Source organism: Enterobacter sp. SENG-6 (assembly GCF_001605945.1).
In the GTDB taxonomy this organism is placed as follows: Bacteria; Pseudomonadota; Gammaproteobacteria; order Enterobacterales; family Enterobacteriaceae; genus Enterobacter; species Enterobacter cloacae.
The window spans coordinates 57,672-115,000 of the sequence record NZ_LOMM01000003.1 but is presented as its reverse complement, the minus strand read 5'-3'; the positions used below and the strand labels follow the sequence as shown (position 1 = coordinate 115,000).

56 protein-coding genes and 2 pseudogenes (2 of these 58 cut by a window edge) are annotated in these 57,329 nt (G+C 55.6%); 32 read left to right on the top strand and 26 right to left on the bottom strand.

Annotated features, from left to right (window positions below):
* Nucleotides 1–237: the 5' portion of a DUF2500 domain-containing protein gene (locus AX755_RS02130; RefSeq protein ID WP_029883607.1), read on the bottom strand. Its footprint begins 120 nt before the window's first position; only the first 237 of its 357 coding nucleotides appear in the window; the start codon lies at nt 235–237; its stop codon lies off the left edge, out of view.
* Between the two features lie 129 nt (nt 238–366).
* On the opposite strand from AX755_RS02130, the gene AX755_RS02125 reads away from it, so the two are divergent.
* The 5 genes from AX755_RS02125 (at nt 367) to AX755_RS02105 (ending at nt 6,230) form a co-directional block, all read left to right on the top strand.
* On the top strand, nt 367–993 hold the full coding sequence (locus AX755_RS02125) for a lysoplasmalogenase (protein ID WP_013099145.1): 627 nt from the start codon (nt 367–369) through the stop codon (nt 991–993).
* A gap of 76 nt (nt 994–1,069) precedes the next feature.
* A complete protein-coding gene (zntA, locus tag AX755_RS02120; protein ID WP_062856208.1) occupies nt 1,070–3,244 on the top strand; it encodes a Zn(II)/Cd(II)/Pb(II) translocating P-type ATPase ZntA in 2,175 nt (724 codons plus the stop codon).
* 196 nt (nt 3,245–3,440) lie between these two features.
* Nucleotides 3,441–4,412: a TRAP transporter substrate-binding protein gene (locus AX755_RS02115; protein ID WP_013099147.1), complete on the top strand. Its 972-nt coding sequence runs from the start codon at nt 3,441–3,443 to the stop codon at nt 4,410–4,412.
* Between the two features lie 11 nt (nt 4,413–4,423).
* Complete coding sequence (locus AX755_RS02110) at nt 4,424–4,933, top strand: TRAP transporter small permease (protein ID WP_013099148.1); 510 nt, start codon at nt 4,424–4,426, stop codon at nt 4,931–4,933.
* Nucleotides 4,934–4,943: 10 nt separating this feature from the next.
* Nucleotides 4,944–6,230 carry a TRAP transporter large permease gene (locus AX755_RS02105; protein ID WP_062856207.1) on the top strand — a complete coding sequence of 429 codons (1,287 nt, stop codon included), beginning with the start codon at nt 4,944–4,946 and terminating at the stop codon, nt 6,228–6,230.
* A gap of 5 nt (nt 6,231–6,235) precedes the next feature.
* Here AX755_RS02105 and tusA read toward each other — a convergent pair whose 3' ends face one another.
* On the bottom strand, nt 6,236–6,478 hold the full coding sequence (gene tusA / locus AX755_RS02100) for a sulfurtransferase TusA (protein WP_014833603.1): 243 nt from the start codon (nt 6,476–6,478) through the stop codon (nt 6,236–6,238).
* Nucleotides 6,479–6,645: 167 nt separating this feature from the next.
* On the opposite strand from tusA, the gene AX755_RS02095 reads away from it, so the two are divergent.
* Entirely contained in the window at nt 6,646–7,311 is a 666-nt protein-coding gene (locus AX755_RS02095; protein ID WP_062856206.1) for a 7-cyano-7-deazaguanine/7-aminomethyl-7-deazaguanine transporter, read from the top strand.
* A 72-nt stretch (nt 7,312–7,383) separates the two neighbouring features.
* Nucleotides 7,384–7,941: a DcrB family lipoprotein gene (locus AX755_RS02090; RefSeq protein ID WP_013099152.1), complete on the top strand. Its 558-nt coding sequence runs from the start codon at nt 7,384–7,386 to the stop codon at nt 7,939–7,941.
* A 4-nt stretch (nt 7,942–7,945) separates the two neighbouring features.
* Here AX755_RS02090 and AX755_RS02085 read toward each other — a convergent pair.
* Nucleotides 7,946–9,198 (bottom strand): annotated as a pseudogene (locus AX755_RS02085) (MFS transporter).
* Nucleotides 9,199–9,307: 109 nt separating this feature from the next.
* On the opposite strand from AX755_RS02085, the gene AX755_RS02080 reads away from it, so the two are divergent.
* The 18 genes from AX755_RS02080 to acpT all read left to right on the top strand — a co-directional run bounded on the left by AX755_RS02080 (nt 9,308) and on the right by acpT (nt 24,587).
* The gene (locus AX755_RS02080; protein WP_013099154.1) at nt 9,308–10,357 is read left to right on the top strand and encodes an AI-2E family transporter; all 1,050 of its coding nucleotides are present in this window, start codon (nt 9,308–9,310) and stop codon (nt 10,355–10,357) included.
* 150 nt (nt 10,358–10,507) lie between these two features.
* Entirely contained in the window at nt 10,508–11,230 is a 723-nt protein-coding gene (locus AX755_RS02075; RefSeq protein WP_029883610.1) for a beta-ketoacyl synthase chain length factor, read from the top strand.
* Nucleotides 11,227–12,042: a lysophospholipid acyltransferase family protein gene (locus AX755_RS02070; RefSeq protein WP_013099156.1), complete on the top strand. Its 816-nt coding sequence runs from the start codon at nt 11,227–11,229 to the stop codon at nt 12,040–12,042. The genes AX755_RS02075 and AX755_RS02070 overlap by 4 nt, the downstream gene beginning before the upstream one ends.
* Nucleotides 12,023–12,280, top strand: coding sequence for a phosphopantetheine-binding protein (locus AX755_RS02065; protein WP_010436544.1), 258 nt, complete (start codon nt 12,023–12,025; stop codon nt 12,278–12,280). Before AX755_RS02070 ends, AX755_RS02065 begins: the two co-directional genes overlap by 20 nt.
* A 12-nt stretch (nt 12,281–12,292) precedes the next feature.
* Nucleotides 12,293–12,544: an acyl carrier protein gene (locus AX755_RS02060; RefSeq protein ID WP_020687737.1), complete on the top strand. Its 252-nt coding sequence runs from the start codon at nt 12,293–12,295 to the stop codon at nt 12,542–12,544.
* Nucleotides 12,516–13,112 (top strand): hypothetical protein, encoded by a 597-nt coding sequence (locus tag AX755_RS02055; RefSeq protein ID WP_062856205.1) that lies wholly within the window; start codon nt 12,516–12,518, stop codon nt 13,110–13,112. The genes AX755_RS02060 and AX755_RS02055 overlap by 29 nt, the downstream gene beginning before the upstream one ends.
* Nucleotides 13,105–14,454, top strand: a complete 1,350-nt coding sequence (locus AX755_RS02050) for an AMP-binding protein (protein WP_062856204.1) — start codon at nt 13,105–13,107, stop codon at nt 14,452–14,454. Before AX755_RS02055 ends, AX755_RS02050 begins: the two co-directional genes overlap by 8 nt.
* Nucleotides 14,441–14,794, top strand: a complete 354-nt coding sequence (locus AX755_RS02045) for an ApeI family dehydratase (RefSeq protein WP_013099160.1) — start codon at nt 14,441–14,443, stop codon at nt 14,792–14,794. Before AX755_RS02050 ends, AX755_RS02045 begins: the two co-directional genes overlap by 14 nt.
* On the top strand, nt 14,785–16,476 hold the full coding sequence (locus AX755_RS02040) for a glycosyltransferase family 2 protein (protein ID WP_062856203.1): 1,692 nt from the start codon (nt 14,785–14,787) through the stop codon (nt 16,474–16,476). The genes AX755_RS02045 and AX755_RS02040 overlap by 10 nt, the downstream gene beginning before the upstream one ends.
* A gap of 3 nt (nt 16,477–16,479) precedes the next feature.
* Nucleotides 16,480–16,902 (top strand): acyl-CoA thioesterase, encoded by a 423-nt coding sequence (locus AX755_RS02035; protein WP_023620066.1) that lies wholly within the window; start codon nt 16,480–16,482, stop codon nt 16,900–16,902.
* A complete protein-coding gene (locus tag AX755_RS02030; protein WP_062856202.1) occupies nt 16,899–17,504 on the top strand; it encodes a LolA family protein in 606 nt (201 codons plus the stop codon). The genes AX755_RS02035 and AX755_RS02030 overlap by 4 nt, the downstream gene beginning before the upstream one ends.
* Nucleotides 17,473–19,794, top strand: coding sequence for an MMPL family transporter (locus AX755_RS02025; RefSeq protein WP_062856201.1), 2,322 nt, complete (start codon nt 17,473–17,475; stop codon nt 19,792–19,794). The genes AX755_RS02030 and AX755_RS02025 overlap by 32 nt, the downstream gene beginning before the upstream one ends.
* On the top strand, nt 19,794–20,372 hold the full coding sequence (locus tag AX755_RS02020; protein ID WP_057071767.1) for a DUF3261 domain-containing protein: 579 nt from the start codon (nt 19,794–19,796) through the stop codon (nt 20,370–20,372). The genes AX755_RS02025 and AX755_RS02020 overlap by 1 nt, the downstream gene beginning before the upstream one ends.
* A gap of 1 nt (nt 20,373) precedes the next feature.
* Entirely contained in the window at nt 20,374–21,543 is a 1,170-nt protein-coding gene (locus tag AX755_RS02015) for a beta-ketoacyl-[acyl-carrier-protein] synthase family protein (RefSeq protein WP_062856200.1), read from the top strand.
* A complete protein-coding gene (locus tag AX755_RS02010; protein ID WP_023620062.1) occupies nt 21,540–22,013 on the top strand; it encodes an ApeP family dehydratase in 474 nt (157 codons plus the stop codon). Before AX755_RS02015 ends, AX755_RS02010 begins: the two co-directional genes overlap by 4 nt.
* Entirely contained in the window at nt 22,010–22,741 is a 732-nt protein-coding gene (locus AX755_RS02005; RefSeq protein WP_062856199.1) for a 3-ketoacyl-ACP reductase FabG2, read from the top strand. The genes AX755_RS02010 and AX755_RS02005 overlap by 4 nt, the downstream gene beginning before the upstream one ends.
* Nucleotides 22,738–23,967 (top strand): beta-ketoacyl-ACP synthase, encoded by a 1,230-nt coding sequence (locus AX755_RS02000; RefSeq protein ID WP_020687725.1) that lies wholly within the window; start codon nt 22,738–22,740, stop codon nt 23,965–23,967. Before AX755_RS02005 ends, AX755_RS02000 begins: the two co-directional genes overlap by 4 nt.
* Before the next feature lie 2 nt (nt 23,968–23,969).
* Entirely contained in the window at nt 23,970–24,587 is a 618-nt protein-coding gene (gene acpT, locus AX755_RS01995) for a 4'-phosphopantetheinyl transferase AcpT (RefSeq protein WP_062856198.1), read from the top strand.
* On the opposite strand, the gene arnF is transcribed toward acpT, so the two are convergent.
* The 8 genes from arnF to AX755_RS01955 form a co-directional block, all read right to left on the bottom strand.
* On the bottom strand, nt 24,520–24,924 hold the full coding sequence (arnF, locus tag AX755_RS01990) for a 4-amino-4-deoxy-L-arabinose-phosphoundecaprenol flippase subunit ArnF (RefSeq protein ID WP_013099171.1): 405 nt from the start codon (nt 24,922–24,924) through the stop codon (nt 24,520–24,522). The two genes, acpT and arnF, sit on opposite strands and share 68 nt — an antisense overlap.
* Complete coding sequence (arnE, locus tag AX755_RS01985) at nt 24,921–25,259, bottom strand: 4-amino-4-deoxy-L-arabinose-phosphoundecaprenol flippase subunit ArnE (RefSeq protein ID WP_062856197.1); 339 nt, start codon at nt 25,257–25,259, stop codon at nt 24,921–24,923. The genes arnF and arnE overlap by 4 nt, the downstream gene beginning before the upstream one ends.
* On the bottom strand, nt 25,256–26,911 hold the full coding sequence (arnT, locus tag AX755_RS01980; RefSeq protein WP_062856196.1) for a lipid IV(A) 4-amino-4-deoxy-L-arabinosyltransferase: 1,656 nt from the start codon (nt 26,909–26,911) through the stop codon (nt 25,256–25,258). Before arnT ends, arnE begins: the two co-directional genes overlap by 4 nt.
* Nucleotides 26,908–27,810, bottom strand: coding sequence for a 4-deoxy-4-formamido-L-arabinose-phosphoundecaprenol deformylase (arnD, locus tag AX755_RS01975; RefSeq protein WP_057071772.1), 903 nt, complete (start codon nt 27,808–27,810; stop codon nt 26,908–26,910). Before arnD ends, arnT begins: the two co-directional genes overlap by 4 nt.
* Entirely contained in the window at nt 27,807–29,789 is a 1,983-nt protein-coding gene (gene arnA, locus AX755_RS01970; protein WP_062856195.1) for a bifunctional UDP-4-amino-4-deoxy-L-arabinose formyltransferase/UDP-glucuronic acid oxidase ArnA, read from the bottom strand. The genes arnD and arnA overlap by 4 nt, the downstream gene beginning before the upstream one ends.
* Nucleotides 29,786–30,769: an undecaprenyl-phosphate 4-deoxy-4-formamido-L-arabinose transferase gene (arnC, locus tag AX755_RS01965; protein WP_062856194.1), complete on the bottom strand. Its 984-nt coding sequence runs from the start codon at nt 30,767–30,769 to the stop codon at nt 29,786–29,788. The genes arnA and arnC overlap by 4 nt, the downstream gene beginning before the upstream one ends.
* Nucleotide 30,770: 1 nt before the next feature.
* Nucleotides 30,771–31,910: a UDP-4-amino-4-deoxy-L-arabinose aminotransferase gene (arnB, locus tag AX755_RS01960; RefSeq protein ID WP_058650531.1), complete on the bottom strand. Its 1,140-nt coding sequence runs from the start codon at nt 31,908–31,910 to the stop codon at nt 30,771–30,773.
* 325 nt (nt 31,911–32,235) lie between these two features.
* Entirely contained in the window at nt 32,236–32,742 is a 507-nt protein-coding gene (locus tag AX755_RS01955) for a phenolic acid decarboxylase (RefSeq protein WP_029883623.1), read from the bottom strand.
* A 99-nt stretch (nt 32,743–32,841) separates the two neighbouring features.
* On the opposite strand from AX755_RS01955, the pseudogene AX755_RS01950 reads away from it, so the two are divergent.
* The 3 genes and pseudogenes from AX755_RS01950 (at nt 32,842) to AX755_RS01940 (ending at nt 35,319) form a co-directional block, all read left to right on the top strand.
* Nucleotides 32,842–33,723 (top strand): annotated as a pseudogene (locus tag AX755_RS01950) (LysR family transcriptional regulator).
* Between the two features lie 32 nt (nt 33,724–33,755).
* Nucleotides 33,756–34,550, top strand: a complete 795-nt coding sequence (locus tag AX755_RS01945) for an SDR family NAD(P)-dependent oxidoreductase (protein WP_020687718.1) — start codon at nt 33,756–33,758, stop codon at nt 34,548–34,550.
* A gap of 106 nt (nt 34,551–34,656) precedes the next feature.
* Nucleotides 34,657–35,319 carry an HAD family hydrolase gene (locus AX755_RS01940; RefSeq protein ID WP_013099181.1) on the top strand — a complete coding sequence of 221 codons (663 nt, stop codon included), beginning with the start codon at nt 34,657–34,659 and terminating at the stop codon, nt 35,317–35,319.
* A 60-nt stretch (nt 35,320–35,379) separates the two neighbouring features.
* Here the strand turns inward: AX755_RS01940 and AX755_RS01935 are convergent, their stop codons facing one another.
* The 8 genes from AX755_RS01935 to pcoA all read right to left on the bottom strand — a co-directional run bounded on the left by AX755_RS01935 (nt 35,380) and on the right by pcoA (nt 43,703).
* Nucleotides 35,380–36,405 (bottom strand): TerC/Alx family metal homeostasis membrane protein, encoded by a 1,026-nt coding sequence (locus tag AX755_RS01935; protein ID WP_062856193.1) that lies wholly within the window; start codon nt 36,403–36,405, stop codon nt 35,380–35,382.
* A gap of 446 nt (nt 36,406–36,851) precedes the next feature.
* Nucleotides 36,852–37,286: a copper resistance system metallochaperone PcoE gene (pcoE, locus tag AX755_RS01925; RefSeq protein ID WP_000723069.1), complete on the bottom strand. Its 435-nt coding sequence runs from the start codon at nt 37,284–37,286 to the stop codon at nt 36,852–36,854.
* Nucleotides 37,287–37,503: 217 nt separating this feature from the next.
* Entirely contained in the window at nt 37,504–38,904 is a 1,401-nt protein-coding gene (pcoS, locus tag AX755_RS01920) for a copper resistance membrane spanning protein PcoS (RefSeq protein WP_001211180.1), read from the bottom strand.
* Entirely contained in the window at nt 38,901–39,581 is a 681-nt protein-coding gene (gene pcoR, locus AX755_RS01915; protein WP_001188930.1) for a copper response regulator transcription factor PcoR, read from the bottom strand. The genes pcoS and pcoR overlap by 4 nt, the downstream gene beginning before the upstream one ends.
* Before the next feature lie 54 nt (nt 39,582–39,635).
* Complete coding sequence (gene pcoD / locus AX755_RS01910; RefSeq protein WP_229692861.1) at nt 39,636–40,514, bottom strand: copper resistance inner membrane protein PcoD; 879 nt, start codon at nt 40,512–40,514, stop codon at nt 39,636–39,638.
* A 55-nt stretch (nt 40,515–40,569) separates the two neighbouring features.
* Complete coding sequence (gene pcoC, locus AX755_RS01905) at nt 40,570–40,950, bottom strand: copper resistance system metallochaperone PcoC (protein WP_000025662.1); 381 nt, start codon at nt 40,948–40,950, stop codon at nt 40,570–40,572.
* A 39-nt stretch (nt 40,951–40,989) separates the two neighbouring features.
* A complete protein-coding gene (gene pcoB / locus AX755_RS01900) occupies nt 40,990–41,880 on the bottom strand; it encodes a copper resistance outer membrane transporter PcoB (RefSeq protein ID WP_001378118.1) in 891 nt (296 codons plus the stop codon).
* 5 nt (nt 41,881–41,885) lie between these two features.
* The gene (gene pcoA, locus AX755_RS01895; RefSeq protein WP_000925240.1) at nt 41,886–43,703 is read right to left on the bottom strand and encodes a multicopper oxidase PcoA; all 1,818 of its coding nucleotides are present in this window, start codon (nt 43,701–43,703) and stop codon (nt 41,886–41,888) included.
* 234 nt (nt 43,704–43,937) lie between these two features.
* Between pcoA and AX755_RS01890 the strand changes: the two genes are divergently transcribed.
* Nucleotides 43,938–44,387: a copper resistance protein gene (locus tag AX755_RS01890; RefSeq protein ID WP_001023257.1), complete on the top strand. Its 450-nt coding sequence runs from the start codon at nt 43,938–43,940 to the stop codon at nt 44,385–44,387.
* A 288-nt stretch (nt 44,388–44,675) separates the two neighbouring features.
* Nucleotides 44,676–45,413, top strand: a complete 738-nt coding sequence (locus AX755_RS01885; RefSeq protein ID WP_023314989.1) for a peptidoglycan DD-metalloendopeptidase family protein — start codon at nt 44,676–44,678, stop codon at nt 45,411–45,413.
* Between the two features lie 33 nt (nt 45,414–45,446).
* On the opposite strand, the gene AX755_RS01880 is transcribed toward AX755_RS01885, so the two are convergent.
* From AX755_RS01880 to silC, 7 genes are all read right to left on the bottom strand, one after another.
* Nucleotides 45,447–45,644: a DUF2933 domain-containing protein gene (locus AX755_RS01880; protein ID WP_000843494.1), complete on the bottom strand. Its 198-nt coding sequence runs from the start codon at nt 45,642–45,644 to the stop codon at nt 45,447–45,449.
* A 40-nt stretch (nt 45,645–45,684) separates the two neighbouring features.
* A complete protein-coding gene (gene silP, locus AX755_RS01875) occupies nt 45,685–48,132 on the bottom strand; it encodes an Ag(+)-translocating P-type ATPase SilP (protein WP_023314990.1) in 2,448 nt (815 codons plus the stop codon).
* Nucleotides 48,133–48,258: 126 nt separating this feature from the next.
* Nucleotides 48,259–48,699 (bottom strand): DUF411 domain-containing protein, encoded by a 441-nt coding sequence (locus tag AX755_RS01870; RefSeq protein ID WP_000758225.1) that lies wholly within the window; start codon nt 48,697–48,699, stop codon nt 48,259–48,261.
* Between the two features lie 86 nt (nt 48,700–48,785).
* Nucleotides 48,786–51,932 (bottom strand): Cu(+)/Ag(+) efflux RND transporter permease subunit SilA, encoded by a 3,147-nt coding sequence (gene silA, locus AX755_RS01865; protein WP_000574029.1) that lies wholly within the window; start codon nt 51,930–51,932, stop codon nt 48,786–48,788.
* A gap of 10 nt (nt 51,933–51,942) precedes the next feature.
* Nucleotides 51,943–53,235, bottom strand: coding sequence for a Cu(+)/Ag(+) efflux RND transporter periplasmic adaptor subunit SilB (silB, locus tag AX755_RS01860; RefSeq protein WP_000157620.1), 1,293 nt, complete (start codon nt 53,233–53,235; stop codon nt 51,943–51,945).
* Between the two features lie 113 nt (nt 53,236–53,348).
* Nucleotides 53,349–53,702, bottom strand: coding sequence for a cation efflux system protein CusF (cusF, locus tag AX755_RS01855; protein WP_001246155.1), 354 nt, complete (start codon nt 53,700–53,702; stop codon nt 53,349–53,351).
* A 27-nt stretch (nt 53,703–53,729) separates the two neighbouring features.
* A complete protein-coding gene (gene silC, locus AX755_RS01850) occupies nt 53,730–55,115 on the bottom strand; it encodes a Cu(+)/Ag(+) efflux RND transporter outer membrane channel SilC (protein WP_000475506.1) in 1,386 nt (461 codons plus the stop codon).
* A gap of 189 nt (nt 55,116–55,304) precedes the next feature.
* On the opposite strand from silC, the gene silR reads away from it, so the two are divergent.
* Both silR and silS read left to right on the top strand, forming a co-directional pair.
* Nucleotides 55,305–55,985, top strand: coding sequence for a copper/silver response regulator transcription factor SilR (silR, locus tag AX755_RS01840; RefSeq protein WP_000697968.1), 681 nt, complete (start codon nt 55,305–55,307; stop codon nt 55,983–55,985).
* Nucleotides 55,978–57,329, top strand: partial view of a copper/silver sensor histidine kinase SilS gene (gene silS, locus AX755_RS01835; RefSeq protein WP_000555736.1) — the 5' portion only. Its footprint extends 130 nt past the window's final position; 1,352 of the gene's 1,482 nt are visible here — the first part of the coding sequence; the start codon lies at nt 55,978–55,980; its stop codon lies beyond the right edge, outside the window. Before silR ends, silS begins: the two co-directional genes overlap by 8 nt.

Below are 57,329 nucleotides of genomic sequence, written 5' to 3'. Positions count from 1 at the left end.
TTCCGGCTTAAAGCTCGCTTCATAGCGCATGGTTGTTCCCGCAGGGGTAACCTGTTGCTGGCGCGAGCGCCGGTCATTAAGGGGTTTTTCGCGTTTATTGCTCACCACCACGCGCTTTTGCATCAACGGCGCGGCGTCGTTATCCGCCTTCTCGCGGCGCTGCTGCACAAAACGGAACGAGGCGGCAATGACGATAATCGCCACCACGATAATGAAAAACAGCGGCATCTTGCTCATTCAACAATCCCATAAGATTATGCGGAATTCAGGATACCCTGACTCCCCCGGCATTGCCAAACGCCTGCCCGCATCACTACACTGAAGATGAAACTGATTATTCAGCCTTAACAGATACAGGGAGTTAATATGCTTTGGTCATTTATCGCTGTCTGTTTTTCCGCATGGCTTTATGTCGATGCGTCATACCGCGGTCCGGCCTGGCAGCGCTGGTTGTTTAAACCCGTTACGCTGTTGCTGCTCCTGCTGCTTGCCTGGCAAGCGCCGATGTTTAACGCCATCAGCTACCTGGTCCTCGCCGGGCTGTGTGCTTCCCTGATTGGCGATGCCTTAACCCTGTTGCCGCGTCAGCGTCTGCTGTATGCCGTGGGGGCGTTCTTCCTGTCGCATCTGCTTTACACCATCTACTTTGCCAGCCAGATGACGCTATCCTTCTTCTGGCCGCTCCCGCTGGTGCTGCTGGTGATCGGCGCGCTGCTGATCGCGGTGATCTGGTCACGCCTGGAAGAGATGCGTCTGCCTGTTTGCACGTTTATTGCCATGACGCTGGTGATGGTGTGGCTGGCCGGTGAACTGTGGTTCTTCCGCCCAACCTCACAGGCGATGTCCGCTTTCTTTGGCGCGGCGCTGCTGTTAATCGGCAATATCGTCTGGCTGGGCAGCCACTATCGCCGTCGTTTCCGGGCTGATAACGCGATTGCCTCCGCCTGTTACTTTGCCGGGCACTTCCTGATTGTGCGTTCGCTGTATATCTAAATAAGCCTTGACTCTGGAGTCGACTCCAGAGTGTATGCTGCGGTTAATGAGAAAATTATCATTACCGGAGAGTGCCATGTCGACTCCAGAAACACCTAAAAAAGCCCCACAATTTTCAGCATTTAAGCTCAGCCCGGTGCCAGCGAAAGATGACTGCTGCTGTGACGGGGCGTGCGAAACGCAAAACGCGCCGCCGCTGCCTGAAAGCGGAAACCATTACAGCTGGGTGGTTGACGGCATGGATTGCGCGGCCTGCGCCCGCAAAGTCGAAAATGCGGTAAAACAGATCCCCGGCGTCAGCCACGTGCAGGTGCGCTTTGCGACCGAAAAACTGCTGGTCAGCGCCGAGAGTGACGTTAGCGAGCAGGTTGTGTCCGCCGTCAGCCAGGCCGGTTATTCCCTGCGTAGCGAAACGGCCCCCGCCGAAAAAACCGCTCCGCTGCGAGAAAATCTGCCCCTTATCGCGCTCGTGATGATGATGGCCCTGAGCTGGGGTCTGGAGCAGATCAACCACCCGTTTGGCAATCTGGCGTTTATCGCCACCACGCTTGTCGGGTTGTATCCCATTGCCCGTCAGGCGCTGCGGCTGATGAAAAGCGGCAGCTGGTTCGCCATCGAAACGCTGATGAGCGTGGCAGCTATCGGCGCGCTGTTCATTGGTGCCACAGCGGAAGCGGCCATGGTGCTGCTGCTGTTCTTAATTGGCGAACGTCTTGAAGGCTGGGCGGCAAGCCGGGCGCGTAAAGGGGTCAGCGCCCTGATGGCGCTTAAGCCCGAAACCGCCACACGAGTAACAGGAAACGAACGCCAGACGGTGGCCATTAACGCGCTGCGTCCGGGCGATGTGATTGAAGTCGCTGCCGGAGGGCGCCTGCCTGCGGACGGTACCCTGCTCACCGCCACCGCGAGCTTCGACGAAAGCGCCCTCACCGGGGAGTCAATTCCGGTTGAACGCGCGGCCGGTGAAAAAGTACCTGCGGGCGCCACCAGTGTCGACCGTCTGGTCCAGCTCACGGTACTTTCCGAACCCGGTGACAGCGCCATCGACCGTATCCTGAAGCTGATCGAAGAGGCCGAGGAGCGTCGCGCCCCCGTCGAGCGATTTATTGACCGCTTCAGCCGGATTTACACCCCCGCCATCATGCTGGTTGCCCTGCTGGTCACTATCGTTCCGCCGCTGTTCTTTGGTGCGCCGTGGGAAGGCTGGATTTACAAAGGTCTGACCCTGCTGCTGATTGGCTGTCCGTGTGCGCTGGTGATCTCCACCCCGGCGGCCATTACCTCCGGTCTGGCGGCAGCGGCGCGTCGTGGTGCCCTGATAAAAGGCGGCGCGGCGCTGGAACAGTTAAGCCAGGTGCAGCAGGTGGCGTTCGATAAAACCGGCACGCTGACCGTCGGCAAGCCGCAGGTCACCGGCGTGTATCCGCAGGATATCGGTGAAGATGAACTGCTTACGCTGGCCGCCGCCGTTGAGCAGGGTTCCACTCACCCGCTGGCGCAGGCGATTGTGCGTGAAGCGCAGTCGCGCGGGCTGGCCATTCCGGCGGCAACGGCGCAGCGGGCGCTGGTCGGGTCCGGGATTGAGGCCGACATCGACGGTAAAAAGGTGCTGATTGTCGCGGCGGGTAAGTCTTCTAACCCAGAGGTTGAGGCGTTAGAACAGACCGGACAAACTGTCGTAACCGTCATGCAGGACGGCATCGCCAAAGGCATGCTGGCACTGCGCGATACCCTGCGTGATGATGCGAAAGAGGCCGTCGCGGCGCTCCATCAGTTGGGCGTCCAGGGTGTGATCCTCACCGGCGATAACCCGCGTGCCGCCGCCGCGATTGCCGGAGAGCTGGGGCTGGACTTTAAGGCCGGATTACTGCCTGCGGACAAGGTCAGTGCCGTGACGGAGCTGAACAGCCATGCTCCGCTGGCGATGATCGGCGACGGAATCAACGATGCGCCAGCGATGAAAGCATCCACCATCGGGATTGCCATGGGCAGTGGTACCGACGTGGCGCTGGAAACCGCCGATGCCGCGCTCACCCATAACCGCCTGACCGGGCTGGCGCAGATGATTTCCCTGGCACGCGCCACGCGCGCCAATATTCGCCAGAACATCAGTATCGCCCTGGGGCTGAAAGGGATTTTCCTCGTCACCACCCTGCTCGGCATCACCGGGCTGTGGCTGGCGGTGCTGGCGGATACCGGCGCGACGGTGCTGGTGACGGCCAACGCGCTCCGCTTACTGCGACGCAAATAACACGCAATGCACGCCTGGCCGGGTAAAGCGTAACGGCAACCCGGCCTTCCCTTCTCAAAAATCTAAACCAGCGTTTCAGAAATTCACGCTTTTGTGAGGCGCTTCACCTCCGTTTTCCAGGCCATAGTGTAATTTTTAAACGTACAAAACTAAAACACCGTTTTAACACTTACCTCACTACCCTGGAGTTGACTTGATGAAAACGACCCTCAAGCCGTTACTGGCCGCTCTGTGTCTGTCTGCTTTTGCCTGCTCCGTTTCTGCGCAAACCATTAAAGCCGCCGATGTGCATCCTGAAGGCTACCCGAACGTGGTAGCCGTACAGCACATGGGGGAGAAACTCAAACAACAAACCGACGGCAAGCTGGAGATCAAGGTCTTTCCCGGCGGCGTGCTCGGGGATGAAAAGCAGATGATTGAACAGGCGCAGATGGGGGCGATCGACATGATCCGTGTCTCCATGGCTCCGGTGGCGGCGATCCTGCCCGATATCGAAGTCTTTACCCTGCCCTATGTGTTCCGCGATGAAGACCACATGCACAAAGTCATCGACGGCGATATCGGCAAGCAGATTGGCGACAAACTGACCGCCAACCCCAAATCGCGGCTGGTGTTTCTCGGCTGGATGGATTCCGGCACCCGTAACCTGATCACCAAAACGCCGATCGTCAAACCGGAGGATCTGAAAGGCAAAAAAATCCGCGTTCAGGGAAGCCCGGTGGCGCTGGCGACACTGAAAGACATGGGGGCTAACTCGGTGGCAATGGGGGTCAGTGAGGTCTACAGCGGCATGCAGACCGGCGTAATCGACGGCGCTGAGAATAATCCGCCGACCTTCATCGCCCATAACTATATGCCGATCGCCAAAAACTATACCCTCAGCGGCCACTTCATTACCCCGGAAATGCTGCTCTACTCAAAAGTGAAATGGGACAAGCTCAGCGCAGACGAACAGCAGAAAATCCTGACCCTGGCGCGCGAAGCGCAGTTCGAACAGCGCAAGCTGTGGCAGGCCTATAACGCCGAGGCGCTGGCGAAGATGAAAGCCGGTGGCGTGCAGTTCCACGAGATCGACAAATCGGTATTTATCAAAGCCACAGAGCCGGTGCGCGCGCAGTATGGCGAAAAGCATCAGGACCTGATGAAAGCCATTGCTGACGTTCAGTAAACGGAGAACGTATGTCCGAACTCTACCTGAAGTGGATGGACCGGCTGTATCTGCTCGCCATGGGCGTAGCAGGATGCGCGCTGCTGGTGATGACGGTGGTGATCCCGATTGGCATCTTCTCGCGCTATGTGCTGAATCGCGGTGAATCCTGGCCGGAGCCGATTGCCATCATCTGCATGGTGACCTTTACGTTTATCGGCGCGGCGGTGAGCTACCGTGCCGGGTCACACATCGCGGTGAACATGCTGACCGACCGACTGCCAGACATGCTGAAAACAGCGTGTGCGCGCGTGGTGGATCTGCTGATGCTGCTGATCTCGCTGATTATGTTCTGGTACAGCTACTGGCTGTGTGTCGAGCTCTGGGAGCAGCCGGTCGCCGAGTTTCCGATCCTGACGTCAGGGGAGAGTTATCTGCCGCTGCCGATTGGTTCTGCGGTGCTGATCCTGTTTGTCATTGAACGTCTGCTGTTTGGCTCACAGGAAAACCGTCCTGTGGTGCTGATCGGCAACCACAGTTAAGGGGTGAACAATGGATGCATTCGTTTTGTTATTCACCCTCGCCATTTTGCTGGCGCTGGGTATGCCGGTGGCGTTTGCCGTCGGCTTAAGCGCCGTCGCGGGCGCGTTGTGGATCGAGTTACCGCTCGAAGCGCTGATGATCCAGATCACCAGCGGGGTTAACAAATTTACCCTGCTGGCGATCCCGTTTTTCATCCTGGCGGGGGCGATCATGGCGGAAGGCGGCATCGCCCGACGGCTGGTGAATTTCGCGTATGTCTTTGTCGGTTTTATTCGCGGCGGACTGTCGCTGGTGAATATCGTGGCCTGCACCTTTTTCGGCGCGATTTCCGGTTCATCGGTGGCGGATACGGCCTCCATCGGCAGCGTGATGATCCCGGAGATGGAGAGAAAGGGGTATCCCCGCGAGTATGCGGCGGCGGTCACCGCCAGCGGGTCGGTGCAGGCGATTTTAATCCCGCCCAGCCACAACTCGGTGATCTACTCGCTGGCCGCAGGCGGTACGGTCTCCATTGCCACGTTGTTTATCGCAGGCGTGCTGCCGGGGCTGCTGCTGGGACTGTGCCTGATGACGCTGTGTCTGTGCTTTGCCCATAAGCGCGGCTATCCAAAAGGCGAAAAGATCCCCTTTAAACAGGCGCTGAAGATTTTGCTGGACGCTCTCTGGGGGCTGATGACGGTGGTAATTATCCTCGGCGGGATCATGTCCGGGATATTCACCGCCACCGAATCCGCGGCGGTCGCCTGTCTGTGGGCATTCTTTGTCACCATGTTCATCTATCGCGACTACACGTGGAGCGAACTGCCGAAGCTGATGTGCCGGACGGTGAAAACGGTCACTATCGTGATGATCTTGATTGGCTTTGCGGCGGCGTTTGGCGCGGTGATGACCTACATGCAGTTACCTGTGCGCATCACGGCGTTCTTCACCTCGCTCTCGGATAACAAGTACGTGATCCTGATGTACCTCAACATCATGCTGCTGCTGATTGGCACCCTGATGGATATGGCGCCGATCATTCTGATCCTGACGCCGGTGCTGTTGCCGGTGACCCAGTCGCTTGGGATCGACCCGGTCCATTTCGGGATGATCATGATGGTGAATCTGGGGATCGGGCTTATCACGCCGCCAGTGGGTTCGGTGCTGTTTGTGGCCAGTGCGGTGAGCAAGCAGAAAATCGAACATGTGGTGCGCGCGATGCTACCGTTTTACGGCATGCTGCTGCTGGTGCTTGGAATGGTAACGTACATCCCGGCGATTTCGCTGTGGCTGCCGGGATTGTTAGGCATGCAGTAAGGGGGTTACCCCTTGCGGATCAAATACCGGTACGGCAGCGCTTCGGTCTGCTGTGCCACCAGTTCATGCTCCATAAAGGTACAAAAACCGGGGATATCGCGGGTGGTTGCCGGATCGTCAGCGATGATCAGCAGCGTTTCGCCAGTTTGCATATTGCGCACGGTTTTGCGCACCATCATTACCGGCTCAGGGCAGCGGAGGCCCTGCGCATCAAGGGTGTGGTCTGGAGTGGAAAACAGATCGGTCATGGTGTTCTCGGTCAGATAAAAACGGCTGTAGTTTACGCCCCGTAGCCAGCAATGCAAACCAGGTTAACGGTTGCGTAAAAACCAACCATTGCATTGTCCTGCCAAAGCAGTATCATGCTGCGGTTTTTATTGGGTTCCCTCACCCCAACGTATAAAAAGGTCACAATATGACGCCGTTTTCTGAATCGCAGCGCGTAAAAGCGTTGTTCTGGCTTTCGCTTTTTCATCTGCTGGTGATCACCTCCAGTAACTATCTGGTGCAGCTGCCGATTGCCATCTTTGGTTTCCATACCACCTGGGGCGCGTTCAGCTTCCCGTTTATTTTTCTCGCCACCGATCTGACCGTGCGTATTTTTGGCGCACCGCTGGCTCGCCGCATTATTTTTGCGGTCATGCTGCCGGCGCTGTTCGTGTCGTACGTTATTTCCTCCCTGTTTTACATGGGGAGCTGGCAGGGCTTTGAGGCGTTAACCCACTTCAACCTGTTTGTTGCCCGAATCGCTACTGCAAGCTTTATGGCCTATGCGCTGGGGCAGATCCTCGACGTGCACGTATTTAACCGCCTGCGTCAGAATCACCGCTGGTGGATGGCCCCCACCGCCTCGACGCTGTTCGGCAACGTCAGCGATACGCTGGCCTTCTTCTTCATTGCCCTCTGGCACAGCCCGGATGCGTTTATGGCCGAACACTGGATGGAAATTGCGCTGGTGGACTACTGCTTCAAGGTGCTTATCAGCATTGTCTTCTTCCTGCCGATGTACGGCGTGCTGCTGAATATGCTGCTGAAAAGACTGGCAGATAAATCTGAAATCACAGCATTGCAGGCTGGTTAAGGGTTCGCTTTATCAGTTGTGATAAGATGGACAAATGAGCCGTTATGGCCGTTTATCGAAAGGAAGAAGTCAATGCGCAATCTGGTTAAATATGTCGGGATTGGCCTGCTGGTTGTCGGCCTTGCAGCCTGTGATAACAGCGACACGAAAACGCCTGCTCAGGGCGCGTCTGCAGAGAGCAACGCAACCGGTCAGCCGGTGAACCTGCTGGACGGTAAACTCAGCTTTTCTCTGCCAGCGGATATGACTGACCAGAGCGGCAAGCTGGGTACCCAGGCGAACAACATGCACGTCTATTCCGATGCAACCGGGCAGAAAGCGGTGATTGTGATTGTGGGCGACGACACCAGCGAAGACCTGGCCGTGCTGTCCAAACGTCTGGAAGATCAGCAGCGCAGCCGCGACCCGCAGCTGCAGGTGGTGACGAACAAGTCCATCGAACTGAAAGGCCACACGCTGCAGCAGCTGGACAGCATTATCTCTGCAAAAGGTCAGACAGCTTACTCTTCCGTGGTGCTGGGTAAGGTTGATAACAAACTGCTGACCCTGCAGATCACCCTGCCCGCGGAAGATCAGCAGAAAGCGCAGACTGCCGCTGAAAACATCATCAACACCATCGTGATTCAGTAACACGTCAGGATGATGACGTGGCCTCCGGTGCCTGCACCGGGGGCCATTTTTTTAGCCGCCACGTGAGCATCAGGGCCATCACCACCAGACCCGCAGCCGCAAGATAGATAACCGGCACGCCTGCCCAGGCCATGACCAGCCCTGCCAGCGGCCCGGTAATGCCCAACGACATATCCATAAACACCGTGTAGGTTGCCAGCGCCGCCCCCTGATTCTGCGGCGGCACGGCTTTCACCGCCACCACACCCAGCGCCGGGAAGACCAGCGAAAAACCGGCTCCGGCGAAGAACACGCCAACTTTAGCCATCCACGGCGCGGTCGCTATACCGGTCAGCAGCAGCCCGACAATCTCAACCGCAAAGCAGATCATCGCCACATTCAGCCCGCCCAGGCGGTTAATACCGTTCGGGAAGAGCAAACGGGCACCCACAAACGCACAGCTGAACAGGGTTAACGCAAAGGCCGCCCCATCCCAGCCTTTGGCGTCATAAAACAGCGTGATAAAGGTGGCGATCACCCCAAAGCCGGTGGTTGCCAGCGCCAGTGCCATACCATACGGCCAGACGCGCCCCAGCACTGCCCGGAACGGCAGCGGTTTACCTTTGCTGGCCTTCACTTTCGGACGCGGCAGGGCAAACAGGATCGCCACCAGCGCGACCACCATAATGGTGCCCGCCAGCCCGTACAGTCCGCCATACGCATAGCACATCACCCCAAGCGGGGCGCCAAGCGCCATTGCCCCGTAGGTGACAATGCCGTTCCAGGAGATCACCCGGCCAATGTGCGGTGCCCCGACCACGCCTACGCCCCACAGCGTCGAGCCGGTTCCTGCCAGGCTTTGCCCAATACCGAGGATCACCCGGCCCAGGCACAGCAGCACCAGGCTGACCAACGGCCAGTGGCTGGTCGTTGCCGCCAGCAGGTAACTCAGGCCACTGAGAAAACAGCCGCATAATCCTGTGATCACAATGCTCTTCGGCCCGAACAGATCCGCGTAGCGACCCGCATGCGGGCGACTCAACAGCGTAGCGAAGTACTGCAGGCTAATCACCAGCCCCGCCCAGAATGCGCTAAACCCCATCACGTCATGCACATAGCCCGGCAACACCGCCAGCGGCAGGCCAATCGTCAGATAACTGGCAAAGTTAAAAATCACAACGGAGACAATGCGCAGATTAAGGCGTAATCCGCTTAATGCCGGTTCGGCGGCGGGTTCGGGCATGAGGTTTTACCTGGATTTTTGCAACAGTGTTTCACTATTACCACGACGCCAGCAGAAAATCAGCAGCGACTTTCAGATTAACGGTGCCAGACGAAGCGGAACCCGCGCACTACACTTAACGGGCAATCACATTAAGGAACACGAATGACCCCTAACCCGCCCGACAAAGCAGGACTCCACATCCTGTTAAAACTCGCCTCTCTGGTGGTGATCCTCGCCGGTATCCATGCTGCCGCCGATATTATTGTCCAGCTTCTGCTGGCGCTCTTTTTTGCCATTGTGCTTAACCCGCTGGTGACCTGGTTTTTGCGCCGGGGTATCAGCCGCCCGGTGGCCATAACCATTGTGGTTATCGTGATGCTGATTGCCCTCACCGCCCTTTTCGGCGTGCTGGCCGCCTCGCTGAGCGAGTTCTCCACGATGCTGCCGCAATACAACAAAGAGCTGACGCGCAAGATCGTGGCGCTTCAGGAGATGATGCCGTTTCTGAATCTGCATATTTCGCCGGAACGGATGTTGCGCCGGATGGATTCCGAAAAAATCATGACCTACGCCACCACGCTGATGACCGGCCTGTCCGGCGCTATGGCCAGCATTTTGCTGCTGGTCATGACGGTGGTGTTTATGCTGTTCGAAGTGCGCCACGTGCCCTATAAGCTGCGTTTCGCGCTGAATAATCCGCAAATTCACATCGCCGGTTTACACCGCGCGTTAAAGGGCGTCTCCAAATATCTGGCCTTAAAAACCCTGTTGAGCGTATGGACCGGCGTGATTGTCTGGCTGGGGCTGATGCTGATGGGCGTGCAGTTCGCGCTGATGTGGGGAGTGCTGGCGTTTTTGCTGAACTACGTGCCCAACATTGGCGCGGTACTCTCCGCCGTGCCGCCCATGATTCAGGCGTTTCTGTTTAATGGCTTCTATGAGTGCATGCTGGTGGGGGCGCTGTTCCTCGTGGTGCATATGGTGCTGGGGAATATTCTTGAACCACGGATGATGGGCCACCGGCTGGGCATGTCGACGCTGGTGGTGTTCTTATCCTTACTGATTTGGGGATGGCTGCTGGGCCCAGTTGGGATGCTGCTGTCGGTACCGCTCACCAGCGTCTGTAAAATCTGGATGGAGACCACCAAGGGCGGCAGCAAACTGGCGATACTGCTGGGGCCGGGCCGACCCAAGAGTCGGCTTCCCGGTTAATCGTCTGGGGTGAGACGGAACATGACTCTACGGGAAATTTTTAGGAGAAACGTTATTCGCAAGCCTGCGACAACACTGTACGATGTACGCTGTAACATCGCGCTTGCGAAGTAAAAATCACAGAAACAGGTTTATCGCGGACGCGCGTAGATGAAATTTACCCTCACCATTATCGACTGGCAGGCCAGAGCGCCAGGACTCAGCGATGCCGACGCATGGCAGGCATGGTCGCGCCAGTCTGACGCCATCGATCCCGCCGCGCCGCTTGCAAAACTGACCGATCTGCCGATGATGACCGCCCGCCGCCTCAATTCGGGCAGTAAGCTGGCGGTGGATATTGGTCTTGCGATGCTGCGCAAACATCGTATCGATGCCGTGGTCTACAGCAGCCGCCATGGCGAGCTGGAACGCAACTACCGTATTCTGCAAGCGCTGGCGACGGAGCAACCCGTCTCCCCCACCGATTTTGCAATGTCTGTTCATAACGCCGCGGTCGGCAATCTTACGATCACCGCAGGTCAGCCGATTGTCTCATCCTCGGTCTCCGCCGGGATGGACACCTTCCAGCAAAGTTTGTGCGAAGTGTTGAGTCTGCTTCACGCGGGCTATTCCCGCGTTTTGCTGGTGGATTTTGACGGCGTCCTGCCCGAGTTTTATCACGCCGGGCTCCCGCCGCAGATGCCCGTCTGGCCTTACGCCCTTGCGCTGGTGATTGAAGCCGGCGACGCGCTCTGCTGTGAAACCCATCGCGAAAGCACAGGGGAAGAGCCCGCGCTGCCGCAAAGCCTTCAGTTCCTGCGTCATTACCTGAGCGACGCGCGGCAATTTGCCCTGGCAGGCGAGCGTTTGCAGTGGCAGTGGACGCGCCAATGAGCCAGATCCTCTCCCGCCTCGATCGGTTATGGCGCATGCTGATGACCGGGTTTTGCTTCGCCCTGTTTGGCCTTGGCGGACTACTGCTGTCGCTGGTCTGGTTTAACCTGCTGCTGATTTTTCAGCGCGATCGCACGGCACGCCGCCGACTGGCGCGACGCAGCATCTCCGCCAGTTTTCGGCTGTTCCTGGCGGTCGTTCGCGGAACCGGCGTGCTGGATTACCGCTTTAACAATCTGGACGTTCTGCGCGCCGAGCGCGGCTGCCTGGTGATAGCCAACCATCCTTCGCTGCTGGACTATGTGATCCTCGCCTCGGTGATGAACGAAACCGACTGTCTGGTGAAAAGCGCGCTGCTGCGTAACCCCTTTGTCAGCGGCGTGATCCGTGCAGCCGATTACCTGATCAACAGCGAAGCAGAAACGCTGCTTCGTGCCAGCCAGCAGCGTCTGGCGCAGGGCGACACCCTGCTGATTTTCCCGGAAGGCACCCGCACCCGCGTGGGCGAAGCCATTACCCTGCAGCGGGGAGCGGCGAATATTGCCGTTCGTTGCAACAGCTCTCTGCGCGTGGTGGTGATCCACTGTAGCGAACGCATGCTGGATAAACAGAGTCGCTGGTACAATGTGCCGCCCAAAAAACCCATTTTTACCGTGGATGTTCGCGAACGCATCAACATTCATGATTTTTACGATGCGAGCCAGCACGAACCTGCGCTGGCGGCAAGGCAGTTAAACCGGCATATGCAGCAGCAATTAACATCCGGTCTTCAATCTTTGTCAGGAATGAAAGATGCAAGCGCTCTATCTTGAAATTAAGAATCTCATTATCTCTACGCTGAATCTGGAAGAACTTACCCCAGAGGATATCGACACCGACGCTCCGCTGTTTGGTGACGGACTGGGTCTGGACTCTATTGATGCCCTGGAGCTGGGGCTGGCTGTGAAAAATCAGTACGGCGTAGTGCTTTCTGCCGAGAGCGACGAGATGCGTCAGCACTTCTATTCCGTTGCCACGCTCGCCGCTTTTATTCATCAACAACGCGCCTGAGAATGACCCGCTATGACAGAACAAGAAACCCTTTATCAGGAAGTCTCTGCGCTTCTTATTAAACTTTTTGAACTCGACCCTGAGCTCATTACGCCGCAGGCCCGGCTTTACGAAGACCTGGATCTCGACAGCATTGATGCCGTAGATATGGTGGTTAACCTGCAGAAGAAGACGGGGCATAAAATTAAGCCTGAAACCTTCAAAGCGGTGCGTACCGTTCAGGACATCGTCGACGTTGTGGAACAACTCCAGCGCGACGCCTGACGTGCCTGCCATTCCGCTCATCCCGATACTGACGGGCCTGATGCTGCTGGCCTGGCCGTTTTTGATTGGCTATGGCCTTGCAAGCCACCATTTGCCGTGGATATTGCCCCTGATGGCGCTGGTGTTGCTGCTGCGTGTCTGGCAGACGCGCCAGCAGCGCGGCCCCTTGCGCTACGTTTTCCTGAGCGTGACGCTGGCCGGGGCAGTGCTGTGCGTGGCGAGCCTTTTTCACGCTCACCTGTGGGTGCTGTTTTATCCGGTGGTCGTTAATCTGGTGATGCTGGTGGTCTTTGGGGGCTCGCTGTGGACGTCCATGCCGATAGTGGAACGGCTGGCGCGGATACGGGAGCCCCAGTTGTCTCCTGCCGGGGTTCGTTACACGCGTAAAGTGACGAAAGTCTGGTGCGGCTTTTTTATCGGCAACGGCGCAGTCGCGCTGTTTACCGTGCTGTACGCCGACCTGCGCCTGTGGACGCTGTGGAACGGGATGCTTTCCTACATCCTGATGGGAACGTTAATGGCGGGTGAATGGCTGGTGCGACAACAGGTAATAAAAAACGATGGATAAACCGCTTCCTCTGAGCCAGTGGCTAAACGCCCCGCGTCCTGATGAGACGCCTGTCGCCTGGCTTGACGATCGTATCTGGACGCTGGGCGATCTGCGCCACGATGTTACGCAGCTGGTCGACGCGCTGCGTCAGGAAGAGGGCGAGCGCTGGGCGCTCTGTTTTGAAAACGGCTATCTTTTTATCGTCGCCCTGCTGGCGGCGCTTCATGCGGGTAAAACCCCCGTGCTCCCCGGGCACAGCCGGGGGGCGCAGCTTAACGAACAGCGGGCCATGTTCAGCGGCGTCCTGAGCGACACCACGCTCGAGTTTTCAGGGCGACTGCGGTTGGTCACCGCCACTGCGCCGACAAACACCCCCTTTTCCCCCTTGCCTGCCATTGACGAGACGCGCGTTATCGAGCTCTTTACCTCTGGCTCCACCGGCACGCCGCAGCGGGTGATTAAGCCGGTGATCGGCCTGGATCGGGAAGCCCGTCTGCTCGCCGATCGGTTTGGCGAACGGCTGACAGGCTGTCACGTCGTGGCCTCCGTGGTGTTGCATCATCTGTATGGCCTGACGTTTCGTGTTGTCTTACCCATGGCGCTTGGTCTGCCGCTGCACGCCTCCCTGCTGCAGTATGCAGAACAGCTGTCAGCGCTGCCGCAGGACAAACGGTACCTCTTTATCAGCAGCCCGGCATTCCTCAAGCGGCTCGACACCTCGCTTGTGCCGCCTCCGGTTGCCCTGCTGCTCTCAGCCGGGGGCGAACTGCCCTGGCGCGACATCATCCCTTGTCATGACTGGCTGAACGTCTGGCCTGATGAAATTTACGGCAGCACCGAAACGGGCGTTATGGCCTGGCGTCACCGTCAGGATGAGACAACGCTCTGGCAGCCGTTTCCCGGCGTAACGTTCCACGGCGATCGGGTGACGTCGCCACTGATCCGCGAGGCTGAAGGAGTCGTGCTGGATGATATCCTGCATTTCGCGGCTGACGGGCAGTTCAACATCGTCGGACGCCGTGGCCGGGTGGTTAAAATTGAAGATAAACGCATTTCGCTCGATGAGATTGAGCAGCGGTTACTGGCGCTGGACGGCATCTGCGACGCCGCCGCGCTGGCGGTCACTCGCCGTGGTCGTCAGGCCATTGGCGTGCTGCTGGTGCTCAGTGACGCGGCGCGCTTGCACAGAGACAACGGGGGTAAAAATGCCCAGGAATCCGCGTGGCATCGCGCCCTTCGCCCCTGCCTTGAACCGGTTGCCGTGCCCCGCTACTGGCGCATTGTCGATGAAATCCCGGTCAACAGCATGAACAAGCGTGTGACTGCACAGCTACAGGAGTTATTTCATGAAGATTCATGAAATCGAACGCCACCAGACTCATCCGGAGCATCTGGAGATAACGCTTTATCTTGATCCTGACCTGCTCTGGTTTAAGGGGCATTTTGCTGTCCAGCCCCTGCTCCCTGGCGTTGCACAACTCGACTGGGTGATGCATTACGCTACCACCCTGATGGCACCGGGCTACCGTTTTCACAGCATTCAGAATGTGAAGTTTGCGGCCCCGCTGTTGCCGGACAACACGGTGACGCTGATCCTTGACTGGCACCCTGCCCGTCAGATGCTCAGCTTCAGCTACCAGCGCCATGCGGGCAGTGAACGCCATACCGCCAGCAGCGGGAAGATTCGCCTATGTCAGTAACGTTCCGCCCCTGCGTGTTGATCCCCTGCTACAACCACGGTGCGATGATGGCCGCGGTGCTCGCACGTCTGGCACCGTTTGACCTCCCGTGCCTGGTGGTTGACGATGGCAGCGAAGAGAGCACGCGCCACATCCTGGCGCAGTTAGCGGAGCAGCATCCGCTGGTTACGCTGCTGCGTCTGGCGAAAAACAGCGGCAAAGGCGCGGCGGTAATGGCGGGGCTGAAAGCCTGCGCAGAGCGTAGCTTCACTCATGCAATCCAGGTGGATGCCGACGGCCAGCACGCCATTGAAGATCTCCCCCGTTTTCTGGCGCTGGCGCAACGTCACCCCGAGGCGCTGATTTCCGGTCAACCCGTTTACGATGACTCCATACCCCGTTCGCGCCTTTACGGACGCTGGATAACGCACGTCTGGGTCTGGATTGAAACGTTGTCCCTGCAGCTTAAAGACAGCATGTGCGGCTTTCGGGTCTATCCGATCACGCCGGTGATGCAGCTTGCCGCACGCACCCCGCTCGGCAAGCGCATGGACTTTGATACTGAAGTGATGGTCCGCCTCTACTGGCAGGGCACGCCCAGCTATTTTCTGCCCACCCGCGTTACCTACCCGGCAGACGGTGTATCCCACTTCGATGCGCTAAAAGACAACGTGCGCATCTCGCTGATGCATACCCGTCTGTTCCTGGGGATGCTGCCGCGCATCCCTTCCCTGCTGATGCGCCGTCGCCCGCAGCACTGGGCGCAACAGCAGGAGGTCAAAGGGCTATGGGGTATGCGCCTGATGTTACGCGTCTGGCAACTGCTTGGGCGCAAGGCCTTCACCCTCCTGCTGTGGCCGGTCACCGCCGTTTACTGGCTTACCGCCCGTTCGGCGCGTCAGGCGTCGCGGCAATGGCTGAGGCGGGTTAAAGAGGTCATGGCACAGCGACAGATCCCACCGCCCCCCCGGCTGAACAGCTTTTTTCACTTCCTGCGTTTTGGTCATGCCATGCTGAACAAGGTGGCCAGCTGGCGCGGCGAGATGAAGCTGCATCGCGATCTGGTGTTTGCACCGGGTGCCCGCGAGGCGCTGGGGCTGGACGATCCACTGGGTAAACTGCTGCTGGCCTCGCATCTTGGCGACGTGGAAGCCTGCCGGGCGCTGGCGCAGCGTGAAGGGGGGAAAACCATCAACGCCCTGGTCTTTAGCGATAACGCCCAACGCTTTAAGCAGATTATGGAAGAGATGGCTCCGCAGGCGGGCATTCACCTGATGCCCGTCACTGACATCGGCCCGGAGACCGCTATCCTGATCAAAGAAAAGCTGGATCGCGGCGAATGGGTGGCCATCGTGGGCGATCGTATCGCCGTCACGCCGCAGCGCGGCGGCAGCTGGCGTGTGATCTGGAGCGCGTTTATGGGCCAGCCCGCGCCGTTCCCACAGGGGCCGTTTATCCTGGCCTCCATTCTGCGCTGTCCGGTGGTGCTGATTTTTGCCCTCAGCCAGCAGGGGACGCTGACCCTGCACTGTGAACCGTTTGCCGACCCGCTGCTACTGCCGCGCGGTGAACGTCAGCAGGCGCTGCAACATACCGTCGATCGCTACGCGCAGCGGCTGGAACATTACGCCTTACTGTCACCGCTCGACTGGTTTAATTTTTTCGATTTCTGGCAACTGCCCGAAATCAGCGAGAAGGAGTAAAGGGTGCTGACCGATCCCCGCTTTACGACGGAAGTTGAAATCACCGTCCCGTTCCACGACGTCGACATGATGGGCGTAGTCTGGCACGGCAACTATTTCCGCTACTTTGAAATAGCCCGCGAAGCGCTGCTCAATCAGTTCGACTACGGCTATCGCCAGATGAAAGCCTCCGGCTATGTCTGGCCGGTGGTCGATACGCGGGTGAAATACCGCGATGCGGTGACGTTTGAACAACGCATCCGGGTCCGGGCGCAGATCGAAGAGTATGAAAACCGTCTGCGCATTGCCTATCAAATCTTCGACGCGCAGACCGGTAAACGCACCACCACCGGTTACACCATCCAGGTGGCGGTCGACGAAGCCACCCGCGAAATGTGCTTTGTCAGCCCGGGGATCTTGTTTGAACGTATGGGAGTCACGCCATGAAATGGTTGCCTTTGCTGGCACTGATGTTTAGCCCGCTGGTCAGCGCCGTGACGCTGGATGAACTGCAGCAGCGGTTTACGCAACAGCCCGTGGTGCGCGCTCACTTCGAGCAGGTTCGTACGATCAAAGACATGCCGCAGCCGCTGCGTTCGCAGGGCGAGATGGTGATCGCCCGTGACAGCGGCCTGCTGTGGGATCAAAAAGCCCCGTTCCCCATGACGCTGCTGCTGGATGACAAACGGATGGTGCAGACCATCAACGGCCAGCCGCCGCAGACCATTACCGCCGACAATAATCCGCAGATGTTCCAGTTCAACCACCTGCTGCGGGCGTTGTTCCAGACCGACCGCAAGGTGCTGGAAGAGAATTTCCGCATCGATTTTCAAGACCTGGGAGAGGGCCGCTGGTCGCTGGTGCTCACGCCCACCACGACGCCGCTGAACACCATTTTCACCACCCTCGATTTGGGCGGTGCGACCTTTCTGGAGTCTATTCGTCTTAACGACAAACAGGGCGACCGTACGGATATCACCCTCTCCAGTCACCGACTGACACCCGCCAGCCTGACCGATGACGAACGCCAACGCTTTGCCGCACCGTAAATCGCTGCGCCCGGCGCTGCTTTGGGCCGCGGGATGCCTGATTATGCTGGGCCTGCTGGTGTCGCTGCTGCCCGGCGCGCGCCTGAACAGCAGCGTGCTGGCCATGTTACCTACACAGACGCTGGGGGCGATCTCACCGGCGCTCAACGACGGCTTTATGCAGCGGCTCGACCGTCAGCTGGTCTGGCTGGTCAGCCCCGGCAAAAAACCCGATCCGCGCGTGGCGCAGCAGTGGCTGACGCTGCTGCAACGCAGCGGAGCACTGAGCGAGGTCAAAGGGCCCATGGACGCCCCCGGGCAACAAGCCTGGGGCGAGTTTTTCTGGCAGCACCGCAACGGGATGATTGACCCCGCCACCCGCGCCCGCCTGCAAAACGGCGGTGAAGCGCAGGCGCAGTGGGTTTTATCTCAGCTTTACTCGGCCTTTTCCGGCGTGAGTGGCAAGGAGCTGCAAAACGATCCGCTGATGCTGATGCGCGGCGCGCAGCTCGCGCTGGCGCAAAACAGCCAGAAGCTGCGGCTGATGGACGGCTGGCTGGTGACGCAGGATGACGCCGGAAACTACTGGTATCTGCTGCACGGCGAGCTGGCCGGTTCCTCTTTTGATATGCAGCAAACCCACCGGCTGGTGACCACCCTGAACGCGCTGCAGGCGACGCTGAAAACGCATTATCCACAGGCGCAACTGCTGTCTCGCGGCACGGTGTTTTACAGCGATTACGCCAGCCAGCAGGCCAAACGGGATATCTCCACGCTGGGTGTCGCCACCCTTCTGGGCGTACTCCTGCTGATTGAGGCGACATTCCGCTCCCTGCGTCCGCTGCTGCTGTGCGCGATCTCCATTGCCATCGGCGCGCTGGCGGGCACGGTCGCCACCCTGCTGTTCTTTGGCGAGCTGCATCTGATGACGCTGGTGATGAGCATGAGCATCATCGGTATTTCGGCCGATTACACCCTCTACTACCTGACCGAACGGCTGGTGCACGGTGGCGAAAACTCGCCGTGGCAAAGTCTGGACAAAGTGCGTAATGCCCTGCTGCTGGCGCTTCTGACGACCGTCGTGGCGTACCTGATTATGATGCTGGCCCCCTTCCCCGGGATCCGCCAGATGGCGCTGTTTGCCGCCGTGGGGCTGAGCGCCTCGTGTCTGACGGTGATATTCTGGCACCCCTGGCTGTGCCGTGGATTGCCGGTACGCCCGGTTCCGGCCAGCAGAGCGATGTCGCGCTGGCTGACCGCCTGGCGACGTAATAAAACACTCGCGGTTGGCCTGCCCGTCACGCTGGCGCTCCTTTCCGCCGCAGGTATTGCCACCCTGAAGGTGGACGACGATATCGCCCAGTTGCAGGCGCTGCCGAAAACGATTCTGGCGCAGGAGAAGACCATTACCGCCCTGACCGGCCAGCGCGTCGATCAGAAATGGTTTGTGGTTTACGGCACGTCAGCCCAGCAGACGCTGGAGCGGCTGGAGGCCTTTACCCCTGCGCTGGCGCAGGCGCAAAAAGCGGGTGAGCTGGCAAGCTGGCGACCCCTGCCGCTGAACTCCATGAAGCGTCAAAAAAGCGATCTGGCGCTGCTGCACCACGCTGCGCCTGCGGTAATGAACGTGCTGCACAGCGCCGGACTGAACACCGTCTCACCGGATCTGACGCCAATGCCTGTCAGCGTGGACGCCTGGCTTGCCAGTCCGGCCAGCGAAGGCTGGCGTCTGCTCTGGCTGACCCTGCCGGGCGGCGAAAGCGGCGTGCTCGTCCCGGTGGACGGCGTCAAAAACAGTACGGCGCTAAGTGAACGGGCGGCACAGCATGAAGGGGTCGTCTGGATCGATCGTAAGGCCAGTTTTGACAGCCTGTTTGCCCTCTACCGCACCCTGCTGACGGGGCTACTGTGCGTAGCGCTGGCGGCGATTGCCTGCGGCGCCATAATCCGACTTGGCTGGCGTCAGGGGCTTATCAGCCTGGTGCCGTCGGTACTGTCGCTCAGTTGTGGGCTGGCGGCGCTGGCCGTCGCCGGGCATTCCGTCAATCTGTTTTCACTGCTGGCGCTGGTGCTGGTGCTCGGCATTGGCATCAACTACACGCTGTTTTTCAGCAACCCACGCGGCACGCCGCTGACGTCGATGCTGGCTATCACCCTGGCGATGATGACCACGCTGCTGACGCTGGGCATGCTGGTGTTCAGCGCGACGCAGGCCATCAGCAGCTTTGGAATTGTGCTGGTAAGCGGTATTTTCACCGCCTTCCTGCTGGCCCCGCTGGCGATGCCGGCCAGGGACGAGAGAAAACCATGATGAACGCTTTTTACCGCGCCGCCGCGCTGGCTGCGACGCTGCTGCTGGCAGGCTGCAGCCATTCGACCGATACTGAAGAAACTCGCCCGCAGGCCTGGCTTCAGCCGGGCACGCAGGTGACGCTGCCACCGCCGGGCATTACGCCAGCCATCCGTTCTCAGCAGTTGCTGACCGGCCGGTTTAACGGTCAGACCCAGTCGCTGCTGGTTCTGCTGAACGCAGACGGGCAAAAAGTGACGCTTGCCGGGCTCTCGTCGGTGGGGATCCGCCTGTTTCTCGCGACCTATGACAACACCGGGATCCATACCGAGCAGTCGGTCGTTATGCCCCAGCTACCGCCCGCCAGCCAGGTGCTGGCGGATGTGATGCTCAGCCACTGGCCGCTCAGCGCCTGGCAGCCGCAGTTGCCGAAGGGCTGGACGCTAAAGGATACTGGCACCCGACGCGAACTGCGTAACCCTGACGGCAAGCTGGTCACCGAGATTGTCTACCTGCAACGCAACGGTAAGCGCGAGCCGATCAGCATTGCGCAGCACGTTTTTAAATACCACATCACCATTCAATATCTGGGTGACTGAGATGATTTACATTTCCGCTGTTGGCATGGTCAACGCGCTGGGCAACTCGGCCGATGAGATCGCGGCCAACCTGAACGCCGGGGTTGCGCCGGGTATGCGTCATCGCGCCGGATGGCTGCAAGGCTTACCTGATGCCATGCTGGGCGGCGTTGAGGGTGAACTGCCGCCGATACCGGATAGCCTGGCAGCACACCGCAGCCGTAATAATCAGCTGTTGCTGGCGGCGCTGGCACAGATTCAGCCTGCCGTTGAGGCAGCCATCGCCCGCGTGGGCCGCGACCGCGTGGCGGTGGTGCTGGGCACCAGCACCTCAGGGCTGGATGAAGGCGATGAGTACGTGCGCCTCTCCCTGAACGGCGAACGCAGCCCGCAATGGCAGTACCCGCAGCAGGAGCTGGGCGACCCCTCCCGCTTCCTCACCAACTGGCTGCAGCTGGATGGCCCGGCGTATACCATTTCGACTGCCTGCTCCTCCAGCGCCCGGGCGATCATCAGCGGACAGCGCCTGATTGAGGCCGGACTGGTTGACGTCGCCCTTGTAGGCGGGGCAGACAGCTTAAGCCGTATGCCGGTCAATGGTTTTAACAGCCTTGAATCGCTCTCGCCCACGCAGTGCGAACCGTTTGGCCGAGACCGTCGGGGGATCACCATCGGTGAAGCGGCGGCCCTCATGGTGCTGACGCGCGAACCGGATCAAGTTGCGCTGCTGGGGGCGGGTGAATCGAGCGATGCGTACCATATCTCTGCCCCACATCCCGAGGGAGAAGGCGCCATTCGCGCCATTACCCAGGCGCTGAAGGAGGCAGGCATGACGGCAGATGACGTGGGCTATATTAATTTGCACGGCACCGCCACTCCCCTCAACGATCGGATTGAGGCGCACGTGATTAACGCCCTCTTTGGCGACCGGGTACCGTGCAGCTCCACCAAACACCTCACCGGCCATACGCTTGGCGCGGCCGGGATCACTGAAGCCGCATTAAGCTGGCTGATCCTGACCCGTGACCTGCCGCTGCCGCCGCAGGATTTTTCCCGCTACGCGCCGGACGACACGCTGCCGCCCTGCGGCCTGCTGCATCAGCATGCGCCGCTGACAAAACCGGTGATTTTATCGAACTCATTCGCCTTTGGCGGTAACAACGCCAGCCTTCTGCTGGGGAGAGTGTCATGAGTTATTTATCCCCCGCCGACTACCTGCCTCACGACGCACCGATGATGCTGCTGGAGCGCGTTGAGCGTGTCACCGACAGCAGCGCGGTGTGCAGCGTCACGGTCGACGGGCACGGTGTGCTTGCGCCGTTCCTGAACGTTGACGGCGATCTGCCGGGCTGGTTTGCGCTGGAACTGATGGCCCAGACCGTGGGCGTCTGGTCTGAATGGCACCGTCTGCAAAAAGGCCTGCCCCACAGCCCGCTGGGCATGGTGCTGGGCGCTCGCGAGCTGGTGTGCAGCACGGGCCGCTTTGCTGCAGGCACTACGTTAACCATTACCATTGAGCGCCTGATGCAGGACGAACGCTTTGGCAGCTTTGAATGCACAATCCAGACGGATAACGCCCCCCTTGCCACGGGCCGTGTGAATACGTTCCAGCCCAGCGAGGACGAATTAACCTCACTTTTCTCTCAGGGAGCTTCATCATGACACGTTCCGTACTGGTCACCGGCGCCAGCAAAGGCATTGGCCGCGCCATCGCCTGTCAGCTTGCCGCTGACGGTTTCACCGTAGGCGTGCATTACCATCGCGATGCTGATGGGGCGCATGAGACGCTGGAGGCCATTGTTCAGGCTGGCGGAACGGGTCGTTTACTGACCTTTGACGTGGGCAACCGCGAGCAGTGCCGCGAGGTTCTGGAACAGGAAATCAGCACCTTTGGCGCATGGTATGGCGTGGTCAACAATGCCGGGATAACCCGCGATGGCGCGTTTCCGGCGCTCAGAGACGAGGACTGGGACAGCGTCATCCACACCAACCTCGACAGTTTCTATAACGTTATTCATCCCTGCATCATGCCGATGATCACAACCCGCAAGGGCGGGCGGATTATCACCCTGTCGTCCGTGTCAGGCGTGATGGGCAACCGCGGACAGGTGAACTACAGTGCCGCCAAGGCCGGTATCATCGGCGCCACCAAAGCGCTGGCCATTGAACTGGCAAAACGCAAAATTACCGTCAACTGCATCGCGCCCGGGCTGATTGATACCGGCATGATCGAGATGGAAGAGGCCGCGCTGAAAGAGGCCATGTCCATGATCCCGATGCAGCGCATGGGTCAGGCGGACGAGGTGGCCGGTCTGGCGAGTTATCTGATGTCGGACCGGGCAGGCTATGTGACACGCCAGGTGATCTCGATCAACGGGGGGATGTTATGACGCGTCGGGTGGTGATTACGGGAATGGGAGGCGTGACCGCCTTTGGCGAGGACTGGCCGACCATTTCACAGCGGCTGCTCGGCTACGAAAACGCCGTGCGCACCATGACGGAGTGGCAAGAGTATGCCGGTCTGCAAACGCTGCTGGCCGCCCCCATCGAGGATTTCACCCTTCCGGCACACTATACCCGCAAGCGCATTCGCGCCATGGGCCGCGTGTCGCTGCTCTCCACCCGCGCCACCGAACTGGCGCTTGAGCAGGCGGGCCTGATCGATGACCCGGTACTGACGCAGGGGCAAACCGGCATCGCCTATGGGTCGTCCACGGGCAGCACGGGCCCGGTAAGCGACTTTGCCTCCATGCTGATGGAAAAACACACCAACAACATCACCGGCACCACCTATGTGCAGATGATGCCGCACACCACCGCGGTCAATACCGGCCTGTTCTTTGGTCTGCGGGGGCGCGTCATTCCCACGTCGAGTGCCTGTACCTCCGGCAGCCAGGCGATTGGTTACGCCTGGGAAGCCATTCGCCATGGTTATCAGACCGTTATGGTCGCCGGGGGCGCCGAGGAGCTTTGTCCTTCAGAGGCGGCGGTATTTGATACGCTGTTCGCCACCAGCCAGCGCAACGACGCGCCGAAAACCACGCCGTCGCCCTTCGATACCGCGCGCGATGGTCTGGTCATCGGCGAAGGGGCAGGCACGCTGATTCTGGAAGAGCTGGAGCACGCCAAAGCACGCGGGGCGACCATCTACGGCGAAATCGTGGGCTTTGCCACCAACTGCGATGCAGCGCATATCACCCAGCCGCAGCGTGAAACCATGCAGATTTGCATGGAGCAATCGCTGGCAATGGCCGGTTTAGGCGCCACGGACATCGGGTATATTTCCGCCCACGGCACCGCCACCGATCGGGGTGATATCGCCGAAAGCCAGGCCACTGCGGCCATCTTTGGCGACAGGGTCCCCCTCTCCTCGCTGAAGAGCTATTTTGGCCATACGTTAGGTGCCTGCGGTGCGCTGGAAGCGTGGATGAGCGTGCAGATGATGCGTGAAGGCTGGTTTGCCCCGACGCTCAATTTAAGACAACCGGATGAGCAATGTGGTGCTTTAGATTATATTATGGGGGAAGCCCGTCAGATTGACTGCGAGTATCTGCAAAGCAATAACTTCGCGTTTGGCGGCATCAATACCTCAATCATTATCAAACGCTGGGCGTAACTATGTACCAGTTTATACTGGGAAAAATCTCCATTCTTTGCGCGGACCCGCTGGCGTCAACGCTCGCAGATATGGCACCTCAGGGTGCGCGAAACCGTTCCTGGCTGGCAGGCAGGACGCTGCTCGCCCGGACATTATCCCCGTCTCCGCTGCCCGACATTGTGTACGGTGAACAGGGGAAACCCGCCTTTGCGAAAGATCATCGGCTCTGGTTTAACCTGAGCCACAGCGGGGACGACATTGCCCTGCTGGTGAGCGATGAAGGTGAAGTAGGCTGCGATATCGAAGTGATACGCCCGCGTGAAAACTGGCAGGCACTGGCGAACGCGGTTTTCAGCGTGGCGGAGCATGCAGAGCTGGAACGCGAAGCGCAGGAGGCGAAGCTCCCCGCTTTCTGGGGGATCTGGACGCGTAAAGAGGCGATTGTGAAGCAGCGAGGCGGCAGCGCCTGGCAGATTGTCAGCATCGACAGTACCTCTGAGGCCCACTCGGTCAGCCAGCTTCAGTTTGGCTCGCTGAGTCTCGCCGTCTGCACGCCCACTCCGTTCACCCTTACCCCCGGGGCGATTTTTCACCACGAGATGTCCGGGGCAGGAATATCACCAGCACGCCCAGCATAATCAACCCGACCCCCGCCAGCCCCTGCCACGAGAACGACTCACCCCAGCCGGGCAGCAGGATCGCCGCGCCCCACACCAGAATATAACTGAGGCTCAGCAAGGCGTACGCTTTGCTGAGCGCCATGCGATGCAGCGCCAGATACCAGCAGCCCATAGAGGCCACATAGCCCATCAGCCCCAGCAGCAGCGCGCCGGTACCGGACGAAAAATGCCAGAGAGCCCTGAAAAATGCCAGCGCCTCGCCGACGGGCGGAAGCGCCTGCATGGCGCTGCGCAGAAGCAACTGCGCGGCACTGACTAACGCCACGCTGCATAACGCCCAGCACGCCCCTTTCACAGGCTTCCTCCCAGCAAAACAATCCCGATCATAATCAACCCTACGCCCAGCCAGTGATGTCGGACCACCTTCTCATGCCAGAGCCCCTTCGCTGCCAGCGTCACCCAGACAAAATTAAGGCTCAGCATGGGATAGGCGACCCCGACGGGAAGACGCTGCAATACCACCAGCCAGACCAGCATGCCGCAGCCCAGCGCCAGCAAGGCGAGCCCCAGCCACAGCACAATATGCGCACCACGCCGCCCGGTTTTCGCCGGACGGGTCGCTTGTTTCTGACAGAGCTGTCCCGCGCAGGTCAGCAGGCTTGCCAGCACCAGCCAAAGCCAGGTCATCATTGCGGCAGATACTGCAGGTAAGCCAGCCGCCCCTGGATATACAGGTAGTCCGGCTTTGGCAGGTTATCCCGGTTCAGATCGTCGTTCTTCGACAGCAGGATCACCAGCGACACGCTCCCCTGCTGGCGATGCCTCGCCAGCCACTGCGCAAAGTCATCTTTAATGATAAAGCGGTCTTTCACGTCCGGATAATCCAGCCCGTAACGCAGCTCACCGCTCTGACCAAACATGATGATGTCATTACGCTTAAGCTCCCACGCCAGCCCTGCCGCCACGCCGACGTTATCGGCCAGCACGAACCGGCTCTGCTGGAGCGGGTCGCGCACGGTATCCACCAGCGACTGCGGCTGTTTGGAGTCCACCACCAGGTTGGGAATAGCAAAACCAATCAGCAACGCCAGCCCGGCAGGGCACAGCGCCGCCAGCCACCAGCGCTGCTGGCTCCGTCTGAAGCTAAACCAGCCCACCACGGCCCAGACGAGAAAGGCCACCACCGCGCAGAAGACTTTAAACAGCTCGACCGATGTCCAGACCGGGTGCTTAGCCAGCCCCCACGGCGACACGACTAACGCCGCGATGACACCGAGGGTACCGAACGCCAGGTTGATCCCGGCATTGATGCGTAACACGCTGGCCCCCTTTTCCGCAGCGAGGCAGGCATAGCGCGCCATCAGGATCGCCAGCGGGGCAAAACACGGCAGGATGTAGGTAGGCAGCTTGCCTTTGGCAATGCTGAAGAATAAAAGCGGCATCACCACCCAACCGAGCAGATAAAGCCCGCCGCCTGCCGGATGTTTTTCACGCCAGCCCAGACGCAGCGCACCGGGCAACAGCGCCAGCCAAGGCAGACTGCCCGCGACCAGGAATGGCAGGTAATACCAGAACGGGGCTTTGTGCTGGGCGTCGCTCTGGGCAAAACGCTGAATGTGTTCAACCCAGAAGAAGTAGCGCCAGAAATCGGGTTCACGCTGGGCAATCGCCAGCCCCCAGGGCAAGACAATAAGCACGCAGCTCAGGATGGCAAGCCCGCCAAAACTCAGCACCTCTTTCCAGCGCTTTTGGGCAATCACCCACGGCAGGACGCCAAGGACCGGCACCGCCAGGGCGAGAAAGCCTTTGGTCATCACCCCCATACCGCAGGCCAGCCCCAGCACGATGTAGCCCCCCGCTTTGCCAGCCAGGGTCTGCGCCTGCGAGGCCAGCCAGAAACTGCACATCGCCGCCGCCAGCCACAGGGAGATGATGGGGTCGAGCACGGCATAGGTACCAATGCCATAGACCAGAAACAGCGTCAGGAAGATAAGGCCGGAGAACAGGGCAACGCGTTTATCGCGCCAGAGTTGCCAGGCCATCCAGATAACCAGTAGCGCCGTCAGGCCGGTGGAAAAGATGGCCCCGGCGCGCACGGCAAAGTTTGTATGGCCAAACAGCAGTTGCCCGAGGCTGTTGACCCAGTAGCCAGCAATCGGCTTTTCAAAGTAACGCAGCCCCAGAAAATGCGGCACAATCCAGTTGCCGGAGGCGAGCATTTCACGGCTGATTTCCGCATAGCGCGTTTCATCAGGCTGCCATAACAGACGGATATCAACCGGAATGAGATAGTAAACAATAAACAGGGCGAAAAGCCCTAAGCCATAACGGGCGACTTTCATGGTACCGGACTCACGGTTTGTTGATAGCCAAGCCAGCCTTCCCGGCCAGCCATTTCACTTCGCACGATTTTGCCGACGGGCAGCGTACTGAGATCGTCTGGCAGCAGGTCGATCAACGGGCAGAACTGAATCCCCTCCTGCGCCGCCAGCGTCAACAGCGCATCGAAATCATGCTGATACGCAATCCCTTCCACCTCGGCGTGGATGGTGTAGACCGGCGTGCCGGTATCGCGATGTATACAGTCCAGAATGTAGCGGTTGAAGCCGTCGGCGGTCACCTCGCGCCCCACCACTTCATCCCAGGTGGGCAGGGTGACCGGGATTTGCACCGTGCCAACGCGGCTTTCACCGAGCTGCGGTAAAAAAGGTCCGCTGCCCCGGCAATCGCTGTTGTAGCGAAACGCGAACGGCTCTTTGGCTTTCACGACGCGTTGATCCGCACGCCATCCGGCCACGGCGGAGCAACGCACCGACTGCCCGATAATGGCCTCCAGCTCCCGCAGACCACGCTCGATTTCCCGGGCCAGGCGAGGAATGTCCCAGACGCCCGCCCAGGCCTGCCAGGCATGGTGATCCCAGGCATGCAGGCCGACCTCATGGTGCTGCGCCGCTTCACGGATGATGGCTTCGTTACCCGCGCCGATACGCCTGCCGGGCCATGCGGTACCGGCCAGCAAAATATCCCAGCCATAGAGCGATGCTGCGCGCGAGCGCAGCATTTTGAACAGAAATGCCGGTTTAACCAGACGCCATAAATGACGTCCCATGTTGTCTGGCCCCACGCTGAAGAAGATGCTGGCACGCACATCGTGCTTGCTCAGCAGCCTCAGCAGTCCGGGAACGCCGTCACGCGTTCCCCTGAAGGTATCGACATCAATGCGTAAACCGACTTTTTTCATGAGGCCTGTTCCGACAGCTCCACGGTGCGCAGGAAGAAATCGAGCGTCTCATCAATGGTCTGCTCCATCTTCACCGTTGGCGTCCAGTTCAGGCAGCGCTTCGCATTGCGAATGCTCGGCTTGCGGTGCTCAACGTCCTGGTAGCCTTTGCCATAGTAGCTGCTGCTTTCCACTTCGCGGAATCCTGCAAACGGCGGGAACTGGTTACGCAGCGGATGGCGCTCAAAGCTTGCCAACAGCATTTCGGCCAGTTCACGAATGCTCGCTTCGTTATCCGGGTTGCCGATGTTGATGATCTCTCCGTTGCAGCGGCCATCCTTGTTTTCAATGATGCGGAACAGGGCTTCGATGCCGTCGCTGATGTCGGTGAAGCAGCGTTTTTGTTTACCGCCTTCAATGAGCTTAATGGGCGAGCCTTCCACCAGGTTCAGGATCAGCTGGGTAATGGCGCGGGAGCTACCAATGCGCGCCGCGTTCAGGTTATCCAGACGTGGCCCCATCCAGTTGAACGGCCGGAACAGGGTAAAGCGCAACCCTTCTTTCTCGCCGTAAGCCCAAATCACGCGGTCCAGCAGCTGTTTAGAGACAGAGTAAATCCAGCGCTGCTTGTTGATCGGCCCGACCACCAGGTTAGAGGTATCTTCATCGAAGTTTTTATCAGTACACATGCCGTACACTTCGGAGGTGGACGGGAAGATGATGCGCTTATCGTATTTCACGCAGTCGCGGATAATCTTCAGGTTCTCTTCAAAGTCCAGCTCGAATACGCGCAGCGGATTGCGGGTGTACTCAATCGGCGTGGCAATGGCGACCAGCGGCAGCACCACGTCGCATTTTTTGATGTGGTACTCGATCCACTCGGAGTGGATGCTGATATCCCCTTCCACGAAATGGAAGCGCGGGCAGTCAAGGAAACGGCTGATGGCATCGGAGCCAATGTCGAGGCCATAAATTTCGTAGTTATCGTCTTTCAGCAGACGCTCGGTCAGGTGGTTACCAATAAAACCGTTTACGCCGAGGATCAGCACGCGGGTGCGGCGCTTAATTGCCACCACCGGGGCGCTGGTGATCAAGGCGCCGGGAACCAGCCCCAGAGACTGCGCCAGCTGCGCGCCCTGCACATAAACGCCGTTGTCGGTCTGACCGGTCACGATCTCCAGCGCCTGCTCGCCGCATCTGACAATCAGCGGAGAGACAGAGACGATAGTGCCCGGTTTCGCGGCCGGGACATCGTCGCGCACGCGGGATTTCCAGACGATGAATTTGCTGACGCCGGCAAAGCTATACGCCCCCGGCCAGGGGTCGGTCACTGCGCGCACCAGGTTGTGCAACTGGCGGGCGGGCTTGTTCCAGTCCAGACGGCCGTCTTCCGGCGTGCGGCGGCCAAAACAACTCGCCTTGCTCTCGTCCTGAGCGGTCTCGCTGAAGGTGCCGTTCAGGATGGTCGGCAGTGCATCGCGCAGCAGGCTTTGTGCCACCGAGCAGAGTTTCTGATGAAGCTGCAGCGCCGTCTCATCCGCATCAATGGCAACACGCTGCTGCGCAATGATGGCGCCCGCATCCGCGCGGTGCACCATGCGGTGCAGGGTCACGCCGGTTTCAGTTTCGCCATTCACCAGCACCCAGTTCAGCGGCGCGCGGCCACGGTAGGCGGGCAGCAATGAGCCGTGAAGGTTAAATGCCCCTTTCGTCGCCAGACGTAAAATATCGTCGCAAATCAGGTTGCGGTAGTAGAACGAGAAGATGACATCCGGGGCGGTGTCGCGAATGCGATCCACCCACAGCGGGTGGTTGATATCGTCCGGCGCGTAGACCGGAATGCCGTGCTCGGCGGCGATACGCGCCACGGAGCCAAAGAAGTTATTCTCGCCTGCGGCGTCCGGATGCGTGAAGATGGCAGCGATATCATAACCCGCTTCAAGCAGGGCAAGCAGGCCCGCGCACCCCATATCGTGATAGGCAAAGACAACAGCTTTCATGGGTGTTTTTCCTCTTGAGAGACTTTGTGTTCCTGGCGGACAACACGTTGAATAAAGTAGCGCGGACGTGCGCGAACATCGTTATAGATACGGCCAATGTACTCACCGAGCAGGCCCATCCCGACAAACTGGGCGCCAATGAACATGAACAGCACGGCAAAGAGCATGAATACCCCTTCCGCCGCCCACTGGGGGCCAAAGACCAGACGCAGGACGACCAGCAAAACGGAAAGCGTAAACCCGGCCAGCGCGATAATGCTGCCGAAGACGCTCAGCAGGCGTAGCGGCGTGGTGGTCAGGCAGGTGATGAGGTCGTACATCAGGTTGATAAGACGCATAAAGCTGTACTTCGACTCCCCGTGCTCACGCTCGGCGTGCAGCACCGGGATCTCCGTCGCCTTACGGGCAAAGGTATTCGCCAGAATCGGAATGAAGGTGCTGCGTTCATGGCAGTGCAGCATGGCGTCGACAATATGGCGGCGATAGGCGCGCAGCATGCAGCCGTAATCGCCCATCGCTTTGCCGGTGGTGCGCTGGATCAGGCGGTTGATGGTGCGGGAAGCCAGCTTGCGGAACAGGCTATCCTGACGATTCTGCCGTACCGTACCCACCACGTCGTACCCTTCGTCGGCTTTGGCGACCAGCCGGGGGATCTCCTCCGGCGGGTTTTGCAGATCGGCATCCAGCGTGATGACCAGATCCCCCGTCACGTGGCTGAACCCGGCCATAATGGCCGAATGCTGGCCATAGTTGCGGTTAAGCAGCACCGCGACGATATGGCTGCCTTCGGCCTGCGCGGCCTCGGTCAACATCAGGGCGGAGTTATCGCTGCTGCCGTCATCCACCAGCAGGATTTCGTAGGCTTTGCCCAGCGTCTCGCAGGCGGCGGTGGTGCGGCGGATCAGTTCGGGCAGGCTCTCCTGCTCGTTATAAACGGGGATCACCACAGAAACTTTTTGTACAGGCGGCGTACTGAACATATCAATGTCCTGCAAGCTGATGGAGCGCGGTAATGACGCGGGTTGTGTCGTCATGAGTCATGTCCGGGAAAAGTGGGAGAGAACAAATACGCGCGCTGTTCCATTCAGAATGCGGGAGCGATACATCAGGAAAACGCTCGCGGTAGTATTTTTGGGTGTGTGCCGCGCGGAAATGCAGGCCAGTGCCGATGCCCTTCTCCTTCAGGGCCGCCATCAGGTTATCGCGGGAGATTCCGCAGCGGGCTTCATCCACGCGAATAATAAACAGGTGCCAGGCGTGCACATGCGGCCATGATGGAATAGTGAGCGGCTGGAACGGCGTGTCGGCCAGCTCGCGCAGGTAGCGTTCGGCGATGTCCTGACGGCGTTTATTGGCCTGTTTCAGTTTGCCCAACTGCACCAGCGCCAGCGCGGCGTTGATATCCGCGAGGTTGTATTTAAAGCCGGGCGCGATCACTTCGGCCTGCGGCGCGCGGCCGTGGGTCTGGCGGTCATAGGCATCGACGCCCAGACCGTGGAATTTCAGGCTGCGGATTTTTTGTGCCAGCTGTTCGTCATCCGTCACCACCAGACCGCCCTCGGCGCAGGTCATGTTTTTAATGGCGTGGAAGGAGAAAATTGCCGTGCCCTGCCAGCCCACGTGACGGTCTTTGTAGTACGTGCCCGCGGCGTGTGCCGCGTCTTCGATCACCGGAATACCGTGACGCTCCCCCACCGCGCGGATAGCATCGATATCACACGGCGCACCGGCGTAATGCACCGGGATAATCGCTTTGGTACGCGGCGTAATCGCGGCGTCTACCGCGTCCGGGGTGACCATCAGGGTATCTTTGTCCACATCGATCATCACCGGGTTTGCCCCCAGCAGAACGATCATATTCAGCGTGGAGACCCAGGTCAGGGAGGGGGTGATGACGTCATCGCCAGGGCCAATACCCAGCGCCATCAGGGTGACGTGCATCCCGGCAGTTGCCGAACTGACGGCTATGGCGTGGTGATTCCCGGTCAGCTGACAAAATGCCTCTTCAAGCGCCTGATTTTTCGGCCCGGTCGTGATCCAGCCAGAGGTTAATACCTCCTGCAACGCCGCGATTTCCTCATTACCCATTGAGGGGCGGGAAAAAGGCAAAAAATCACTCATCATTAATTTCCTTGCAATAAGAATGGCATGCTTTTGATATTAACCAATTAGCGGACCGTTTATTTCAACGGTTCATAAACTCATATCAAGGTAGCGCTCATTTCTTAGGGAAAAATTAAGAGAGGGAATTAAAATGTTTTCACATGAATTTAAATACCTTTAAAAACATAAAGTTATAAAATTATGAATTATTTATTTTGTGACAGCACTCAATTTTCTTCAAAATGTAACGTTTAAACCAAAGCTCAACAAACAAAAAAAATCCCGGTTATTTCTTTAAAAACAGAAATAACCGGGAACTTTTCTTTTTAGTTAATTGTCGCGCTTATTTTAAATTATTTGGGAAGTCAGCGGGCAATTCACTGGCCGCACACGCAATTACGCTGTCATCGTTGGCCCCACAGTCGCGCACGAAGGTAATGGTGGCAAATTCATCAATCACTTCTGTTGGATAGGCCGGACCTGCATCGCGATAGCTGTTCATCAGTGGAATGTGATCGTTCTGGAAGCAGACGGTTTTTTCCGGGTTGTTCATGACCCAACGCGGGAAGAAGATAGTGCCATGGAACAGTTTGTCCCCAAGGTTCACAATCAGGCTAACGTCGGTGCCGGTGGGTTCAGTCCAGGAAATTTTATAAATACTCTCACCTACGCGAACAACATACACCTGCTGATCTTTTACCCAACGATTCCCCACCAGGCCGCTGTGAATACGGTAATCGATGGTATTTTCATTTTTGATATAAATCTCGTAGTTCCAGCCATTATCGTAGGTATAAACCAGATGTTTGCCGATGAAGCCGCTTAAGTCGTGTTTGTCGAAGGTGCTCATATAATGTCTCCTTTGTTTTGATGAGACGATCCTACCCCTTCAAAAAATGAATGAATAACTCTATGTTTGAATCAAATTCATCCAAATTTTAGATTGATTATGCACAAGACGACGCTCGAACAATGGTCCTTGCTGGAGAAGGTGGTGGATGCGGGCAGTTTTGCCAGAGCCGCGGAAGAGACGCACCGCAGCCAGTCTTCCGTCAGCTATAACCTGGCACTACTGCAGGAACGGCTGGGGGTGGCGCTTCTGGTGCAGGAAGGCCGTCGGGCGGTGTTGACCCCTGCCGGGGAACTGCTGCTCAACCAGGTCAAACCGCTGCTGAAAGCCTTCGCGTACGTTGAGACACGCGCGCTTACCCTGCGTAACGGAATGCGCACGCGGCTGGATCTGGTGGTGGACAATATCTTTCCCCGCCGTCGTCTGTTTGCCATCCTGCGTCAGTTCCAGCAGCAGTATCCGCAGACTCAGGTCCGTCTCACCGAAGTGCTGGAAAATACCCGCGCCGATGCCATCAATGATGAAGCCGATGTGATGGTCTTAACCCGCCGCCAGGATATGACCGGGCTTGGCGAATGGCTGATGAATATCGACTTTGTTGCCGTGGCCCATCATCAGCATCCGCTCTTTCAGCTCGACGCGCCGCTGAACGACGACATGCTCCGCCCGTGACCGCTGATTAAAATTGCGGACAACCAGACCGCGGCGCACTCCGCCAGTGGCTCGTGGACCTTTTCCACCATTGACGCGGCCATTGAGGCGGTGATGTCGCAGGTGGGTTACGGCTGGCTGCCGGAGGAGCGCATTCAGACTCAGCTGGAACAAGGGGTACTGAAGATGCTGCCGCTCAGCCATGGCGTGCGGCGAGCCACGCCGCTGCACCTGATTGTGAAGCGCTCGCTTAGCCCGCTGGACGAACAGGTTGAGACGCTATTGCGCCTTTTTAGCCAGGAGCCGTCATCGTCACCTGCTACGCTTTAAGGTCCGAACGTTAAAACGATAAGGAGCAGATGATGAAAATCGACTTTACGGGGAAAGTGGCGCTGGTCACCGCCTCAACGGGTGGAATTGGCTTCGCCATTGCCAGAGGGCTGGCAGAAAGCGGTGCGGAAGTGATCGTCAATGGCCGCAGTACCGAGTCGGTGAATAAAGGTATTCAGCAGCTGCAGCAGGTGGTGCCGGGCGTGCAGGTGCGTGCCGCGATAGCCGATCTCAGCACGCCGGAAGGGGTCGAGTCGCTGCTGAAGGTGGCGAATAACGTGGACATTCTGGTCAACAATGCCGGGATTTACGGGCCGCAGGATTTCTATGCCACCGACGATGACACCTGGGAACGTTACTGGCAGACCAACGTAATGTCCGGCGTGCGTCTCTCCCGCGCACTGCTTCCCGGCATGGTGAAGAAAGGCTGGGGCCGCGTGGTATTTATCTCCTCCGAGTCGGCCTGCAATATCCCGGCGGACATGATCCACTACGGCGTGACCAAAACGGCACAGCTCTCGCTGGCACGCGGACTGGCGAAGTTCGTGGCGGGTAGCGGCGTGACGGTCAACAGCGTATTGCCGGGGCCGACGATGTCTGACGGATTCGCAGAGATGATGAAAGACGAGATCGAGAAGACCGGTAAATCGCTGGAACAGCTGGCAAAAGAGTTTGTGATGGCCAACCGCCCCAGCTCGGTGATCCAGCGAGCGGCCACGGTTGAAGAGGTCGCCAATATGGTGGTCTATGTCTGCTCAGCGCAGGCCTCCGCCACGTCTGGCGCGGCGTTGCGCGTCGACGGTGGCGTGGTGGATGACATTATCTGAGTGGCTCAGGCCGCAAGAATGAGAAAAAAAGCGTGAGGTTTAAGGACTGTGGCGCCAAAGCAGGTAAACTAACGAGCAGAATGTGTATTTCAGCTAAGACGTATTTATGACCAATATGATTGCCGACGAGACCGTGGCCAAATCTAACGTGCTCTCTGTCTTCGACTTTGATGGAACGTTAACACACCACGATAGCTTCATCCCTTTCCTGCGTTTTGCCTTCGGGAAACGTTACTTCGCGGGACGACTGGTGCGTATGGCATTGCCGACGCTCCACTGCGTACGCCGCAAGCTAACGCGTGATGAGCTAAAAGAGGTGCTGATCAAAACGTTCCTGACGGGGGTGGATGAACACTGGTTACGTCAGCAGGCGGAAGCGTTTTGCGAAAAATACTGGAACAAGCTGATGCGCCCCGAGGGGGTGCTGGCGGTGGCGGCGGAGGTGAACTCTGGCGCGGAAGTGACCATCTGTTCCGCCTCTCCGGCGCTGGTGCTCCAGCCGTGGGCTGACAAGCTTGGCATCAAGCTGATTGGCACACAACTGGAAGTGAAAGACGGTAAGCTGACCGGGCGCATTACCGGCAACAACTGCCGCTGCGCCCAGAAAGTCGCCAGACTGGAAAAGGTGTATGGCAATCTGAACGAGTACCACCTGCGCGCCTGGGGGGATACCCGTGGCGACCACGAACTGCTGGCCGCAGCGCAGGATCCACACTGGCGGCACTTCCACCCACCGCGCAAGCGCCGCAACTCACCGATTAAGGGTTAGGTGCGGTCTGGTGTCCTCACCCCGGCCCTCTCCCACAGGGAGAGGGAGAAGAGCGTTGCATCAGGCCTCACGTTTCCCCGGGAACATCACGCTCGCAATAATCCCCAGCGCCAGCACGCCTAATACCACGAACAGACTGGTCGTCGCGCCAATGCTGTAGCCGTGATGCAAGAAGTGATCTGTTGCATTCAACCCGAGCTTGAACGCCACGAAGAACAGCAGCAGGACCACCGCCTTCTCCAGGTGAACCAGATACTGCTTCAGCGCTTCCAGTACGAAATAGAGCGTACGCAGGCCGAGGATGGCAAACATCATGGCGCTGTAGATAATCAGCGGCTCGCGGCTGACGGCGATAATGGCCGGTACGGAGTCAAACGCGAACATCACATCAGACAGCTCCACGACGGCCACGCATAGTAATAATGGCGTCGCGTAACGTTTCGCTTTTTTGACGCGCCCAACCATTACGTCCTGGTTTTCTGGTTTTTCCAGTTCCGCATCCACCTCTTTCTGGGTCAGAATAAAGGCGTGGCTGCTGATTTTCGGCCAGACAGGATAGAAGCGTTTCACCAGGCGATAAGCCAGGTGACCGGAGTAATCTTCAACCTCGTCGCTCTCTTCGTTACGCCTGAGCATCATTACCGCCGTCCAGCCAACGACCAGCGCGAAAATAACCTCCACGTACGGCCCCAGACTCAGCAGGCTGGTCCCAATGGCCACGAAGATACCGCGGAAGACAATCGCCCCCAGCACACCCCAGTAGAGTACGCGGTGACGGTACTTATCCGGCACGCCGAACCAGGCAAAAATCGCCATCATCACAAACAGGTTATCGACCGAGAGTACCTCTTCCAGCGCGTAGCCGGTGAGGAACAGGCTCGCCATCTCGGCACCGTGGTGAACATACAGGAACCCGGCAAACGCCATCGCCATTGAGAACCAGAAAACGGACCACATTGCGGCACTTTTCAGCGAGACAGGCTTATCGTGACGGTGCATGAAGAGGTCGATAAACATCGCCCCGACAGCCATCACCACAAAGACAACAACGGTTTCCGTCGGGAAACCGAGATGAGCAGTAGACATACACAACCCTTTTGTAGAGGCAAAACACAAAAACCATGCAGACTGGCATATGCCAGCAGAGAAAAAGAGTGGTGCTCTGGGCACATCACTCTGAAAAGTAAAAGTTTAAACGTTCTTTTCTGCTGTGTAGAGACATTAAAGTTGTATCCTTTAACCTGAAAAAGACTTTAAAGTTGTAAAGTTTTAAAAAAACACATACAAAACATGATGCTAAGTGTGTATCACACGCTGTTCCAACATTATGCCTTGATGTTCTTGCAGGAACTGCAATTTACAGGAGGAAAAAGGTGTTTTTGTAGTTATCTGGCGTTACGTGACAGTGTTGGTCAGATACTTCCACCTCTTCAGAGTTAAAGTTTGATATATGGGAAAAAAAAAGCTCCCGGACGGGAGCGTAAGCCAGTGACTTCGGCGTCAAATGAGGGTCTAACAAGTGGAGCTGCGGGTTAATTCTGGGTGATCTGACTGCGATGCTTATCAGCCTGCTGCTGGTGAACAACGGAAGACTGACCATTATTCGCCTTCTCATGTACAGCTGCGGCCTTCTCATGCTCGCTCATTTCAGAAAATGACTTTGCTGTTTCGTTGGTAGCTCCGGGTTTAGCTTTCATCATTTTTTTATGCATTTCAGCCATGTCCTGGTGGGCAGCAGAATTGCTGTTTTGCATCATGTCATGGGACATTGCGGCCTGATCGTGACTGCTCATATCCATCATTGTCATGCTGTCTCCCTGAATTGCACTTTTTTCAGCAGATGACTGCATCTGGTGGGCAGGTGCCTGTGCATTATTTACCTGGTCATGCATGTTCATTGTCTCTGCAGCCATGGCAGATGAAGCGGCAGCCATAATGGCAACAAATGATACGAGAATCTTTTTCATGGTTGGGTCTCCGGTGTTTACATACCCAAACAATCAATGGCTTATAACAGAGAAAGCAGTTGATCTCAGGGCGGGTTAATCATCACTCCAGGAACCAGGTGATTGTGTTATCACGCTGCTCCTGATTTATGAATAATTATAAAAAACCGCCTCTGTTTATCGCGTGACTGAATGATGACAATTTTGTCACCTTCCAGGTTTCTCCTGAACAACGGGATTAATCCATTAACAGGCGCACTTTGAACACAATTTCACGCCCCTGCTGTTCTGCTGACAGCTCGCCGCCGTGAGCATGAATGATCGACCTTGTAATTGATAATCCCAGCCCCGCGCCTTCCGTGTTGTAGAACCTTGATGAGTCTGCGCGATAGAACCGGTCAAACAAACGTTCCAGATTAGCGGGAACCTGGCCGGACATCGTATTCGTAATCATCACGTTCACACAGTCACTGTCACGCTCAAGGTGTATCGCTGTACAGGTGTTATCGGGAGAATACTTGATTGCATTGGAAAGCAGGTTACTGAAAGCACGTCGGAGCATATCGCTGTCTCCGGCAACAACGCCCTCTCCTTCAACCGTGATTGTCTTTCCTGTTTCGTCTGCCAGGGGCTCGAACAACTCACGTAATTCATTCAGTTCGGCTGCCAGATCCACATCATGTTTATCCAGCCGCAGCAGACCATGCTCTGAACGTGCCAGAAAAAGCATGTCACTGGTCATTCGTGACAACCTTTTCAGTTCTTCCAGGTTAGCGAATAAAATTTCGCGGTAATGCGAAACATCCCTTTCCTTAGCCAGTGCAAACTGCGTCTGCATCATCAGATTACTGACTGGTGTGCGCAGCTCATGCGCGATGTCAGACGAGAAATCTGACAGTTTCCGGAATGCCCCCTCCAGGCGATCAAACATATTATTGAACTCCTGCATGGTCTCAGAGATTTCCGGCGGAGCCAGATCGGGATTTAGACGCTGATCCAGGCTGTGTACGGTCATGGAGGAAGCCAGACTGGTCATTTCCCGTAGCGGTTTCAGACCAATACGTGTGGTCAGCCAGCCCAGAAAAACAGAAATAAAGACCAGACCGATATTGAACCAGAACAGCCAGGTACTGAGTTTGTCCATAAACAGGGTGTGATACCCAGTATCCGTGGCAACCGTAATGATGACATGTTTGCTTTTACCCTGTTCCGGCGTCACGGCAACCCGCCGCGAGATACTGCGGTACACGGTGTTATTTTCTTCCGTCTGGATCATATAGTCGAGAATATCACCCGACTTATTAAGCAGGACCGCTGGAACAACAGAATTTTTGGCATAGAGTTCAACAATTTTTTCATTTTCCATGTTTTTTATAGAAATGAATAAGCCATTGTGCCCCACCATCGCATCGTTTATTTTTTCTGATAATGACTTAATATCCGTTTTGTTCCTGAACGTCTCTGTTTTAAGAAACTCTTCGGTGAGCTGAAGTTTACCTGTCAGAAAATCGCGGTCCTGATTATCGAAATAGCCATTAAGGGTGCTAATCAGGATAAAACTTGATAACCACCATACCGTAAGCATCACCGCAGAAAAAATCAGGCTCAGGCGTGTGGTCAGGGAAATTTTGAACCTCACTCTTCTCTGATCTCCAGGACATATCCGGCACCGCGAACGGTATGGATCAGTTTTGGCTCAAAGTCATCATCAATTTTACTTCTCAGACGTCTCACGGCGACATCAATCACATTCGTATCACTGTCAAAATTCATGTTCCAGACCAGGGACGAGATAAGACTCCTGGGTAACACTTCTCCGGTGCGTTGCAGCAGCAACTCAAGCAGAACGTATTCTTTACCGGTGAGATGGATCTTCTTCCCCGAACGGATCACGGTCCGGCGCACCATATCAACGGTCATATCGGCGATGGTGCAGACTGTTGCGGCCTGCGAGCGTGCCCGGCGCAGTAGGGTTCTTACACGTGCAACCAGCTCCGTAAAATCAAAGGGCTTAATCAGGTAGTCATCTGCGCCAAGCTCCAGTCCTTTCACTTTGTCCCGCACGTTGTCCTTTGCGGTTAAAAACAGGACCGGTTCTTCGTGCCCGGACTCCCTCAGTGCGCTGATGATTTGCCACCCGTCGAGGAAAGGCAGCATCACGTCCAGTATTATCAAATCATACTGTCCCTTCGACGCGGCCCCGAGACCATCGCGGCCATTATTAAAGAGATCGGCCTGATAGCCTTCCTCAACCAGTCCCTGCTGCAGGTAACGACCTGTTTTTTGTTCGTCTTCAACGATTAAAATACGCTGCATGGTCAACTCGCTGATATGAAAGTAAAAATCTCACGCATGAGCTTTGGCTGTCCCCTAGCTGACCTGAGACGGAGCAAGCATTCCGAGCCACGCTACGGCGCCCAGAATGATAATCGCAACAACGAATTCTGTCAGGATGCTGTTTCGCATCAGGGCAACGCTGCGATCATAATTCCCTTCCCTGACCATAACTTCAAGCCGGGGACCCAGGTGAAACCGGTTTGCTGCAGCCAGAAGAAGCATCAGAACAAACAGAGCCGTCTTGGCAAGCAATATCCTCCCCCAGGAACTGTTGAATAAGGGAGTTAAGTTACCCTCAGCAATATACAGATAGTTGACCAGCGCACTCAGGATCAGGGCTACAACAATCACCGTTCCTGCCGTGGCAAATTTTGCCAGGGAGTCAGATATCACAATGACGCTCTGTGCATTATGCTCGTTTCTGCGCATCAGCAGGATAGCAAATGCAACCAGAGCACCTGTCCAGGCACCTGCAGCGCCGAGATGGGTCAGATCGCTCAGTAAATGGAGATAGTAATGCAGACCGTCATGCATAACGGCGTGTCCTCCCCAGGCAAGTGTAGCCAGCGCCACGCCCCCACTCATCGTCATCAGCAGGCAGGACAATACTCTCTTATTAGTGTAAAGGAACAAAGCACCGAGTGTGGTAAACAGGGCACAGAGCCTGACAATCCAGCTAATACCCACATCAGTTTCTTCTATCACCATCTCGATAACATGGATGGATAATTCTCTGAGGTCAGTTACTCCACTCATGGCATTAGATACCAGGAGCATATTAATGCCAGTAAGAATGATGCCTGTAACAACAGCAAAAGTTATAAACGACCTGAAATTAGTCAGGTTATAGGTTTCATGTCTGACACCGCTTATTCCATATATCTGAAAAAATGGCAATCCAAATATTACCATCAAATCCAGATAAAGAAGAAAACGAATAACAATCATAATCAGGTCGTTCATAATATTACTTCACTGTAAAGGTGTAATTACCGGTAATAGGGTGCGTATCTGAAGAAACCGCGCGCCAGTCAACACGATAAGTGCCAGCGGGTAAAGGCTCTCGCGGAATAATGACCATCGATTTAGGGTCAGCGCCTGGCGCCACTTTTGCCGCGACCGGCATCGGAGAATGTGATGACATGCCTTTCATACCCGTCATCGTTAATTTTGCACCTGAGAATTTCACGGTCAGATTTTCCGAGAAATTAAGCTGAATCTTTTCCGGGGCCGCTACGGCTGAATCAGCCTGTGGCACAGAGCTTTTTAATTCCGGATGGGCCATAGCAGAGAAAGCAACGCCCATAACGAGGCCACCTGTAAGAATGGCTTTATTTAAAATCGACATTTTATTTACCTGTTTAGTTGAGTGTTTTATATCAGTGCGTTAAAACCAGATTCTGGCTCCCGCCAGGAATACTACCTGATGGTCTTTCTCACCTTCTCTTTTCGCCATATCGGATGTTTTCCCGTAAAGTTGATTCCAGGAAACGCCTATATAGGGTGCAAACTCACGGCGTATTTCATAGCGCAGCCGGAGCCCCAGCTCTGTGTCAGTCAGTCCCCTGCCGCGACCCCGCGATTCATCATCCTGACTGTAGAAATTCACCTCATAGGATGGCTGGAGTATGAGCCGGTTAGTCAGTAAAACGTCGTATTCTCCTCCCAGACGAAGGGCTGCTTTTCCGCCATTACTGACAAAACCCGTAATTTCAGACTCAAAATTATAGAGTGCCAGCCCCTGAAAACCGACAGCAGCCCAGGTCCGGGCAGAAGCAGGTCTGAAATCCTGCCTGACACCCGCAACCAAATCCCACCATGGGCCAACCGCATGTCCCCAGAGTAACTGCGCTTCAGCCGCCTCCGTTTCCCCATTGCTTCGTTCACCTTCACTCTTTAGCCAAATCCGATCTGTGTCGCCTCCAATCCAGCTGTTAACACTCCAGCTGAAATTGTTGGTGTTATCCGACCGTTGCCATTCCAGTTGATCCAGCAGAACCAGATAATTAATCGCACTGTCGTGAATCGCATGCCCCTGTAAATTGCCGAATGCAGCCTTCCGGTCGGCATCGGTAACAGGCGGAATTGGCGTTCTGCTCTCAGTTACAATGGGCTCCATTGACGTCATCTCAGTGAAATTCTCATCTGCTGGCATCTGCATGGCAGACATGTCGTGCCCGGCGTGGGGATCTGCAGAGACGGAGCCCGCCGCAATAGAAAGCTGTGAGGTAAACAAACCGGCGACCAGAACAGGTATGGCCTTCAAATTTCTCTTCATTCGCATCATTCCTCCACCCGGACTTCACGAAACATTCCCATTTCCATGTGATAGAGCAAATGGCAGTGATACGCCCAGCGGCCAAGCGCATCTGCTGTCACTCTGTAACTGCGTTTTGTACCAGGGGGAACATCTATTGTGTGTTTACGAACCATGAAATTACCGTTTTCATCTTCCAGATCGCTCCACATACCATGCAGGTGAATGGGGTGAGTCATCATGGTATCGTTGATCAGCGTGATCCTGAGCCGCTCACCGTATTTCAGCAGCACCGGTGCGGCATCTGAAAACTTGATTCCGTTAAATGACCAGGCAAACTTTTCCATGTGGCCGGTTAAATGCAGTTCTATGGTACGGCCAGGTTCACGTCCGTCAGGATCCTCAAAGCGGCTTTTCAAATCCGCGTACGTGAGAACCTTTCTTCCGTTATTTCGAAGACCAATACCCGGATCATTTAACTTCGGAGAGACGCTCATCGCCTGCATATCAACCAGTGGGTTATCCGTTTCTGACGCAGGATGACTTTGCATACCCGGCATTCCGGCCATCCGGGAATGATCCATACCGGCCATGCTGCTGTGATCCATGGGCGCGGAGGATGTCCCGCTATCCGGAAGGTCAGCACCGTCCATAGACATCATCTCTCCGCTGTTATCCATGCCTCCCATCTGGCTGTGGTCCATTCCTGCCATATCATGTCCCATTCCCCCCATACCCATATCTTCCATGGTCAACAGAGGACGGGGATCGAGGGGGGGAACGGCAGCACTTAACCCCTCTCTCGTGGCCAGTGTCCCTCGAGCGTAACCGGTCCTGTCCATGGATTGTGCGAAGATGGTATAGGCCTCACCCTGAGGCTCCACAATGACATCATAGGTTTCGGCAACGGCAATCCTGAATTCGTCAACGGTAACCGGGTTTACATACTGGCCATCTGCAGCCACGACCGTCATTTTCAGCCCGGGGATACGGATATCGAAATAGGTCATTGCCGAGCCGTTGATAAACCGTAAGCGTATCTTTTCACCGGGACGGAACAGTCCGGTCCAGTTTTTCAGCGGGGCCTGCCCGTTCATGAGATAGGTGTAGGTGTAGCCACTGACATCCGCGAGGTCAGTCGGATTCATTTTCATTTCAGCCCACATTTTCCGATCGGCAATGGTGGCTGACAGCCCCCTGGTATTCACGTCGCGGAAAAAAGAGCCAACGGTTGGTTTATTGAAATTGTAGTAATCCGACTGTTTTTTTAATTTTTTCAGCAGGCTGTGAGGATTTTCATCGGTCCAGTCAGACAACATGACCACATGCTCACGATCGTAAGTAAACGGTTCTGGCTCCCCGGCATCGATGATAATGGCACCGTATACCCCCTCCTGTTCCTGCAGACCGGAATGGCTGTGGTACCAGTAAGTCCCGTTCTGCTTAACCTTAAAGGTGTAAACGTAGGTATCATCAGGCTCTATGCCCATAAAACTCAGCCCCGGAACACCATCCATATTGGCCGGAAGAATAATGCCGTGCCAGTGAATGGACGTCTGTTCATTAAGACGGTTTTTGACCTTCAGGGTAATGGTGTCACCTTCTTTCCAGCGAAGAACGGGCCCCGGCAGGCCTCCATTGATTGTTTTGGCCTGACGCTCACTGCCCGTGATATTGACGGCCGTTTCACCAATGGTCAGGTCAAACTGAGTACCCTGCAGGGATGCGGCAACTGGCAGGCTCAGACTGGAACGCGCATTGAAACTCCATACGCCAAGACTTCCGGCTACGCCAGAGAGGGTTAACCCCTTCAGGAAAGTTCGTCGAGACGTTTTCAACAGCATGCGCATTCCCTTATTTAAAGTATGGTTACTGACAGAATTCGAGAACCGATTTAAATTAAATTACTGGTTCATCCACTTACAATGAAATGAATCTAGCACACCTTAAGAAACAAATTCATTACAATCGTGTAATGTACATAGCTGTATTACATTTACGTCATCTTCCCCACAGGTTGATTATTTTTATATATGATCATAAGGACATCTTTTATGTACCTCAGAAGGTAATTACACATGAATATATTAATCACGACCACTGCGTTTACAGCTTTATTTTGTGGGGCAGCTTTTGCTCAGTCCAGTGATATTGCCCATGAAGCACATCGATTTGTTAATAATGCCTCAGCCGTCAGTCATGTGAATTCCTCGACGCATGAAAACTTACCGGACAGGGTTAATAAAAACAACACGCCCTCATTCTCTGAAATGAATGAACATGAAAGGGCCATTGTTGCTCATTCATTTATGAACAACAGCGCGTCCTATGCGCATCAGAAAATGATTGAGGAACATAAAAAAATGCTGTCCGGCAGTGATGCAAATTCAAAGACCTCGTCTTCTTCTTTTAACGAACTGAATGCCGGAGAAAAAGCCGCTCTCGTGCATGAGCAGGTCAATAATGCCGGTGCGGAAGCACATCAGACGCAGGCAAGAAAGCTTCGCGGGCTGTATTCGACCAGGTAACTGCAGGCGGGTTAGTGCTTAGCGTCAGGTGCGCAGCAGGGCTTTACTGACGGGTTACGTAGCAGGACATGAGCCCCATATTGCTCTGCCGTAACCTGTTTCAGTCCCGTTAATCATCACCGTCGGGCTGGTCATACAGTTCCCAGAGCTTCAGGAGCAAACGGGAAACAAGATATGTTACAAAAATGACGACCATCAACGGTGCTCCCGATTAACTGACAGATGACACGCCTCCTGAAAACCCCTAGCATACGCCGCAGTGTTCATGCTAACGGCGAATTCCAGTAAATGTATTCTACCGATGTCGTAAAAGAAAATGCCTACCTTTCAGCCACCCGCTCGGGGCTGGAATCGAACGAGATCGCTACTCTTCAGCGCTCCTTGCCTTCCCGGTTTAATCTGCGGCATTTGAAAAAAAATGAATCATTAAAACTCGTACTGCAAAAGAAAGCGGGAAAATCACGTGTCGTGGCCTATAAATTTACGTCCGGTTCATTTAATTACACGGCGTATCGTATATCAGATAAAAAGTTCTATAACCTTTCCGATACTTCCGGGAAAGGCAGTCTCGATTATCCGTTACCGGCCACAGCAAGACTCAGTTCGCCTTTCAATCCTGCAAGACTTAACCCGGTATCGGGAAAAGTGAGTCCCCATAATGGCATTGATTATTCCATGCCCATGAACACGAAAATAGTCAGCGTCATCGACGGAAAAATCACCCGGGCCGAACACAACAGTACCATGGGATATTTTGTTGAAGTAACGGGAAAAGCCGGTGTTAAAACTCGCTATCTCCACCTCAATAAAATACTCGTTACTAAAGGGGCCAGGGTTACACGGGGAGGTGCTATTGCGTTATCCGGTAACAGCGGACGTTCATCCGGTCCTCATCTGCATTACGAGCTGGTCATCAATAACAACCCTGTTAACTCTCTGGCGTTCCGGGCAGCGGCACCCGCTGATAACAAACTCGAACAGCATGCCTTTGCGCATGCCAGAGACTACGAACGATACCTGGACTGATAACGGGACCGCGACGCGGCCCCGTCTGCCGGATTAATTTTTTTTATCGTTTTCACTTCCGTGATGTTGATGATCTCCATGCCCTCCGTGGCCGTGGAAAAGATGCATTAGCGGGCAGACCAGCAATAACAGATATGGCCAGTAACCTGCCACATGTGACCAGTGTTCGCGCAGGAGGGCAAATGCCGCGATCGCGGCGACAGCAATAAGCGCATAGGTGGTACTTTTCATACTGGACTCCTTCTGTTCGTAACTGACCCTTCACTCAGTGTTATTTCCCGAGCCTGACACTTTTCAGACGCAACGCATTCACAATGACGCTGACGGAGGAAAGAGCCATGGCCGCCGCCGCAATAACTGGCGACAGCAGTATTCCATACACAGGATAAAGCAGACCTGCAGCCACAGGCACGCCAAGTGCGTTGTAGATAAATGCAAAAAACAGATTCTGACGGATATTTTTCATGGTGATCTCTGACAGATGACGGGCCCTGTTCAGTATCATCAAGTCGCCTTTGAGAAGGGTGACTCCGGCACTTTCAATTGCCACATCTGTACCCGTTCCCATGGCTATACCGACGTCAGCCGCTGCCAGCGCCGGGGCATCATTCACACCGTCTCCGGCCATCGCAACCACATGGCCAGACTCTTTCAGTCGGGTTATCACTGCTTTTTTGCCATCCGGCAGAATTCCGGCTTCAACCTCATCTATTCCCAGTTTCCGTGCGACTGCTTCAGCAGTAAGCTGGTTATCCCCGGTGAGCATAACGATGCGGATCCCCGCCTGACGCAAAGCTTTAAGCGCATCCGGCGTGGTTGTTTTCACGGGATCCGAGATAGCTATCAGGCCTGCAAGGTCCCCGTCTGTGGCCACATAGATAACGGTAGCGCCTTCCATCCGCAACGTATCCGCAACGGCCTTTTGATTATCAATAACTATACTGTTTTCCTGCATAGCCAGTTCATTACCAATAACAACCCGTTGACCTTCGACATCGCCTGAGACACCTTTACCCGACGGTGCATCGAAATGAGTGACTGCGGGTATTGCGATCCCCTTTTCCTGTGCTGCTTTAACTACTGCCATACCCAGCGGATGCTGCGAGCCTTTTTCCACTGCGGCTGTTACACGCAAAAGAGATGTTTCCCCACCCGGATTGAGACTGATAATCCCTGTCACCGTAGGCGAACCTTCCGTGAGCGTGCCTGTTTTGTCGACAACCAGCGTGTCCACTTTTTCAAGACGCTCAAGGGCTTCGGCATTCCTGATTAACACCCCGGCCTGGGCTCCTTTGCCCACCCCCACCATTATCGACATCGGCGTGGCCAGCCCCAGCGCGCAGGGACAGGCAATAATCAGGACCGACACAGCCGCAATGAGACCGTGCGCCATCCTGGGCTCGGGCCCCCAGACAGACCAGATCACGAAAGCAACAACCGCGATAAGTATCACCAGAGGAACAAACCAGCCTGAAACGCTGTCAGCCATTCTCTGGATGGGGGCACGCGAACGCTGTGCATCAGCGACCATCTGAACAATTCGTGAGAGCATTGTTTCATCACCGACTTTCTCTGCACGGATGATGAGACTCCCTGTCTGATTAATGGTCCCCCCGATGACAGGGTCACCCTCCGTTTTGGTAACCGGCATAGATTCCCCGGTCACCATCGATTCATCAACGGTTGTTTTGCCTTCGATCACGATACCGTCGACCGGAATACTCTCTCCAGATCTGATGCGGAGCTTATCGCCAGGCAGGACATCTTCCGCATTAATATCCGTTTCATGACCGTCATGATCCAGCCGTCTGGCGGTTTTGGGGGCAAGGTTCAGAAGCGCAGTAATGGCGCCTGAGGTTTGTTCCCGTGCCCGCAGCTCAAGAACCTGTCCCAGCAGAACAAGCACCGTAATAACTGCTGCGGCTTCAAAATAAACGGCCACCAGGCCATCCATGTTTCTGAACGATGCAGGAAACCAGGAGGGGAAGACGGTTGCAATGACGCTGTAAACCCAGGCTACGCCGGTCCCCATTGCAACAAGGGTAAACATATTCAGGGAGCGGTTACGTAACGACATTCCGGCCCGGGCGAAGAATGGCCAGCCACACCACAACACGACAGGGGAGGCCAGAAGCAGCTGCAGCCATGTGTTGTACTGTGGCGGTACTGTATTCCTCAACTCGGGAAACAGATGAGATCCCATTTCGAGTACCAGAACCGGAAACGCCAGCAACAACCCCAGCCAGAAGCGTCTTGTCATGTCGTGAAGTTCATCACTCGGCCCCGTGGATGCCGTAGCTACGAGCGGCTCCAGTGCCATTCCACAGACAGGACAGCTTCCGGGACCACTGCGGCGTATCTCCGGGTGCATCGGACATGTCCACACACCTTCAGAATTCTCTTTTTCCGCCTGGTGGTGAGGCTGTTTTATCTGATCAGGGCTGACTTCGTGATGATCGTGGTGATGGTGATGGGAATGTTCACTGGCATCTTCGGTAAGATAACGATCGGGATGGGCTTTAAATTTACTCTCACAGCTGGCGGAGCAGAAATAAAGTTGATGGTCCTGGTATCGAATGCTGCTGTGCGCCCTGTCGGGCAGGATGGCCATCCCGCACACGGGATCTCTCACCTTATGCAATACGTGGCCCTCGTCCGGGGATAATGTCTGCTCAGAAGCAGTCTGGTTGTTGTGTTGCACTGCATTGTCATTTTTCACAGTAACTCTCCTTATGCATACCGAAGCATCTTCTGTCTTCAGGGTATGTCATGGATGCGATTACCACGAATATCGCCGGCACAGGAGTGCCTGCTACCGGCGTCCCGTTATCAGCCGTTCCGCTGACTATTCGATTCGCTGGAAGACTTTTTTACTTCCATCCGGTGAGAATGCGATAACATCGTAAGCCTCTTTTCGGGCTCCCATCTCCATTCCAGGACTTCCTGCTGGCATACCGGGGGTGGCGAGACCGTATATACCTGAACCAGACTGCATTGCCTTATGTATCGTTGTCGCAGGCACATGGCCTTCAATGATCAAATTACCGGCAACCGCGGAATGACAACTTCGCAGTCCTGCAGGAATAGCATGCTTTTCTTTCAGGGCTGACAGCGCCTGATCATTCATGACGTGAGTTCGTACTTCAAACCCGTCTTTTTCCATCGCCTTGCCCCACAGGGAACAACAGCCACAGTTTTCAGATTTGTACATATCAATCACTTTTTCACTCGCCATCGCGGGCAGTGAAAGGCCGAGAGCCAGCGCCATCAGAACCACTTTTTTCATACTCACCTCTGTATATTATCGATTTAAACCCTGACGTCAGGGTGAATCAGTAAAGAAGGACACCCACAGGGGGTGCCCTTTCAGGTTCAGGACACGCTTTTTTTATGTCTGCGCAGCCAGATTAATTTGTAGGCGGCAGGAATAATGAACAGGGACAGCAGCGGAGCCGTGATCATCCCACCAATCATGGGTGCCGCGATACGGCTCATGACTTCTGAACCTGCACCGGTTCCCCAGAGTATTGGCAGCAGACCCGCAATGATCACCGCCACGGTCATGGCTTTCGGCCGGACACGCAGTACGGCACCATGATAGAGGGCTTCATCAAGGCCTTCCGGTGTGAACGTCTCTTTACGGGACAATTCCGGGTGCGCTTCAATGGCATGACGCAGATACATCAGCATGACCACGCCAAACTCTGCTGCCACCCCGGCCAGAGCGATAAACCCCGTTCCGGTTGCGACAGACATATGGAAGCCCTGCCAGTACAGGAACCATATCCCGCCAACCAGGGCGAACGGCAGGCTCATCAGGATCAGCAGGGCTTCATCAACCCGGCGGAATGCCAGATACAACAGGATGAAGATGATCATCACCGTCATCGGCACCATCAGCTTCAGTTTCTTGTTGGCATGCTCAAGCAGTTCAAACTGTCCGGAGAATGACACGCTGGTACCCGGTCTCAGTTTCACTTTCTGACTGATCGCCGTTTTAATGTCATTAACCACCGACACCATATCCCTGCCGCGCGCGTCAATGTAAATCCAGCTGGCTGGACGGGCATTTTCCGTTTTCAGCATAGTCGGCCCGGAAACGACCTTAATATCCGCAACATCGCCCAGCGTGATCTGCTGCTTCATCGGGGTCAGGATCGGCATCTGTTTCAGGGCCTGCGGGCTGTTCCGGTAATCCTGCGGATAGCGGATATTAATCGGGTACCGGGCCACGCCTTCAACCGTTTCCCCTACCGTCGCGCCGCCGATGGCTGATGAGATGAACAGCTGCACATCGCCCACCGTCATTCCGTAGCGGGAGGCTTTTTCCCGGTTGATATCCACATCAATGTAGCGCCCGCCTTCCAGTCGCTCTGCGAGAGCAGACACTACGCCGGGTACGGTTTTGGCGACCGCTTCGATACTCTGCGCCGTTGCATCGATATCGGACAGAACCGTTCCGGACACCTTGATACCTATCGGGCTTTTGATCCCGGTTGAGAGCATATCAATACGGTTACGGATTGGCGGCACCCAGAGGTTTGCCAGCCCCGGTAAACGGACGGTCCTGTCGAGTTCTTCAATAATCTTGTCAATCGTCATGCCTGGACGCCACTGATCCTCAGGTTTGAGCTGGATCGTGGTTTCAACCATTTCGAGCGGTGCGGAATCCGTGGCGGTCTCTGCTTTACCGGTCTTGCCAAATACAGAGGCCACTTCAGGAACGCTTTTGATTAACTTGTCCGTCGTCTGCAGGAGCGCTGCAGCTTCAGCCGGAGAGACACCCGGCAGGGTCGACGGCATATACAACAGGTCGCCCTCGTTAATCTTCGGCAGAAACTCACCGCCCACCTGGCTCAGCGGCCAGATAACGGTGAAAATGGACAAGGCCGCAACCAGCAGGGTTGTTTTTGGCCAGTGGAGAACCCGCAACAGCAATGGATGATACGCTTTGATCAGTACCCGGTTCAGGGGGTTACTGGTCTCTGCAGGAATTTTCCCCCGGATCCAGAATCCCATCAGAATCGGAATGACGATGATGGCCAGCGCGGCCGCGCCCGCCATGGAGTACGTTTTCGTGAATGCCAGCGGGCCAAACAGACGTCCTTCCTGACCTTCCAGGGTAAAGATAGGAATAAAGGACAGGGTGATGATCAGCAGGCTGATAAACAGTGCGGGTCCCACTTCAACGGAGGCATCGGTAATCACCTTCCAGCGGGTGGCGTTGTCAATCTGCTCACCCGGATGCTGATGATCCCACTCCTCAAGCCGCTTATGCGCATTCTCAATCATCACAATGGCGGCATCCACCATCGCACCGACGGCAATCGCTATCCCTCCCAGCGACATGATATTGGCGTTCAGTCCCTGGAAGTGCATGACGATAAAGGCGATACACAGACCAAGCGGCAGAGAGATAATCGCCACCAGGGCAGAACGTACGTGCCACAGGAACAGGGCACAGACGATGGCCACCACGATAAACTCTTCCAGAAGTTTGGAACTGAGGTTATCAATCGCCCGGTCGATGAGCTGGCTGCGATCGTAGGTGGTCACGATTTCAACGCCTTCCGGCAGGCTGGCCTTCAGCGTCTCAAGTTTATCCCTCACTGCCGTGATAACGTCGCGTGCATTTTTACCCGACCGCAGGATCACCACGCCGCCAGCGACTTCGCCCTGGCCGTTCAGCTCGGCAATACCACGCCGCATTTCAGGCCCGGTCTGCACGCGGGCAACATCCCGCAGATAAACCGGCACGCCGTTCTCGCCTGTTTTCAGGACGATGTTATTAAAATCATCAATGCTCTGAAGATAACCGCTGGCACGGACCATATACTCAGCTTCGGCCATTTCAACGGATGAGCCACCGGCCTCCTGGTTAGACGATTCAAGGGCCTGTTTCACTTCGGGCAGGCTGATACCATACTGAGACAATTTTACCGGATTGACCTGAATCTGGTACTGTTTCACCACGCCGCCAACCGAAGCGACCTCAGCCACGTTCGGGATGGTTTTCAGCTCAAATTTCAGGAACCAGTCCTGCAGAGAACGCAGTTCTGAAAGGTCGTGTTTTCCGCTGCGATCGACAAGGGCATATTCAAATATCCAGCCCACCCCCGTGGCGTCCGGACCGATTTCAGAACTCACACCGGCGGGCAGTTTTCCCTGTACCTGGTTCAGGTACTCCAGCACGCGGGAACGGGCCCAGTACAGATCGGTGCCGTCTTCAAAAATGACATACACATACGAATCACCGAACTGTGAAAAACCACGCACGGTTTTTGCGCCAGGCACGGACAGCATGGTGGTGGTAAGTGGATAGGTGACCTGGTTTTCTACAATCTGCGGGGCCTGGCCGGGATAGCTGGTTTTGATAATGACCTGCACATCTGACAGGTCAGGCAAGGCATCGACAGGCGTGTTAATAATCGTCCATGTGCCCCAGATGCTGAGAAACAGGGCCCCCATCATGACCAGGAAACGGTTGGCGACAGAGCGCCGGATAATCCATTCAATCATCGTCGTCTCCTCAGTGCCCTGAATGCATATTTACAGGCTGGTCAGACATTGCTGGCATACTGCTTTCTGTTTTTTCAGGGTGGCGCATACGTTCCAGTGCGCCCGTAATATTGGCTTCAGAGTCAATGAGGAACAGGCCACTGACCACCACGGTATCGCCTTCATTCAGGCCGGAGCCGATGCCGGACTGTTGCTGTGACTCATGCAGAACGTGGATCTGTTTCGGCACAAACTTGCCTTCATCATCAACAGTAATCACGCGCTGTTCTTTGCCGGTATCGATAACGGCCTGGCTTGGTATCAGCAGCATCTCCTGGCTTCTGGTATTCAGTTTCAGATAGGCATTCATGCCCGGCTTGAGAAACTCATCCTTATTAGAAACCTGGAGACGGACCTGAAGCGTACGGGTTGTCTGATCCACGCTGGGAAGAATATTCCATTTTTCGACATGGAATGTTTTATCCGGATAAGCCGGTACCGAAATTTCAAACTGCGACGTATCTTTCAGCAGATAGGCGATAGATTCTGGCACTGCAGCGCTGATCCAGACCGGGTCCATTCCCTGAATCTGAGCCACCACCTTATCTTTCGAAATATTCATGCCGGTGCGCAGGTCAAATGCAGTAATGACACCATCAATAGGTGCTTTAATGGTAAAACGGGTCTGAATGCTCCGGGTAGAACGCAGTCTCTGAATATCCTCTTCCGGCATACCTGCCAGGCGAAGCCGTTCCAGAACGCCTTTAATTTGCGTGGAAGTACCACCGGTGCTGGATAACAGAAGGAATTCACTCTGTGCTTCCACCCAGTCCGGAATGGTAATATCGATAAGTGGCGTCCCCTTCTTCACATGATCGCCAATCGTCATGGGGTAGACTTTTTCGACAAACCCGTCAGAACGCGCCTGCACAATAACAAACTGATACTCGTTATAGCTGACATTAGCCGGGATTGTCTGAGAATAATTCAGCATTCCTCGCGTGACTTTTTGCGTTTTTAATCCCAGATTCTGAACCTGGGTTGGGTCGATACGGATCCCGCCACTGCTTTTATCGCCACTGTCATCAGCATATTTTGGCACCAGGTCCATATCCATAAAGGGCGATTTTCCGGGTTTATCAAATTTGGTATCCGGTTTCATTGGGTCATACCAGAAAAGCACCTTTCGTTCCGGTGCCTTTTGTTCTGTTTTTTCTGTCTTTTGTGCTGAGTTTACATACTGCCAGGCAGTAACCGATATCAGCCCCCCTGCTATGAGGCTGCTGATAATTATTGCAGCATATTTTATCTTTAAAGAAGCCATACAATTTTCCGCTAAAAAATCAAAACACCTGGCATATGCGCCTGACGGTTAACTCACACATATACCTATGTGAATGTACAGGCGCACAGGATGTAATCGCTCCGGACAGCCAATCAGGACTGCGTCACGTTAATGCTTTTGAGTAAGGAGATATTGCCCTGCTGAATAAACGAGAAATCGACATGGTTGCCTGTTTTCAGGGCATTAATAGCATCGTCTGCATTAACAAAAGTAAAGCGCATGGTCATTGCAGGCCAGCCCACCGCTGGAATTGCTTCATGCGAAATGGTGATTTTCTTAGTATTCATATCAATGTCTTTAACGACACCGGTGCCCTTGATAACTTGCTGTACCGAAGCATCACTGGCAGTATTCATATCGCCATGCTGATGTGTTTCAGCATGAAGACCGGCAGAAAACATGACAGAGAAGGCACCAAATAAAACGGCTTTAAGTGAATTACGCATTTTAATTTCCTGATTAATTAAATAAATTTACTCTACCCAACCGCCACCCAGCGCGGTAAACAGATTAATTTCGTTAACCTGCCGGGAATAGGTAAGATCGAGAATGGTTTGCTGGGTAGCGAAGAGGGAACGTTCTGCATCCAGCACTTCGATGTAACTGACAGCACCACTTGCATACAATCCTCTGGCACGCTGGAGAGTTATCTGAAGTGAATCAAGATAACGCTGCTGTGACTCAAGTTGCTGGCTAAGGCTGTCGCGCAGCGCAAGCGTGTCGGAAACATCCTTAAAGGCTGACTGAATTTTTTGTTCGTAATTAACCACCGACTGTTGCTGGCGAATTTCAGCCAGCTTCAGATTGGCTTTATTCCTGCCAGCATTAAATATAGGAATTTCAATTTTAGGGATAAAATTCCACATTCCACTTCCTGACGTAAACAGGCTGGACAGCTCCGTACTGCTTGCGGAAAGACCACTGGTCAGGGTAATTGAGGGGAAAAAGGCCGCTCGCGCTGCGCCAATATTGGCATCAGCCGCTTTCAGCTGATATTCCGCTTCCATAATATCCGGTCGCTGCAGCAAAATTTGTGAAGACAGATTTGGTGGCAATTTTACTGGGGCTATCTCCCCGCCTTTCATCCCTTTTTCTGACGGAAGTGCGCGGTACGTTCCCAGCACCAGTTGCAGGGCATTGTTTGCCTGAGCCAGATCGCCTTCTCGTTTGGCTATTTCGGCGCGGGTACTTTCGATTTGTCCTCGCGCCTGTTCAAGTGCCAGAACGTTCGTACTCCCGGTCACGAGCTGCTGCTCAACGAAAGCATAGGACTGTTGATAATTTTTCAGCGTTTCCCGCGCAATACGAAGTTGTTCGTACGCCAGTTGCTGGCTGAAATAGCTTTGTGAAACGTTGGATACCAGCAGGATGTGTACGGCCCGACGGGCTTCTTCGCTGGCAAAGTAGTTCTGGCGATCAGCATCACTCATGTTCTTAAGTTTGCCGAAAAAATCGAGCTCATAGCTGAGCTCCAGTCTCGCGTCGTACTCCTGTGTGGTCGGCTTGTCACCTTTCAGACCACCGCTGTATGTTATCCCGGATGAGGCATTCAGCTGGGGATAACGATCTGCATCCGTGACGTTGAACTGGGCTCGGGCCTCTTCAACCTTCAGGGCAGCCATTCTCAAATCACGGTTATTAGTCAGAGCTTCACCGATCAACCGGGTAACCTGGGGATCGACAAAAAAGTTACGCCAGCCCGTATCCTGATAGCCATTTACCGCTGGCGTCAGGCTGTTATGGGACAGTGAAAACTGCTGGGGTACCGGTGCTGCGGGCCGCTGATATTCAGGCGCAAGCGACACGCAGCCTGCCAGGATGAATATCGTGCTAATGCTGAGTAATTTTAATTTGAACATAACGCTTCTCGTCCAGGCAGACCTGGTAAATGGTTCAAATGAAGTCCAGAGTATTGATAGGGGTACTTTACCTAACGCTCTCTGTTTGCCGGGTGACAGGATAATGACAATGTTGTCATTTTTGCTGTAATCCGTTGATAACGATCGTGGGCGCAATAGAATGACATTAGCAGCCAGCCGGGGAGCAAGATGAAAATATTGATCGTCGAAGACGAAATTAAAACAGGTGAATATCTCAGCAAAGGGCTTACAGAGGCAGGGTTCGTAGTGGATCACGCTGATAATGGTCTTACCGGATATCATCTCGCCATGACAGCCGAGTATGATTTAGTCATTCTGGATATCATGCTACCTGATGTGAACGGCTGGGATATCATCCGCATGCTGCGCACTGCCGGAAAGGGTATGCCGGTCTTACTGCTGACAGCCCTCGGCACGATCGAACATAGGGTCAAAGGACTGGAACTGGGTGCGGACGATTATCTGGTTAAACCCTTTGCGTTTGCCGAACTGCTCGCCCGGGTGAGAACCCTTCTGAGGCGGGGAAACACGATGATCACGGAAAGCCAGTTTAAGGTGGCTGACCTCTCGATTGATCTCGTATCCAGAAAAGTCAGTCGCGCCGGAAACCGCATTGTGCTCACCAGTAAAGAGTTCAGCCTGCTGGAATTCTTCATTCGCCATCAGGGAGAGGTTCTTCCCCGCTCCCTGATTGCCTCTCAGGTCTGGGACATGAATTTTGACAGCGACACTAATGCGATCGATGTCGCAGTAAAGCGACTCCGCGCTAAAATAGACAACGATTACGAGACAAAGCTGATCCAGACAGTCCGGGGCGTGGGCTACATGCTGGAGGTCCCGGATGCATAGCAAACCTTCCAGACGCCCTTTCTCACTCGCTCTGCGGCTGACCTTTTTTATCAGCCTGTCCACGATACTGGCTTTTATCGCATTCACCTGGTTTATGCTGCATTCTGTTGAAAATCATTTTGCCGAGCAGGATGTCAGCGATCTTCAACAAATCAGCACCACACTGAACCGTATACTGCAGTCCCCGGTGGATCCGGATGATAAAAAAATAAGCAAAATAAAGGAATCAATTGCCAGCTACCGCAACGTTGCCCTTTTGCTCCTCAATCCCAGGGGGGAAGTGCTCTTTAGCTCAGCTCAGGGGGCGGCACTACGCCCGGCAGTGAATTCAGCAGATTTTAGCGAGCACAGCCGCGCACGGGATGTCTTTCTCTGGACGGTGGAGGATCCTGCGGGACCGATGGATACCGGGTCCGAAATGAAGATGGAAACATACAGGATTATCGCCTCCTCTGGTCAGGCGATATTTCAGGGCAAACAGCAGAACTATGTCATGCTGACTGGCCTATCCATTAATTTCCATCTCCATTACCTCGATGCGCTGAAAAAGAACCTGATTGCGATTGCCGTCGTGATAAGCCTGTTGATTGTTCTGATCATTCGAATCGCTGTCCGTCAGGGGCACCTGCCCCTTCGTAATGTCAGCAATGCCATTAAAAACATCACCTCCGAGAATCTTGATGCGCGACTGGAACCGACACGCGTTCCCATTGAGCTGGAGCAACTGGTTATCTCGTTCAATCATATGATTGGAAAGATTGAGGATGTCTTTACCCGCCAGGCCAATTTCTCTGCCGATATCGCGCATGAGATCAGAACGCCCATCACCAATCTGGTGACGCAGACTGAAATCGCACTGAGTCAGGATCGAACACAGAGGGAACTTGAGGATGTCCTCTATTCCAGTCTTGAAGAGTATAACCGGATGACCAAAATGGTCAGCGATATGCTGTTCCTGGCACAGGCAGATAATAATCAGCTGATACCTGACAGGGTCATGTTTGACCTCAGAGCGGAAGTCATGAAAGTCTTCGAGTTTTTCGAAGCCTGGGCCGAAGAACGCAATATCACGCTCAAATTTAACGGGATGCCCTGCCTGGTTGAGGGAGATCCACAAATGTTCAGAAGGGCGATCAATAATCTGTTATCCAATGCCCTGCGTTATACCCCGGAGGGACAGGCAATCACCGTCTCAATAAGAGAGCAGGAGAGCTTTTTTGACCTTGTGATTGAAAATCCGGGGAAACCAATCCCTGAAGAGCATTTATCAAGGTTGTTTGACCGTTTTTATCGGGTGGATCCGTCCAGACAACGAAAAGGAGAAGGCAGCGGCATCGGCCTTGC

Bases quoted from the DNA above. Each gene is read 5' to 3' on its own strand.
- AX755_RS02125 (WP_013099145.1), top strand. From the start codon at position 367: ATGCTTTGGTCATTTATCGCTGTCTGTTTTTCCGCATGGCTTTATGTC.
- zntA (WP_062856208.1), top strand. From the start codon at position 1,070: ATGTCGACTCCAGAAACACCTAAAAAAGCCCCACAATTTTCAGCATTT.
- AX755_RS02115 (WP_013099147.1), top strand. From the start codon at position 3,441: ATGAAAACGACCCTCAAGCCGTTACTGGCCGCTCTGTGTCTGTCTGCT.
- AX755_RS02110 (WP_013099148.1), top strand. From the start codon at position 4,424: ATGTCCGAACTCTACCTGAAGTGGATGGACCGGCTGTATCTGCTCGCC.
- AX755_RS02105 (WP_062856207.1), top strand. From the start codon at position 4,944: ATGGATGCATTCGTTTTGTTATTCACCCTCGCCATTTTGCTGGCGCTG.
- tusA (WP_014833603.1), bottom strand. From the start codon at position 6,478: ATGACCGATCTGTTTTCCACTCCAGACCACACCCTTGATGCGCAGGGC.
- AX755_RS02095 (WP_062856206.1), top strand. From the start codon at position 6,646: ATGACGCCGTTTTCTGAATCGCAGCGCGTAAAAGCGTTGTTCTGGCTT.
- AX755_RS02090 (WP_013099152.1), top strand. From the start codon at position 7,384: ATGCGCAATCTGGTTAAATATGTCGGGATTGGCCTGCTGGTTGTCGGC.
- AX755_RS02080 (WP_013099154.1), top strand. From the start codon at position 9,308: ATGACCCCTAACCCGCCCGACAAAGCAGGACTCCACATCCTGTTAAAA.
- AX755_RS02075 (WP_029883610.1), top strand. From the start codon at position 10,508: ATGAAATTTACCCTCACCATTATCGACTGGCAGGCCAGAGCGCCAGGA.
- AX755_RS02070 (WP_013099156.1), top strand. From the start codon at position 11,227: ATGAGCCAGATCCTCTCCCGCCTCGATCGGTTATGGCGCATGCTGATG.
- AX755_RS02065 (WP_010436544.1), top strand. From the start codon at position 12,023: ATGCAAGCGCTCTATCTTGAAATTAAGAATCTCATTATCTCTACGCTG.
- AX755_RS02060 (WP_020687737.1), top strand. From the start codon at position 12,293: ATGACAGAACAAGAAACCCTTTATCAGGAAGTCTCTGCGCTTCTTATT.
- AX755_RS02050 (WP_062856204.1), top strand. From the start codon at position 13,105: ATGGATAAACCGCTTCCTCTGAGCCAGTGGCTAAACGCCCCGCGTCCT.
- AX755_RS02045 (WP_013099160.1), top strand. From the start codon at position 14,441: ATGAAGATTCATGAAATCGAACGCCACCAGACTCATCCGGAGCATCTG.
- AX755_RS02040 (WP_062856203.1), top strand. From the start codon at position 14,785: ATGTCAGTAACGTTCCGCCCCTGCGTGTTGATCCCCTGCTACAACCAC.
- AX755_RS02030 (WP_062856202.1), top strand. From the start codon at position 16,899: ATGAAATGGTTGCCTTTGCTGGCACTGATGTTTAGCCCGCTGGTCAGC.
- AX755_RS02025 (WP_062856201.1), top strand. From the start codon at position 17,473: ATGACGAACGCCAACGCTTTGCCGCACCGTAAATCGCTGCGCCCGGCG.
- AX755_RS02020 (WP_057071767.1), top strand. From the start codon at position 19,794: ATGAACGCTTTTTACCGCGCCGCCGCGCTGGCTGCGACGCTGCTGCTG.
- AX755_RS02015 (WP_062856200.1), top strand. From the start codon at position 20,374: ATGATTTACATTTCCGCTGTTGGCATGGTCAACGCGCTGGGCAACTCG.
- AX755_RS02010 (WP_023620062.1), top strand. From the start codon at position 21,540: ATGAGTTATTTATCCCCCGCCGACTACCTGCCTCACGACGCACCGATG.
- AX755_RS02005 (WP_062856199.1), top strand. From the start codon at position 22,010: ATGACACGTTCCGTACTGGTCACCGGCGCCAGCAAAGGCATTGGCCGC.
- AX755_RS02000 (WP_020687725.1), top strand. From the start codon at position 22,738: ATGACGCGTCGGGTGGTGATTACGGGAATGGGAGGCGTGACCGCCTTT.
- acpT (WP_062856198.1), top strand. From the start codon at position 23,970: ATGTACCAGTTTATACTGGGAAAAATCTCCATTCTTTGCGCGGACCCG.
- arnE (WP_062856197.1), bottom strand. From the start codon at position 25,259: ATGATGACCTGGCTTTGGCTGGTGCTGGCAAGCCTGCTGACCTGCGCG.
- arnT (WP_062856196.1), bottom strand. From the start codon at position 26,911: ATGAAAGTCGCCCGTTATGGCTTAGGGCTTTTCGCCCTGTTTATTGTT.
- arnD (WP_057071772.1), bottom strand. From the start codon at position 27,810: ATGAAAAAAGTCGGTTTACGCATTGATGTCGATACCTTCAGGGGAACG.
- arnA (WP_062856195.1), bottom strand. From the start codon at position 29,789: ATGAAAGCTGTTGTCTTTGCCTATCACGATATGGGGTGCGCGGGCCTG.
- arnC (WP_062856194.1), bottom strand. From the start codon at position 30,769: ATGTTCAGTACGCCGCCTGTACAAAAAGTTTCTGTGGTGATCCCCGTT.
- arnB (WP_058650531.1), bottom strand. From the start codon at position 31,910: ATGAGTGATTTTTTGCCTTTTTCCCGCCCCTCAATGGGTAATGAGGAA.
- AX755_RS01955 (WP_029883623.1), bottom strand. From the start codon at position 32,742: ATGAGCACCTTCGACAAACACGACTTAAGCGGCTTCATCGGCAAACAT.
- AX755_RS01945 (WP_020687718.1), top strand. From the start codon at position 33,756: ATGAAAATCGACTTTACGGGGAAAGTGGCGCTGGTCACCGCCTCAACG.
- AX755_RS01940 (WP_013099181.1), top strand. From the start codon at position 34,657: ATGACCAATATGATTGCCGACGAGACCGTGGCCAAATCTAACGTGCTC.
- AX755_RS01935 (WP_062856193.1), bottom strand. From the start codon at position 36,405: ATGTCTACTGCTCATCTCGGTTTCCCGACGGAAACCGTTGTTGTCTTT.
- pcoE (WP_000723069.1), bottom strand. From the start codon at position 37,286: ATGAAAAAGATTCTCGTATCATTTGTTGCCATTATGGCTGCCGCTTCA.
- pcoR (WP_001188930.1), bottom strand. From the start codon at position 39,581: ATGCAGCGTATTTTAATCGTTGAAGACGAACAAAAAACAGGTCGTTAC.
- pcoD (WP_229692861.1), bottom strand. From the start codon at position 40,514: ATGGTAATATTTGGATTGCCATTTTTTCAGATATATGGAATAAGCGGT.
- pcoC (WP_000025662.1), bottom strand. From the start codon at position 40,950: ATGTCGATTTTAAATAAAGCCATTCTTACAGGTGGCCTCGTTATGGGC.
- pcoB (WP_001378118.1), bottom strand. From the start codon at position 41,880: ATGAAGAGAAATTTGAAGGCCATACCTGTTCTGGTCGCCGGTTTGTTT.
- pcoA (WP_000925240.1), bottom strand. From the start codon at position 43,703: ATGCTGTTGAAAACGTCTCGACGAACTTTCCTGAAGGGGTTAACCCTC.
- AX755_RS01890 (WP_001023257.1), top strand. From the start codon at position 43,938: ATGAATATATTAATCACGACCACTGCGTTTACAGCTTTATTTTGTGGG.
- AX755_RS01885 (WP_023314989.1), top strand. From the start codon at position 44,676: ATGTATTCTACCGATGTCGTAAAAGAAAATGCCTACCTTTCAGCCACC.
- AX755_RS01880 (WP_000843494.1), bottom strand. From the start codon at position 45,644: ATGAAAAGTACCACCTATGCGCTTATTGCTGTCGCCGCGATCGCGGCA.
- AX755_RS01870 (WP_000758225.1), bottom strand. From the start codon at position 48,699: ATGAAAAAAGTGGTTCTGATGGCGCTGGCTCTCGGCCTTTCACTGCCC.
- silA (WP_000574029.1), bottom strand. From the start codon at position 51,932: ATGATTGAATGGATTATCCGGCGCTCTGTCGCCAACCGTTTCCTGGTC.
- silB (WP_000157620.1), bottom strand. From the start codon at position 53,235: ATGGCTTCTTTAAAGATAAAATATGCTGCAATAATTATCAGCAGCCTC.
- cusF (WP_001246155.1), bottom strand. From the start codon at position 53,702: ATGCGTAATTCACTTAAAGCCGTTTTATTTGGTGCCTTCTCTGTCATG.
- silC (WP_000475506.1), bottom strand. From the start codon at position 55,115: ATGTTCAAATTAAAATTACTCAGCATTAGCACGATATTCATCCTGGCA.
- silR (WP_000697968.1), top strand. From the start codon at position 55,305: ATGAAAATATTGATCGTCGAAGACGAAATTAAAACAGGTGAATATCTC.